Source organism: Marinobacter bryozoorum (assembly GCF_023156245.1).
Lineage (GTDB): Bacteria > Pseudomonadota > Gammaproteobacteria > Pseudomonadales > Oleiphilaceae > Marinobacter > Marinobacter bryozoorum.
Genome location: NZ_JAKZAH010000028.1, coordinates 1 through 49,684, shown reverse-complemented (window position 1 = coordinate 49,684; position 49,684 = coordinate 1). Strand labels below are relative to the sequence as shown.

The 49,684-nt window shown below is 60.1% G+C and carries 43 protein-coding genes; 18 read left to right on the top strand and 25 right to left on the bottom strand.

Translation table 11 applies throughout. From position 1 onward, the window contains the following. A partial coding sequence (locus MLC59_RS14220) for a hypothetical protein (RefSeq protein ID WP_248235311.1) occupies positions 1-230 on the top strand: 230 nt, incomplete at its 5' end. A 53-nt stretch (positions 231-283) separates the two neighbouring features. Here the strand turns inward: MLC59_RS14220 and MLC59_RS14215 are convergent. The 3 genes from MLC59_RS14215 to MLC59_RS14205 all read right to left on the bottom strand — a co-directional run bounded on the left by MLC59_RS14215 (position 284) and on the right by MLC59_RS14205 (position 5,098). Next, positions 284-1,468 carry an acetyl-CoA C-acyltransferase gene (locus MLC59_RS14215; RefSeq protein ID WP_248235309.1) on the bottom strand — a complete coding sequence of 395 codons (1,185 nt, stop codon included), beginning with the start codon at positions 1,466-1,468 and terminating at the stop codon, positions 284-286. A gap of 239 nt (positions 1,469-1,707) precedes the next feature. Continuing rightward, on the bottom strand, positions 1,708-3,804 hold the full coding sequence (locus MLC59_RS14210; protein ID WP_248235308.1) for a 3-hydroxyacyl-CoA dehydrogenase NAD-binding domain-containing protein: 2,097 nt from the start codon (positions 3,802-3,804) through the stop codon (positions 1,708-1,710). A 499-nt stretch (positions 3,805-4,303) separates the two neighbouring features. Further along, positions 4,304-5,098 (bottom strand): IclR family transcriptional regulator, encoded by a 795-nt coding sequence (locus MLC59_RS14205; RefSeq protein ID WP_248235312.1) that lies wholly within the window; start codon positions 5,096-5,098, stop codon positions 4,304-4,306. Between the two features lie 975 nt (positions 5,099-6,073). Here MLC59_RS14205 and MLC59_RS14200 point away from each other — a divergent pair. The 3 genes from MLC59_RS14200 to MLC59_RS14190 all read left to right on the top strand — a co-directional run bounded on the left by MLC59_RS14200 (position 6,074) and on the right by MLC59_RS14190 (position 8,834). Continuing rightward, positions 6,074-7,402 carry a hypothetical protein gene (locus MLC59_RS14200; RefSeq protein ID WP_248235307.1) on the top strand — a complete coding sequence of 443 codons (1,329 nt, stop codon included), beginning with the start codon at positions 6,074-6,076 and terminating at the stop codon, positions 7,400-7,402. 341 nt (positions 7,403-7,743) lie between these two features. Beyond that, positions 7,744-8,376: a hypothetical protein gene (locus MLC59_RS14195; protein WP_248235306.1), complete on the top strand. Its 633-nt coding sequence runs from the start codon at positions 7,744-7,746 to the stop codon at positions 8,374-8,376. Positions 8,377-8,600: 224 nt separating this feature from the next. Then, positions 8,601-8,834: a DUF2281 domain-containing protein gene (locus MLC59_RS14190; protein WP_248235304.1), complete on the top strand. Its 234-nt coding sequence runs from the start codon at positions 8,601-8,603 to the stop codon at positions 8,832-8,834. 178 nt (positions 8,835-9,012) lie between these two features. Here MLC59_RS14190 and MLC59_RS14185 read toward each other — a convergent pair whose 3' ends face one another. The 8 genes from MLC59_RS14185 to MLC59_RS14150 form a co-directional block, all read right to left on the bottom strand. Next, the gene (locus MLC59_RS14185) at positions 9,013-10,149 is read right to left on the bottom strand and encodes an acyl-CoA dehydrogenase family protein (RefSeq protein ID WP_248235302.1); all 1,137 of its coding nucleotides are present in this window, start codon (positions 10,147-10,149) and stop codon (positions 9,013-9,015) included. 11 nt (positions 10,150-10,160) lie between these two features. After that, positions 10,161-11,369 carry an acyl-CoA dehydrogenase family protein gene (locus MLC59_RS14180; protein WP_248235299.1) on the bottom strand — a complete coding sequence of 403 codons (1,209 nt, stop codon included), beginning with the start codon at positions 11,367-11,369 and terminating at the stop codon, positions 10,161-10,163. 192 nt (positions 11,370-11,561) lie between these two features. Continuing rightward, on the bottom strand, positions 11,562-12,710 hold the full coding sequence (locus tag MLC59_RS14175; protein ID WP_248235297.1) for a C4-dicarboxylate TRAP transporter substrate-binding protein: 1,149 nt from the start codon (positions 12,708-12,710) through the stop codon (positions 11,562-11,564). Positions 12,711-12,864: 154 nt separating this feature from the next. Next, positions 12,865-14,418 carry a long-chain-fatty-acid--CoA ligase gene (locus MLC59_RS14170; protein WP_248235295.1) on the bottom strand — a complete coding sequence of 518 codons (1,554 nt, stop codon included), beginning with the start codon at positions 14,416-14,418 and terminating at the stop codon, positions 12,865-12,867. A gap of 295 nt (positions 14,419-14,713) precedes the next feature. Continuing rightward, positions 14,714-15,991 (bottom strand): acyl-CoA dehydrogenase family protein, encoded by a 1,278-nt coding sequence (locus tag MLC59_RS14165; RefSeq protein ID WP_248235292.1) that lies wholly within the window; start codon positions 15,989-15,991, stop codon positions 14,714-14,716. Positions 15,992-16,025: 34 nt separating this feature from the next. Beyond that, positions 16,026-16,445, bottom strand: coding sequence for a DUF6285 domain-containing protein (locus MLC59_RS14160; protein WP_248235291.1), 420 nt, complete (start codon positions 16,443-16,445; stop codon positions 16,026-16,028). 13 nt (positions 16,446-16,458) lie between these two features. Continuing rightward, a complete protein-coding gene (locus MLC59_RS14155) occupies positions 16,459-17,487 on the bottom strand; it encodes a phosphotransferase family protein (RefSeq protein ID WP_248235290.1) in 1,029 nt (342 codons plus the stop codon). Between the two features lie 56 nt (positions 17,488-17,543). Continuing rightward, on the bottom strand, positions 17,544-18,311 hold the full coding sequence (locus MLC59_RS14150) for an enoyl-CoA hydratase/isomerase family protein (RefSeq protein WP_248235289.1): 768 nt from the start codon (positions 18,309-18,311) through the stop codon (positions 17,544-17,546). A gap of 167 nt (positions 18,312-18,478) precedes the next feature. On the opposite strand from MLC59_RS14150, the gene MLC59_RS14145 reads away from it, so the two are divergent. Further along, positions 18,479-19,282 (top strand): SDR family oxidoreductase, encoded by an 804-nt coding sequence (locus tag MLC59_RS14145; protein WP_248235288.1) that lies wholly within the window; start codon positions 18,479-18,481, stop codon positions 19,280-19,282. Between the two features lie 9 nt (positions 19,283-19,291). Then, positions 19,292-20,167 carry a crotonase/enoyl-CoA hydratase family protein gene (locus MLC59_RS14140; RefSeq protein ID WP_248235287.1) on the top strand — a complete coding sequence of 292 codons (876 nt, stop codon included), beginning with the start codon at positions 19,292-19,294 and terminating at the stop codon, positions 20,165-20,167. Between the two features lie 295 nt (positions 20,168-20,462). Here the strand turns inward: MLC59_RS14140 and MLC59_RS14135 are convergent, their stop codons facing one another. The 6 genes from MLC59_RS14135 to MLC59_RS14110 all read right to left on the bottom strand — a co-directional run bounded on the left by MLC59_RS14135 (position 20,463) and on the right by MLC59_RS14110 (position 26,843). Beyond that, positions 20,463-21,488: an NADP-dependent oxidoreductase gene (locus MLC59_RS14135; protein ID WP_248235285.1), complete on the bottom strand. Its 1,026-nt coding sequence runs from the start codon at positions 21,486-21,488 to the stop codon at positions 20,463-20,465. Between the two features lie 271 nt (positions 21,489-21,759). After that, positions 21,760-22,965: a branched-chain amino acid ABC transporter permease gene (locus MLC59_RS14130; protein ID WP_248235283.1), complete on the bottom strand. Its 1,206-nt coding sequence runs from the start codon at positions 22,963-22,965 to the stop codon at positions 21,760-21,762. Between the two features lie 12 nt (positions 22,966-22,977). Beyond that, positions 22,978-24,063: a branched-chain amino acid ABC transporter permease gene (locus MLC59_RS14125; protein ID WP_248235281.1), complete on the bottom strand. Its 1,086-nt coding sequence runs from the start codon at positions 24,061-24,063 to the stop codon at positions 22,978-22,980. Next, positions 24,060-24,785: an ABC transporter ATP-binding protein gene (locus MLC59_RS14120; protein WP_248235280.1), complete on the bottom strand. Its 726-nt coding sequence runs from the start codon at positions 24,783-24,785 to the stop codon at positions 24,060-24,062. Before MLC59_RS14120 ends, MLC59_RS14125 begins: the two co-directional genes overlap by 4 nt. Then, positions 24,778-25,566 carry an ABC transporter ATP-binding protein gene (locus MLC59_RS14115; protein ID WP_248235279.1) on the bottom strand — a complete coding sequence of 263 codons (789 nt, stop codon included), beginning with the start codon at positions 25,564-25,566 and terminating at the stop codon, positions 24,778-24,780. Before MLC59_RS14115 ends, MLC59_RS14120 begins: the two co-directional genes overlap by 8 nt. A 71-nt stretch (positions 25,567-25,637) precedes the next feature. Further along, positions 25,638-26,843 carry a substrate-binding domain-containing protein gene (locus MLC59_RS14110; protein ID WP_248235277.1) on the bottom strand — a complete coding sequence of 402 codons (1,206 nt, stop codon included), beginning with the start codon at positions 26,841-26,843 and terminating at the stop codon, positions 25,638-25,640. Between the two features lie 354 nt (positions 26,844-27,197). On the opposite strand from MLC59_RS14110, the gene MLC59_RS14105 reads away from it, so the two are divergent. From MLC59_RS14105 to MLC59_RS14080, 6 genes are read left to right on the top strand one after another with little or no spacing between them, the layout of a single operon-like run. Continuing rightward, positions 27,198-27,842 carry a TetR/AcrR family transcriptional regulator gene (locus MLC59_RS14105; RefSeq protein ID WP_248235275.1) on the top strand — a complete coding sequence of 215 codons (645 nt, stop codon included), beginning with the start codon at positions 27,198-27,200 and terminating at the stop codon, positions 27,840-27,842. Beyond that, positions 27,839-28,615, top strand: coding sequence for an enoyl-CoA hydratase/isomerase family protein (locus MLC59_RS14100; protein WP_248235274.1), 777 nt, complete (start codon positions 27,839-27,841; stop codon positions 28,613-28,615). The genes MLC59_RS14105 and MLC59_RS14100 overlap by 4 nt, the downstream gene beginning before the upstream one ends. Beyond that, positions 28,612-30,126, top strand: a complete 1,515-nt coding sequence (locus tag MLC59_RS14095) for an acyl-CoA synthetase (protein WP_248235272.1) — start codon at positions 28,612-28,614, stop codon at positions 30,124-30,126. The genes MLC59_RS14100 and MLC59_RS14095 overlap by 4 nt, the downstream gene beginning before the upstream one ends. Before the next feature lie 3 nt (positions 30,127-30,129). Beyond that, positions 30,130-30,525 (top strand): MaoC/PaaZ C-terminal domain-containing protein, encoded by a 396-nt coding sequence (locus MLC59_RS14090; RefSeq protein WP_248235270.1) that lies wholly within the window; start codon positions 30,130-30,132, stop codon positions 30,523-30,525. Then, the gene (locus MLC59_RS14085; RefSeq protein ID WP_248235269.1) at positions 30,522-30,896 is read left to right on the top strand and encodes a hotdog family protein; all 375 of its coding nucleotides are present in this window, start codon (positions 30,522-30,524) and stop codon (positions 30,894-30,896) included. The genes MLC59_RS14090 and MLC59_RS14085 overlap by 4 nt, the downstream gene beginning before the upstream one ends. A gap of 24 nt (positions 30,897-30,920) precedes the next feature. Next, a complete protein-coding gene (locus tag MLC59_RS14080) occupies positions 30,921-31,856 on the top strand; it encodes an alpha/beta hydrolase (RefSeq protein WP_248235268.1) in 936 nt (311 codons plus the stop codon). A 238-nt stretch (positions 31,857-32,094) separates the two neighbouring features. Here the strand turns inward: MLC59_RS14080 and MLC59_RS14075 are convergent, their stop codons facing one another. The 4 genes from MLC59_RS14075 to MLC59_RS14060 all read right to left on the bottom strand — a co-directional run bounded on the left by MLC59_RS14075 (position 32,095) and on the right by MLC59_RS14060 (position 36,177). After that, positions 32,095-33,402 (bottom strand): TRAP transporter large permease, encoded by a 1,308-nt coding sequence (locus tag MLC59_RS14075; RefSeq protein WP_248235265.1) that lies wholly within the window; start codon positions 33,400-33,402, stop codon positions 32,095-32,097. A gap of 15 nt (positions 33,403-33,417) precedes the next feature. Next, a complete protein-coding gene (locus tag MLC59_RS14070) occupies positions 33,418-33,957 on the bottom strand; it encodes a TRAP transporter small permease (RefSeq protein ID WP_248235264.1) in 540 nt (179 codons plus the stop codon). Between the two features lie 95 nt (positions 33,958-34,052). Next, on the bottom strand, positions 34,053-35,237 hold the full coding sequence (locus MLC59_RS14065; protein WP_248235263.1) for an acetyl-CoA C-acetyltransferase: 1,185 nt from the start codon (positions 35,235-35,237) through the stop codon (positions 34,053-34,055). Positions 35,238-35,394: 157 nt separating this feature from the next. Further along, entirely contained in the window at positions 35,395-36,177 is a 783-nt protein-coding gene (locus MLC59_RS14060) for an SDR family NAD(P)-dependent oxidoreductase (RefSeq protein ID WP_248235261.1), read from the bottom strand. A gap of 342 nt (positions 36,178-36,519) precedes the next feature. Here MLC59_RS14060 and MLC59_RS14055 point away from each other — a divergent pair, with 342 nt between their 5' ends. Next, on the top strand, positions 36,520-39,231 hold the full coding sequence (locus tag MLC59_RS14055; RefSeq protein ID WP_248235259.1) for a winged helix-turn-helix domain-containing protein: 2,712 nt from the start codon (positions 36,520-36,522) through the stop codon (positions 39,229-39,231). Between the two features lie 455 nt (positions 39,232-39,686). Here the strand turns inward: MLC59_RS14055 and MLC59_RS14050 are convergent, their stop codons facing one another. The 4 genes from MLC59_RS14050 to MLC59_RS14035 all read right to left on the bottom strand — a co-directional run bounded on the left by MLC59_RS14050 (position 39,687) and on the right by MLC59_RS14035 (position 44,230). Continuing rightward, positions 39,687-40,835 carry an acyl-CoA dehydrogenase family protein gene (locus MLC59_RS14050; protein ID WP_248235258.1) on the bottom strand — a complete coding sequence of 383 codons (1,149 nt, stop codon included), beginning with the start codon at positions 40,833-40,835 and terminating at the stop codon, positions 39,687-39,689. A 27-nt stretch (positions 40,836-40,862) separates the two neighbouring features. Continuing rightward, a complete protein-coding gene (locus MLC59_RS14045) occupies positions 40,863-41,978 on the bottom strand; it encodes a CaiB/BaiF CoA transferase family protein (protein ID WP_248235256.1) in 1,116 nt (371 codons plus the stop codon). An 81-nt stretch (positions 41,979-42,059) separates the two neighbouring features. Then, positions 42,060-43,226: a C4-dicarboxylate TRAP transporter substrate-binding protein gene (locus tag MLC59_RS14040; RefSeq protein WP_248235254.1), complete on the bottom strand. Its 1,167-nt coding sequence runs from the start codon at positions 43,224-43,226 to the stop codon at positions 42,060-42,062. A gap of 149 nt (positions 43,227-43,375) precedes the next feature. After that, positions 43,376-44,230 carry a thioesterase family protein gene (locus tag MLC59_RS14035; protein WP_248235252.1) on the bottom strand — a complete coding sequence of 285 codons (855 nt, stop codon included), beginning with the start codon at positions 44,228-44,230 and terminating at the stop codon, positions 43,376-43,378. A gap of 166 nt (positions 44,231-44,396) precedes the next feature. Here MLC59_RS14035 and MLC59_RS14030 point away from each other — a divergent pair, with 166 nt between their 5' ends. The 5 genes from MLC59_RS14030 to MLC59_RS14010 all read left to right on the top strand — a co-directional run bounded on the left by MLC59_RS14030 (position 44,397) and on the right by MLC59_RS14010 (position 49,429). Continuing rightward, complete coding sequence (locus MLC59_RS14030) at positions 44,397-45,083, top strand: nitroreductase (protein ID WP_248235251.1); 687 nt, start codon at positions 44,397-44,399, stop codon at positions 45,081-45,083. Between the two features lie 101 nt (positions 45,084-45,184). Then, complete coding sequence (locus MLC59_RS14025) at positions 45,185-46,477, top strand: 3-hydroxyacyl-CoA dehydrogenase NAD-binding domain-containing protein (protein ID WP_248235248.1); 1,293 nt, start codon at positions 45,185-45,187, stop codon at positions 46,475-46,477. A gap of 14 nt (positions 46,478-46,491) precedes the next feature. Next, on the top strand, positions 46,492-47,283 hold the full coding sequence (locus MLC59_RS14020; RefSeq protein ID WP_248235246.1) for an enoyl-CoA hydratase-related protein: 792 nt from the start codon (positions 46,492-46,494) through the stop codon (positions 47,281-47,283). A gap of 88 nt (positions 47,284-47,371) precedes the next feature. After that, positions 47,372-48,646: an acyl-CoA dehydrogenase family protein gene (locus MLC59_RS14015; protein WP_248235241.1), complete on the top strand. Its 1,275-nt coding sequence runs from the start codon at positions 47,372-47,374 to the stop codon at positions 48,644-48,646. Positions 48,647-48,649: 3 nt separating this feature from the next. Beyond that, a complete protein-coding gene (locus MLC59_RS14010) occupies positions 48,650-49,429 on the top strand; it encodes an SDR family NAD(P)-dependent oxidoreductase (protein ID WP_248235239.1) in 780 nt (259 codons plus the stop codon). Positions 49,430-49,684 lie beyond the last annotated feature (255 nt).

Sequence of the window (49,684 nt, the reverse complement as noted above, 5' to 3'; positions counted from 1 at the left end):
GTTGGATAGTGTCGGTAACATCTATCCTGGCGCATCGCGACGCCGATTTGGAGTGGGGAGGAGACCATCCCATCTCGAAAGAACACGAAAAAATGATCACTGATAACGTGATCTTTGGTTTTCCAATTTCGTGGGTTTCGTGGATTTCGTGGCAAACCCTCTTTTTGGTCTTTCTCCGTACCCTCCCGCTCACCCTGAGCCTGTCGAAGGGCCGTGGATTCCGTGGCTAAAAACCCAAAAAAAGGGGGCGAACTCTCGCCCGCCCCCTTCTGATTCCGCCTGTTTATACCACTTCAAACAGGCCGGCTGCGCCCTGGCCGCCGCCGATGCACATGGTGACCACCACGTACTTGGCGCCGCGGCGCTTACCCTCGATCAGGGCATGGCCGGTCAGGCGTGAGCCGGTGACACCGTAGGGGTGACCCACGGCGATGGAGCCGCCGTTGACGTTCAGCTTCTCCATGGGGATGCCCAGACGGTCACGGCAGTACACAACCTGGGAAGCGAAGGCTTCGTTCAGTTCCCACAGGTCGATGTCGTCCATGGTCAGGCCGTTACGCTCAAGCAGGCGCGGGATGGCGAAGACCGGGCCGATACCCATCTCGTCGGGCTCGCAACCGGCAACGGCGAAGCCACGGAAGATACCCATCGGTTCGATGTTGTTCTTCTCGGCGTAGGTACTGTTCATCACGGTGCACACAGAGGCGCCATCGGACAGCTGGGAGGCGTTGCCGGCGGTGACGAAGTTGCCTTCACCACGTACCGGGTCCAGGCCCTGCAGCCCTTCAATGGTAGTGTTCGGACGGTTGCACTCGTCCTTGTTCAGGGTGACCTGCTTTTCGCTGACCTCTCCGGTTTCCTTGTTTTTCACCAGCATGGTGGCGTCGTAGGGAACGATCTCGTCAGCAAACTTGCCGGCTTCCTGACCCGCAGCGGTGCGCTGCTGGGAGATCAGGGAGTACTCGTCCTGGGCTTCACGGCTGACGTTGTAGCGCTGGGCTACGATGTCAGCGGTCTCGATCATGGACAGGTACAGCTCCGGCTTGTTCTTCATCAGCCACTCGTTGGTGGCGTGGAACTGGTTCAGCTTGTCGTTCTGCACCAGGGAGATGGACTCCACACCGCCAGCGACGATGGCCGGAATCTTCTCGGACACAACGCGCTGGGAAGCAATGGCGATGGACTGCAGGCCGGAGGAGCAGAAGCGGTTGATGGACAGGCCAGCGGTGGTCACCGGCAGGCCGGCACGGATAGCTGCCAGGCGGGCCATGTTCTTGCCCTGGGCACCTTCGTGGAAGGTGGCGCCGAGGATCACGTCCTCAACGATGTTCGGATCAATACCCGCGCGCTCGACGGCGTGCTTGATCACGTGACCAGCGATATCAACGCTGTGGGTGTTGTTCAGGGCGCCCCGGTAGGACTTGCCCAGACCGGTACGGGCGGTGGAGACGATAACTGCATCAGACATTCGAGTGTCCTCTTGAACTTGAGTTGGCTGCGGACGAGGCTCTTCACGGGAGCTGGAGGGCGAATACCAGATCCAGCGCCCTGCATTCCCTCTCCCCAACGAGGGAGAGGGCCAGGGTGAGGGGGAGCACCCGAAGGGTGCCGGAATTCAAGTCCAGGCGTTTGCCTGCTTCCCCTCACCCCCAACCCCTCTCCCGCCAGGGGAGAGGGGAGGTAACGCCGCAGCGGAGCGATAAAGGTTTACAGGTCGCCGAACTTCTTGCCTTCAGCAACCAGCTTTTCCAGAAGCGGAGACGGCTCCCACTGCTTGCCGCCAACTTCCTTTTGGTACTTCTTGATGGCATCCAGGATCTTGTCCAGGCCGATCTGGTCAGCCCAGAACATGGGGCCACCACGGTAGGCCGGGAAGCCGTAGCCGTAGATCCAGGTAATGTCGATATCCAGGGAGCGATCGGCAATGCCCTCGTCCAGGATCTTGGCGCCTTCGTTGATCATCACGTACATGCAGCGCTCCAGGATCTCCTGGTCAGACACTTCACGGGGAGTGATGCCCTGCTCCTTGCGGAACTCGGCGATGATTTCGTCCACTTCCGGGTCCGGGATCGGCTTGCGGTTGCCTTCCTCGTACTTGTAGGTGCCGGCCATGGTTTTCTGACCCAGGCGGCCCTTCTCGACCAGCTTGTCCATCCAGCTCGGCGGTACATTCTCGCCGGCCTTGCGACGCTCCTCGCGGATGCTGTGACCAATGTCGATACCGGCCAGGTCACCCATGGCAAACTGCCCCATGGGGAAGCCAAGATCGGTCAGTACCTTGTCCACCTGCTCCGGCTTGGCACCGTCGTCCACCAGGGCCATGGCTTCCGCACCACGCTTGTGCAACATACGGTTGCCCACGAAACCGTGGCAGTTGCCAACCAGTACGCCCACCTTCTTGATGCGCTTGGCCAGGTTCATGGCAGTGGCTTTCACATCATCAGCGGTCTTCTCGCCACGGACGATTTCCAGCAGCTTCATGACGTTGGCCGGGCTGAAGAAGTGCAGGCCGATGACGTCTTCCGGACGCTTGGTGGCAGAGGCAATCTCGTCGATGTCCAGGGTAGAGGTGTTGGAGGCCAGGATGGCACCCGGCTTACACTTCTCGTCCAGCTGGCTGAAGATGCTCTTCTTGATATCCATGCGCTCGAACACGGCTTCGATCACCAGGTCGACGTCGGCAAAGTCGTCATAGGTGAGGGTGCCGCTGATCAGGCTCATGCGCTCTTCCACCTGCTCCATGGTCAGGCGGCCTTTCTTGGCGGTGTTCTCGTAGTTCTTGCGGATAATGGCCAAGCCCTTGTCCAGGGCTTCCTGCTTCACTTCCGCGATGGTGACGGGGATGCCGACGTTGGCGAAGTTCATGGCGATACCACCACCCATGGTACCAGCACCGATCACACCGACTTTCTTGATGTCACGGATCGGGGTGTCTTTGGGCAGTCCCGGAACCTTGGAAACTTCACGCTCGGCAAAGAAGGCGTGGATCAGGCCAGCGCGCTGGTCGGATTCCATCAGGTCACCGAACAGTTCACGTTCGCGCTTCATGCCTTCCTCGAAGGAAGCCGACGTAAACGCCGCTTCTACCGCGTCGGTACACTTGAACGGTGCCAGCAGGCCGCGGGCCTTTTTCTTCAGGCCTTCGCGGAACTTGTCAAAGACATCGCTGCCCTTCTCGGCTTCAAGCTTGTCGGTCAACTCGCTCACGCGACGTGCCGGCTTGCCTTCATCAACAACTTTCTGGGCAAACGCCAGGCCAGCAGCCTTCACGTCCTCACTGCTGGCCACTTCATCGACAATGCCAACAGCCTGGGCATCCTTGGCCGCAACGAAATCACCGGTGGTGATCATTTCCAGTGCCTTCTGGGCACCGGTCAGGCGCGGCAGGCGCTGGGTACCACCGGCACCGGGCAGCAGGCCCAGTTTCACTTCCGGCAGGCCAACCTTGGCACTGGGTACCGCTACGCGGTAATGACAGCCCAAAGCCACTTCCAGGCCACCGCCCAGGGCAGTGCCGTGGATTGCAGCAACGACCGGCTTGTCAGAGGCTTCGATAAAGTTGACCACTTCCGGCAGCCCAGGCTCCTGCATGGGCTTGCCGAATTCACGGATATCCGCGCCGGCCATAAAGGTACGACCTTCGGCCAGGATCAGGAGGGCCTTGGCGTCCGCATCATCCTGACCCTGTTTTACAGCGTTCTGGATACCGGAGCGAACCGCGTGGCCCAGGGCGTTCACCGGCGGGTAGTTGACGGTGATAACGCCGATGGCGCCTTCGCGGTTATAGGTTACGACGTCGGACATAGATCCTCCTTGCGCAAAACATGGAATGGAGTTTTATTCAGCGAAACAGACCGGTGATTTAATACAAAATTGCGGAATGTTTCAACCTTGGACTGGCTGAACATCGACCAGTTGGTGTTTGGGGACAACGATTGTACGCCTGATGAAGCTGTAGGGGAAAACCCGGAGCTGTGAGGGGGGTGTCAGAAAGAATGTTTGCCTCGGAATCCACTCGGCCTTTCGACAGGCTCAGGGCGAACGGGAGGAGACGGGAAAGGCAAAGACAAAAGACAAAAGACAAAAGACAACGACGTTTTAGGCCACGAAAGAACACGAAAGAACACGAAAGAACACGAAAATAAACCCCAAGGCCTGGGGGAGAGTGTGTGGCGAAGCCTTTCTGTGTTCTTTCGGATTTCGTGGCTAAAAGCTCTTTCCTCTTTTATTTCCGTTCGCCCTCCCGTTCGCCCTGAGCCTGTCGAAGGGCGCCTGTCGAAGGGCCGCTCCCAAAAAAGCTGCACTAAACCCCAAGCGACTCAATATCGCTCGCCAGCATCGCCAGCTGATGGGCGATGGAGCTGCGCAGTTTGTCACCGGATACCAGGTAGGACGGTGCCGCGCAGGTCAGTGCCATGGTGGTGCCATCCTGAAGGCGAACCGGTACTCCGGCCGCGTTGATATTCCGGTCCCACTCGCCGAGGGTCAGGCAGAAGCCGTACTCCCGGTAATCTTCCAGCGCCTGGTCCAGGCCCTTCTTCTTTTCCGGCCAGCCTTCCGGACCGTATTTCTCGGCCAGGGCTTCCATAAGGATCTTGCGACCATCCTCAGTCAGGGAGGAGCAATAGGCCCGGCCCGCCGCCGTGGTCGCCATGGGCAGCTTGAGGCCGATTTCCATACGCAACAGGGAGGCTTCCGGGGGCATGCGGTTCTCTACATAGATCATATGCAGACGATCCCTGCAGGTCAGGCCGACAGACATATTATTACGGCGGGCGAACTCATCCATGTAAGGCTTGGCCAGCTGGCGCACCTTCAGGTTTGAGACGTAGGCATAGCCCAGGGCCAGCACGCCTGAGCTGAGCTGGTACTTCTCCAGCACCGGGTTGTAGCTCAGGTAGCCCAGCTTGGTGAGGGTATAGGTCATACGGGAGACGGTAGGCTTGGGCAACCCCGTCAGCCGTGAAATGTCCTGATTCCCCAGGATCACGGAACCCTGGCTGAAAGCCCGCAGCACGTCGAGACCCCGTGACAGGGCTTCAACAAACTTGCGGTCCTTCTCAGGCTTGTCCGGGGAATCGGCGGACGCTTCGACCAGATCTGCTTTTGTTTTAGTGTTCAAGGTCATAGTTTCCGGTGCCTCAAAAAGCCCCATGACAGCCACCGGCACGCACCGGGTTACGGCAATGCCCACAGGGCAACTCAGAAATAGGTGAAAAAGTCAGAAACCCGCGCATTTTACTTGTGCCTTCTCGCCCCGACCATGGCCTGTTCCGAATTTGTTTCAAAAAACTGGCCAAACCGAAACAGCGTTGCGAAACTGACGCCGGCACCCACCGTTCATCGCGGGCAGCGGAACATCGCCCTCAATCAAAATGCGTTTTCGGTATAGAGTTCTGCTTTGCGGAACAGCTTAGTCAATTCCGTAACAAGTTGCCAACCGGAATTGATCCGCACGGATTGCCAAGGCGATCATCGCCTGCCACCAGTAGCCAAACGGACCGAGGCCAGACACTCCATTTCCTGACCTTAACCTCCCCCGAACGCCCGGCGAAGCCACGCCAGGCCACCGATTTCACTGTGCAGCACAAAATCATTACAAATCCTGCAAAAAAGTCACTGCGGCTATTGCATGACAAAAAATTTATTCCTACTATCCAGAAGACTGCTAAATGGAAGGCGTCCTGACTGAACGGCTAATGACAGGCTGTGGTTGGAGCAGAGAACAAAAAAAGCACCACGGAAGTGTGACTCTCATCAGACACACGAAAAAAAGTGTTGTCCTCACCCATCAAGGCCCTTGCCTTTGTTGGATTCTCTGCTAAGACTGTACTTGATCATTCGCCTATAACTGCCTTGATAGAATTGCAAATTGCTCTGAATCAAGGTGGCGGTCGACCAGAATAACTGCAGGCTTTACATGGCCTGGCATCAACTGGCCACAGGGATAACAACCGGAGGTTTGATCAGGCAGCAACGAATAAAATACAAGCAAAACAAGCAAAACAAGCAGTAATAGCGTCACTGAGTCCAACAATCGAGTCGATTAGACATAAAAAAAGGGTTTAAAACCATGGCACAACAAAGCAAGATCACTTCCCGCCCGCTGACCAAGGCACTGGGAACCGCTTCCATCCTGGGCCTGGCCATCGCCGGCGCCAACTTCGCGAATGCTATTCAGACTGATTTTGGTGTTACTTACCAAGCTGATGCCTTCTATATCGATGGCGATGCCTACGGCAACGACGGCTCCGGCAACGGCCTGGCCAACCTGCTTCGCCTGAAAGCTGACTTCAAAGACGAAAACACCGGTGTCTCTCTGCACACCAGTATTCAACTCGCTGGCGATACCTGGTCTGGTGACTCCCGTGAAGATGCAGGCCTAGGTTATAACAGTGATGGTAACGAAAACGTCACTCTGGATCTCGGTTATGTTCAGATTCCTATTGGTGGCAATTTGTTGCGTGTAGGTCGCCAGGCCTCCAATTGGAACAACTGCTTCCTCAGTTGTGATGACCGTCGTGACCGGGTTACGTTCCTTGCTCCTACCAGCATCGGTACCTTTATCGCTCTGTATGACCGTCGAAATGACGACATTGGCGGTAACACTGTGTTCGATTCTGCTGACAGCGGGGATGCTTTCTCTGGCATATGGGTCACTAAACTGGGCGAAATGAATCTTGGCATTTTGTATTACCACTATTTCAAAAATACTGAAGGCCCAGGTTTTGGCTTCCAGAACACTCACATCTTCTCCCCATACCTCACCGGTGCGCTGACTGACAATGTGAATTTTGCCACTGGTTTCAACTGGATGGGCGGTAACGACAACTCAGATGGCAATAGCTTCTTCGGTGACGGAACAAACGCTTTCGGCCTTGAATCCGATGACGGCTGGTCCGGCTATGTCCGCCTGGACGGTGATGTAGGAGCAATGAACTGGGGCCTGCAGTATGTGGGCGTAATTGACGGTGGCATCATCGCCAATGGTTATGACACCTATTCCAGCATACTGAACAACAGCCCGGACTCCACACAAAACCCGACCTCGCTCGTCAGCATGGGCCGGGCGCTCGGCACCCAGGACTACGATGAGCACTTGGTGATTGGCAAACTTGGCTTTAACGTTACGCCTAAACTGACCGTTACCGGCGCTGTAGGCTGGTTTAGCGCTGACAATGGCCAGCAGGATCTTGACGATACTTCTATGATCTACGATCTGAGCGCCGCTTATCAGATCAATGATGCGGTCACTACGGTTGCATCTCTTGGTTATATGACCGAAAACGAAGGGATGCTTTCCTTTGGTAACGGTAACAACGTTTCCGGCGTTGGCACACCTGCCGACTTCGCTAACGAAGATCTGATGGCAGCAAACGTAGGCATACGCGTCCAGTTCTAACCGAACTGCGAGTTTAATCAGGTAATTTAGCGACCCTCGGGCGGGTCAGGGCATTGCCCTGGCCCGCCCTTTTTGTTTTGATTGGACTAGATGCGATATCACACTCCAACACTTCCAAGAGTTAAAGAAGAATGATCAAACTGCTCTATCCTATCGCTTGTATTTCTATCATCACCTTTTCTCTGACCGCATGTGTCAGTAGTCAGGAAGCCGAACGACAACGTAAAGCCGTAGACTCTGGGGCTGCCTTCAATGTCGAAGAGAATGAATGGAAAACCCCCTTCTGGGAACGCGGCCGAAGCACAGAGAGTGCCCCCCCCCGGCAGGTTTCATCCTCTTCGGTGGAAGCAGCACCCTCTGTCGGCCAGCTCCGCACCAACCTGGCGATTATCGGCGCCTCAGACTCTCTCTACCGCGAACTGGACAACACCGCAGCCGACTATGGTTTCCGGCTGATCCCCCGCGCGGAGCTGAGCGATGCGCTGGCCAACACGCCGGCGTGTGGTGACACCACGTCTGAGGCCTGTGCTGAGGCCCTGGCGGCTTATCCTGGCGCGCGCCTGGTGGTGACAGTTGAAGGTGGCGATACCGTTACCATTGCCGACGCAGCCAGCAACGCCCGCTGGGGCGCTACCGAGCTGATCTCCGGCAAGCAGGGTGAGGAATTGCTGGAGCTGATCTCTCAGCGCGCCGACATTGCCCCCTGGGCCATGAAAGCCTTCCAGGGCGACGACGGTCGCCTGTACCTCTCTGCCGGTCGCGCCAATGGCCTGGCTGCCGGTGACGAGCTGGCCATCCACGAACCCGGTACCTTGGTCCGCGCCCCAAATGGCCAGCCCATTACCTGGCGTGCAGGCGAGCGTGTGGGAACGGTGCGTATCGGTGAACTGTTCGGCAGCGACCTGGCCGCCCTGGTACCCGTCGCTGGCCAGCGCCCGACGCCGGAGCATGATCTGATTCTTATCGAGGATTAATCCGGGCTTGCTGTCCAGTTTGTTGCAAACGCCCTGGCCGGATATCCCCTTCCGAAACGAGAACCCTGTTCTCTGACTGTTTCGGAAGGGGATATCCGGCCAGGGCTTCTATGAGAGGGGCAGAACTGCTCTCCTCTCGAAAGCACAAACAGACCACAAGAGCCCGCCTGGACGCACCTCTGCTATAATTGGTTTAAAACTGGTTTCGGTTGAGGACCAACCCTATGCAACTGGATGAACTAGTCTCTAAAGTGAGTCGTTTACCCCCCTCCTGCCAACAAGAAGTCCTGGACTTCGTCGCGTTCCTCGAACAACGTTATGGCCACCCTGCTAATGATGAACAACTCGATTGGTCCGATAAACAGTTCAAGGATATGAGCGTTCAGCAGGCCATGCGGGGTATCGAGGACGAACCTGACCTTTACACAGCTGGCGATCTTAAGGAACGATGGCGGTGAAGCAATCTGGTCAAATTGCCCTGATGCCGTTTCCTTACACGAACCTTGAGCAGAGCAAAAAAAGAGATTTTGGTCAGGCGCAAAACGCCGGGGGCTGGGTACGCCCTTCCGAAACAGTCAGAGAACAGGGTTCTCGTTTCGGAAGGGCGTACCCGGCCCCCGGCTTCCATAGATAAAATCAGGCCGCATGCTCCCGCCACAGCCGCTTCCGGTGCCACTCGGCATTACCCAGTTGCAGCTCGATGGATGTAAGCCGCTTGAAGTAGTGGCCGATATCCAGCTCGTCGGTCATGCCGATACCGCCATGCAGCTGAATCGCCTGCTGACCCACATAGCGGGCGGCCTGGCCCAGGCGGGCCTTGAGTTTTGAGGCGAGGATGGCCTGCTGATGAACGTCGGCCCCTGTCCAGCGATGGGCGGTCTGGGTCAACAGGTTGGTAAGGCTGGTAGTTTCGATGTACATCTCTGCCATTCGGTGTTGCAACACCTGGAACTCCGCCAGGGCGACGCCGAACTGTTTGCGGGTGCGGGTATAGGCGACGGTTTTCTTCACCAGGGTTTCCATGATGCCCACTGCTTCTGCTGCCAGCATCAGCAGGCTCTCACTGTGGGCCTGCAGTATAACGCCCGCAGCCTCGCCCTCGTCTGTCAGGCGCTGTGCCGCACTGACCGCGACTCCGTTAAAGGCAATGTTGGCGCCCTGCTTGCCATCGATCACTGGATACCTGGTGACGTCCACACCCGGCGAGTCGAGTTCCACCAGGAACAGGTCGATGCCCTCGTGATCAGTATAATCGCCGTTACTACGGGCGGACACCAGCACATGGCTGGCATTCAGGCTGTGTATAACGGCGATTTTCTCACCACTCAGACGAAAGCCGTTACCATCTGGTTCCGCACGGGTAGCCACTGCCAGGGGGTTACCCCGGCTCTGGGGTTCTTCGCTGGCGACTACCGCCTGGCGTTCACCAGAGAGGATGCCTGCCAACAGTTCTGCACCGTCACCCTGCGCCCTGGTCAGTGCCAGCAGGCGTGCCGCTGCCAGCACGCCCAGGTAGGGTTCTGTCACCAGGCCCCGGCCAAAGCCTTTCATCACGCCCAGTGTGTCGGTGATATCGCCGCCCAGGCCCCCCTGGTCCTCAGTAAACGGTATCGCCAGCCATCCCATTTCGGCAAAGGTTTGCCAATGGTCCGGGGATTGCCCCTGATGTTCTTTCAGGTTGCGTTTGCGGTCATCAAAGCTGTACTCACCCTGGACAAAGCGGTTAACGCTGTCCTCCAGCATGGAGCGGGTTTCCTGGTTAAGGGTACTCATGGTCCGTCTCCTTACCGCAACAGGGTCTTGGCGATGATATTGCGCTGGATTTCGTTACTGCCACCAAAGATAGAGGCGGCACGGTTGTTCAGGTATTTCGGCATCAGGGTCAGGGCATCCTCGTCGCCGATGGGCTCCACGCCACTGTCTACCGTCAGGGCGGCGAGCTGAAGCGCCAGGGATGGCGTTCCTGCCACATCGATGGCCAGTTCAGTGATGCGCTGGATGGTTTCCATTGAGGTAATCTTGATCATGGAGCTCATGGGGCCGGATTCCGGCGAGCCCTTTTCCATGGCCGCAAAGACCTCCTCGGTGGCCTCCAGGGTGTCCACTTCCAGGTGCAGCCGGACATAGCGGTCCTGGAACACCGGGTCATCCGCCAGGAAGCCTCCGAAACCGTCACCGGTGCGGCCAGCCAGGCGACGTATCGTGGCCAGTTCATGGCGGAAGGTGGTGGCGAAGGAGGTTCCCCCACCCCGTTCGTGCTCGAGCAGGTACTTGGCCACGGACCAGCCGTCATTCTCCTCCCCGAGACAGCAATCCACAGGAACCCGGACGTTGGTAAAGAACACGTCGCACTGCTCCGGCACACCATCAAGGCCGATGATGGGCCGGATCTCGATGCCCGGGTCCGTCAGGTCCTCGATCAGGAAAAAACTGATGCCCTGCTGCGGTTTACCAGCACCACCGGTGCGCACCAGCAGGAACAGGCGATTGGCATGGTGGGCGTAGGTGGTCCAGGTCTTGGAGCCGTTGATAACGTAGTGATCACCGTCGCGGACGGCGCGACAGTTCAATGATGCAAGGTCTGAACCGGCGTTGGGTTCGGAGTATCCCTGGGCCCAGAAATTCTCACCCGAAAGGATGCCCGGCAGATGCTTGCGCTTCTGCTCATCGGTGCCGTAATGGATGATGGCAGGGCCCACCATGGAGATGCTCTGGGGCAGCAGCAGCGGTACACCAGCACGTCGGCACTCTTCCTCGAAGATCAGCTGTCGCGGTACGTCCCAGCCAGCACCGCCGTATTCCTCTGGCCAGCGGATGGCGGACCAGCCCTGACTATGGAGGATACGGTGCCACTTCATCACCTGGTCGAAGGGCGGGAAAAAGCTGGTGGTCTTGCGGCCAGCTTCCAGGATCTCATCATCCGCGTGCTGTTCGATGAACTCGCGGATCTGGTGGCGGAAGGTGTTGAGTTCGACTGGTTCGTGGATGGCCATAGATACCTCTGGGGCAGTTGCCGGGGATGCTTCGGGTGCAAAGCTGACTCGCTCACTATTCCCTCTCCCCTGGCGGGAGAGGGTTAGGGTGAGGGGGGAGCGACCAAACTCCGAAGGTGAAGTCTCCCCCTCACCCCCAGCCCCTCTCCCGCCAGGGGAGAGGGGAGCAGACCGGCGAGAGCTTTGCGGTGATTACAGTGCGTAAGAGCTCACATCCACCTTGGAGTAAAGCTCATCCCAGTACAGATCGGCAAGGTCATCCACATTGTCGATGTCGCGGGTCAGCTCTACCCACTTGCCCAGCAATTCACGGAAGGTGGCAGCCAGTTCTTCAGCGTTTTCAATGCCGTGACGCTCCTTGTAGTTAGCGGCAATCTTTCCGATATCGCTGCGGACAAATTCACTGGAAGCCTGCTGCAGCTCTTCGGAAGCTTCGTGCACAGTGATGCCATTACCTTCGGCAGCCTCGAGCTCTTTGGCCGCACCTACCTGGTAATCCCAGCTGATCACAGCGCCCAGAACAGCGGTCGCCTTGAGCACGTCGCGGCGCTGCTGCTCACTCAGACCGGCCCAGACATCCCGGTTGACGTTGTTGACCGCGGTACCGCCATAGACACCCCCGGGGACCTCGGGAGTGATGTCTGTCACCACTTCCTTCAACTTGAAGATGTCGAGGTCAACACTGGAACTGATGCTGCAGTCCAGCACACCCTGGTTCAGGGCCTCATAGGAGTCACTGACCGAAAGGGTAACTGGCGTGGCACCCAGGGACTCCGCCCAGCGAGCCCACTGGGGGCCGGCACTGCGGATGCGCTTGCCCTGCAGCTGATCGAGGGTGGATACCTCTTTATTGCACAGCAGCATATAGTCAGAGCTGGCCGATGCGCCGGTGAAGACCTGGTTCTGGCCGGCAAATTCATCGACGCAGGTTTCACAATGGTTGAAAGCAAACTCGGCCAGGGCGCCAACATAGGCCAGGCCAGAATGACTGGGCGGAACATCTTCGAGGTCCACCAGCATGCTCAGCTCACCGGCCAGGTTGGCGGCGGGGAATTCGCTGCCATAGTAGGAAAGCAGCACGAAGCCAGAGTCGGCCATGCCATCCCGGATGCCCGGTGATGTCTCGGAGAAGCTCAACAGGGAGCCGGCATAGACCTTTGCCGTCATTTCTCCACCAGAGATTTCCTCAAGGGCCTCGGCAAAGGATTCCGCGGCATTTGCGCCGATGGAGTTAGGCGGATAGCCGGTCGCATGGGTGATGTTCTGGGCTGAGGCTGTACCCGCGGCCAGCAGGCCTGCGGCGGCAACGGTCGTCAGACCGGTAGTGATCAGTTTTTTCATCAGGATTTCCTCCATACCGGGACATCCCCATCGGGGATGCCGGCGGTCTTGTTATTAATAGAGCATCTGCTCGCCAATGTAGAGCCTTGCTTCCTGGAGGCCATCGTCGCTTGCGACGATTTGCGGGCATCGGTTTGTATTGTTGGACGAGCGATCAACCGATATTTCGGCCCTTGCCTTTCCAGTGCTGCTCCTTGATCTTGAATTTCAGCAACTTGCCAGCGCCGGACATGGGCATCTCGGTCCGTACCTCAAAGCTGCGGGGACACTTGTAGCCGGCAATGTGTTCCTTGCAGAAGGCAATAACATCAGCCTCATCCAGCTGGTGGCCGTCCCGCAGGACAATGGCCGCATGCACCCGTTCACCCCACTTCTCGTCGGGTACGCCGATGACGGCGCACTGGGATACGGCAGGGTGTTGCAGCAATACATCTTCCACTTCCACAGAATAGACATTCTCACCACCAGTGACGATCATGTCCTTTATGCGGTCCACCAGGAACAGGTAGCCGTCATCGCTCATGTACCCGGCATCGCCCGTATGCATCCAGCCATCGCGGATGGCTTCGCGGGTCTGTTCTTCCTTGTTCCAGTAGCCCTGCATGACCATGGGTCCACGGGCACAGATCTCACCGACCTGGCCCCGTTCCACTTCGTTATCCATCGGATCGACGATACGGATCTCGGCAATATGGGTGGGGTTCCCGGCGGACATCAGCTTGTCATGCTGGTCCGGATCGGCATGCACGTCCGGCAACAACATGGTGACCGTTGGGGAAAGCTCGGTCATACCGTACATCTGCAGGAAATCCGCATTGGGCAGCTTGGTCATCGCCCGCTTGAGCAGGGCGCTGTCCATGGGCGAGGCGCCGTAAATGAGACAGCGCAGGGAGCTGGTGTCATGCTTGTCGAAGTCTGGATGGTCCAGCACCGCCCGCAGCATGGTGGGCACCAGGAAGGTTTCCAGTACAGTTTCCCGTTCGATGGCCTCGATCACCGGCAGCGGCTCGAAGCGGGGCAGGATGACGTGGGTGCCGCCGCGAATGGCCAGCTGCACGATCAGGCCAATGCCCGCCACATGGAAGAAGGGCGCCGAGTGAAGGCCCACAATGCGGTCGCGGCGGCAGGCCGGGATGACCGTGCTCAGGGCACTCAGGTACAGGTTGCCGTGGCTGAGCATGACACCCTTGGGCTTGCCCGTGGTGCCACCGGTATAGAGGATCCCGGCCAGGTCCTTGTCACCACGACCGGCATCCGGCACCGGGCTGGCCCCTGCCATCAGGCTTTCCAGGTCTTCACAACCCTCCGGCGCTGCCCCCTCTCCCATATAGACTACCGTCTTGAGGGCAGAGGATTTCGCCTTGACCGTCTCGATTAACGGGGCGAACTCGTCATCCACGAACAGAATCTGCGTGTCGCAGTCATCCAGGGAGTAGGCAATCTCCGGGGCGCTCCACCGAATGTTGACGGTATTGAACACACCGCCACCCCAGAGTGAGGCGAAGACCGTCTCCATATAGCGGTCTGAATTGAGTCCGAGGATACCTACCCGGTCACCTTCGCCCATGCCGATCTGCTGCAATACACCCGCGAGGCGAGCCACACGGTCGGTGAGCTGGGCCCAGGTCTGGCGGCGGTTTCCGAATACCACCGCCTCGTCATTGGGGTATTCACGAACGGCCTTATGGAGAAATTGCGTCAGGTACATGGGTGAGCTCTCTTGCTGTTTTTGTAAAGTGCTGGAACGGTTGGAGTGATAGTGCCAAGAGGGAACGCAAACCGGCGTCGTCGGTACAGACGAAATTGGGATGGCAATCAGGTAAGGACAGGCAAAAAAAGGGTTGGGGAGCAATGCTTCCCCTTCTGTCAGAGAAGGGGAAGCACGGATGATGGTGTGTTACTGGCCGTACTGGCTTACATCCACTTTCGAGTAGATCTCTTCCCAGTAAAGGTCCGCACCGACAACGCCGTACCGTTCTTCATAGCGCTCGACGAGATCAGGGTTAACGCTTGTTCGGGCCCAGGTAGCCGAACAGGAACGCCCCCACCTTGCGCTTCTGGATTTCCTCGGAGCCTTCGGTAATCCGGTAACGGCGGTGATGACGATAGATGTGCTCGAAGGGCTTGTGACGGGAGTAGCCAATGCCGCCATGGACCTGCATGGCCTGGTCTGCCGCCTCGCAGCACAGGCGGTTGGCCCAGTAGTTACACATGGCCACCTTGTCGGAAATCTGCTTGGCCACTTCCGGCTTGGACATCTGGTCCATTTCCCAGGCCGTTTTGCGGATCAGCAGGCGCAGCATCTCCACCTGGGTGGCCAGTTCCACCATGGGGAACTGGATACCCTGGTTACGGGCCAGTTCCTGGCCGAACGGTTTGCGTTCACGGGCGTATTTCACGCTCTCACTGATGCAGTAGTCCGCCGCGCCCAGGCTTGAGGCCGCCTGGCGGATCCGGTTTTCATGGACAAAGTGCTGGGCAATGGCCAGGCCACCGTCCATGGGACCAAAGACAGCAGAATCGGGAACCCAGACGTTGGTGAAACTGACCCGGGGGTGGTCGGTGGGCATATTGAAGGTCCACAGGTACTCTTCCACCTTCACTCCGTCAGCATCGGAGGGCACGATCAGAGCTGTAATACCCTTGGCATCACCATCCTTGCCACTGGTGCGCACAAAGGTGACACAGTGGGTGGCGGTGTGCATGCCGGTGGTCCACATCTTCTCGCCGTTGATCAGCCAGCCATCAACTCCGTCCCGCTTTTCCGGTACCGCGCGGGTTTCCATATGGGTCGCGTCGGAGCCATGATCCGGCTCAGTGAGGCCAAACGCCAGCTGATACTTCTCATTGAGCATGTTATCCACAAACTCGGCGTACTGCTCCTTTGTACCGAAGTCGCGGAACAGCAAGACAAAGGGATTGTTGGCGACAATGGAGTGCTCGTTCTGAAGGTCGTTGTGCAGGCCAAGGCCCCTGGCCGCCAGGTGTTCACGGATCACTGTCATGGCCAGGTTAGAACCGTCCTTGCCACCGAACTCCGCCGGCAGGGGGAACCGCAGGTGGCCAGCCTCATCGGCTACGTGCCTGGCCTCTTTCAGCAGGGCTTCCCACTCCTTGCGGGGCAGGCCACCGCCTTCAAAGTCGGTGCGCGCCCATTCCCGGCGGTGATCGAAGAAACGGATATTGTCGTCTTTTTCTTCCAGCGGCTTGATCTTGTCTTCGATGAAGCGATCCAGCTCGGCCAGGTAGTCAGTCAGTTCTTGTGGCAGGTTGAAATCCATCAGAGTTCTCCAGGGGTGTCAGACATAAACAGGGTTACAAATGGGGATGCTGCGCTGGCGGCGCGTCACGAAACGCGGTCCATTGCTCGCGGGCGCGCTGGTAACCTGAGTATTTCGGCTGATCCACGGCCACCTTGGCCAGGGTGGTCAACCACAGGTAATCGCGCAGGCGGGGGTCGTCGGGGGTCAGGTTGCCTGCGGCGATCAGTCGACAGAGTTCCGCAGTCTGACCGGCGATGGTGCCCTTCTTGCCGGTCAACTGTGTCAGCAGTTCCCGTTCTTCATGGGCGCCATCCCTGCCAGCTTGCTCCAGGTAGCGGCGAACCATACCGAGCACATTGGCGGACACCCGTGCCCGGAAGCCCCCGGCCGCGTCCATCTGCGGCATCACTTCATCTTTCAAAAAAGCCTCTACAGAGGCCAGCAAGGCCGTGTTTTCCGGTAAATCCTGCATTGGCAAGCTCCGTTCAGGAATTCAGGGGAACCAGCTCACGGAGCAGGTCCACCTCGGTTTCTGATGCCCGCCGCCCGATGGCGCCCCTTTCCGGCGAGGTGTCATGGCCGGCGACGAACGAGGCGGCCATGCCCTGGCACATAATGCCCCAACGCAGGGTTCCCAGGATTTCCCAGAAGCGCACACGCTGCGGGTCAGGTCGTTGGCCGCTGGCAGCCTCGTAGCCATCAAACAGCTGCTCACGGGTACCAAAGCCACCCACTGGCAGGTCAATGTTACCGAACCGCCAGGAGTTCACACACAGCCAGCCAAGGTCAGCCATGGGGTCGCCGAGGAATGCCAGCTCCCAGTCCAGCACTGACGCCAGGCCGCTTTCATCCACCATCAGGTTGCCGTGACGGAAGTCGCCATGAACCAGGGTCAGTGTTTCCGGAGTGTCTGGCAGGTTGTCCCTCAGCCAGCGAAAAGCCAGTTCAAAGATCGGCCGCGGCTCACCATAACCCTGGTATTCCCGGTAAAGGTTTTCGACCATGTCACGGGGGGTCAGCGATGCAAGGAAATCCAGGTCACCTACCGGCAGCCGGTGGATGTCCGCCAGGACTTCACCACATTGACGGGCCAGTTTCTGCCGGGCGCCGGCGTACGACTGCCCTTTCAGAACCTTTGGTGGCAGCGTTTCGCCCTCCACCCGGGCCATCAGGTAGCCGCTTCCCAGGCCGTCACCCGGCTGCAGGGTTTCGTGGACCCGGGGTACCGGCACACCGCCCTCCCCGGCCCGGCGAACCAGGCGCGCCTCATCTTCCAGCCGCATTACGTTTTCAGCGTCCTGATTCCAGCTGCTCGCCTGGCGCAGAATCATGGGAAACCGCTCCGTGTCTGTCACCGCGTCCAGCGACCACATCTGCTGGTTGGCACCACCAGTGAGCCGGCTCAGGTTCTCGACACGGGCGCCAGGGTGCAGCCGCTGCACGACCCCGGTGAGCTGCTTTGCCATATCAGATTCAGGGGCAGGTGCTTGCAGATCAGTAGCGGATTCGGCCATGGTTTGGTTACTCCTGCATTAACGATGGAAAACAGGCTGTCAGGGCCGTAAACCGGTCACTTGCCCTTGTTCTTGAAGCGGGCAATAGCCTCTCGGGACTCCTCGCTTTGCAGGCAGCGCTTCTGCACGATGGCTTCCGCCTGGAAGATCTCATCGTAGGAAGCCGTAGCCGCCTTGCGCAGTAGTGCCTTGGCTTCCGCCGTTGCAGTGGCCGAGCGTTCACACAGGGTTGCCGCGATATCGGCTGCAGCCTGTTCCGCCTCGGCCTGGGGCACCACAGTTCGGGCGAGGCCCAGTGCCATGCATTCCTGGGCGCTGATACTGCCCCCCTCGGTAATCAGGGCGAAAGCCCGGTGATAACCCAGGGTCTGGAACAGCAGCCAGGTGGCCCCGCCGTCCGGCACCAGGCCGATATGGCTGAATGCCATGTAAATCCGCGACTCCTCTGCCATGACCACCTGGTCACAACTCATCAGAATCGACGCACCAACCCCGGCTGCAACGCCTGGCGCCACGCCGATTACCGGCTTTGGCATGGTCTGGATCGCATCCAGGATCGGCTTGTAGGATTCCAGCAGCTGCTGGGTGACATCGGACTTGTCCGGGGAGTTTTCCTCCATCAGGTCCGCACCGGCACAAAAAGCACGGCCATTGGCGGCCAGCACCACGACCTTGATAGCCGCATCACCGGCGGCCTGTCGCAGGGCAGCCGCCAGGTCTCGACGCAGGTCCTCGTTTACGGCATTGAGGGAATCGGGGCGATTCATATGGATCCAGGCGACGGCATCACGGGTCTGGTATTCAACGGCGGTGTAGTTGGTCATTGCAGGTTCTCCTTGTTTTTCTACATCCTCGGCCCGAAGGGCTTCGGGAGCATCGTCTGAACCGACGAATCCGGGTGCAGCGGTGTTTTCGTCGCAACGGACGATGCCCCGGGAGCCCGGTCGCGTCAGGGTGTCATGATCAGAACAACCACAAGAGGACTGGTACGATGAGCAACTCCCCGACACGTAACGTGCAACAACTGTTCGACCTGAATGGCCGCACAGCACTGGTGACCGGCGGCTCCCGCGGGCTTGGCCTGCAGATGGCCCATGCCCTGGGCGAAGCCGGTGCAAAGTTGGTAATAAGCTCCCGCAAGGAGGCCGATCTGAACGAAGCGGCCGACGAATTGCGCGCTGCCGGCCACGATGTCACCCCGGTGGTCGCCAACCTGGCCAGCGAGGATGATGTTGTCGCCCTGGCCGACCAGGCGATCGCGACCCTGGGCCATATAGATGTTCTGGTGAACAACGCCGGCGCCACCTGGGGCGCCCCCGCCGAGGACTATCCCATGGACGGCTGGGACAAGGTGATGACCCTAAACGTGCGCAACCTGTTCCTGCTGACCCGGGAAGTGGCGAAGAAGAGCATGATTCCCCGCAAGTACGGCCGCGTCATCAATATCGCCTCCAACGCCGCCATTGGCGGCAACCGCGACCTGATGACCGCGATCGGTTACAACACCAGCAAGGGTGCGGTGGTGACCTTCACCCGTGCGCTGGCCGCGGAATGGGGCATTCACGGCATTACCGTCAACGCCATCGGCCCGGGCTATTTCCCGAGCAAGATGTCGAAGGGCCTGAAGGACCAGCATGGCGATGAAGGCCTGATCCGCAACGTCCCCCTTCGCCAGACCGGCGACGACGAGGCCCTCAAGGGCGCCACCGTCATGTTCGCCTCCGACGCCGGCAAACACACCACCGGCCAGGTTCTCTACATCGACGGCGGCTGTTCCGCCATGATTGCCGGATAAGGAGCTTCCATGAGTCAGTTTGAAACCATTACCCTCGACGTCGAGGACGGCATTGCTACCATCACCCTCAACCGGCCCGACCGGATGAACGCGTTCACCTTGACCATGATGGACGAGATCATTGCCGCCTTTGACCAGACCGATGCCGACGACAACGTGCGTGCGGTGATCGTCACCGGTGCTGGCAAGGCCTTCTGCGCCGGGGCGGACCTCTCCGGCGGCGCGGACACCTTCGACTACGAAGAACAGAAAGGAAACGCACCGGACCCGCTGGCCAACGGCATTACCCGGGACGGTGGCGGCATGGTGTCACTGCGCATCTTCCGCAGTCTGAAGCCGGTGATCGGCGCCATCAACGGTGCGGCAGTCGGCGTAGGGGCTACCATGTCGCTGGCCATGGACATTCGCCTGGCCTCGGAAAAGGCCCGTTATGGCTTCGTCTTCGCCCGCCGGGGCATAGTACCGGAGGCAGCTTCGTCCTGGTTTATCTCCCGGGCCGTCGGACTGTCCACCGCGCTGAACTGGTGCATGAGCGGACGACTGGTCAGCGCCGATGAACTGGAAAGACGCGGCCTGGTGGAGTCCGTCCATGCGCCGGAAGACCTCTACCCTGCCGCCGTCGCCATCGCCCGTGAAATCGCAGACAACACCGCCCCGGTATCCGTTGCCATGACCCGCCAGATGCTGTGGCGTATGGCGGGCGCCAGCCACCCCATGGAAGCCCACCAGCTGGACAGCCGCGCGGTCCAGGCCCGTGGTGCATCAGCGGATGCCAAGGAAGGTGTGGCGTCGTTCCTGGAGAAACGGCCAGCCGAGTACCCCAACAAGGTATCCAGCGACATGCCGGCGTTTTTTGACTGGCAGGGGGAGCCGGAGTTTCGCTAACAAACCGTGACTATGGGGCGCTTCGGTGGTGGGGAGGTCTTTCAGAGCAGGGGCAGGGATGCCCCGGAAGCGTTGGGGTGGCAGGACGCCCCTCCGACGCGGCGGCGAAAGACCTCCCCGGCGCCGGAGCGTCTTGCACCCAGGTCTGAATCTCGATTGGGAAATCCTGATAACAAAGCGAGAACGCAAAAAAACCGGAGTACCCACTATAGGCCTCCGGTGACAGTATGGTGGCTGTCTATCGCCTCCGCTCGAGGTTCGCTCGCTTTACAGGAGAAGACTCATGGCACGGAACTCAGGGCTCATCTGACACCCTGACCATCAGCTTGCCGTCGTTACCGCCGGTAAACAGCAGTGAAAGACCATCCAGGGCATTATCCAGGCCCTCGACCACATGGTTCTTCCACTTCAGCTGATCCTTGCTGACCCACTCGGTCAGGGCCTCCAGGGCTTCGGGGAACCGCTTCTGATAGTCAATCACGATAAAGCCCTTCACCGTCAGGCGCTTCATCAGCACCCGACCGAAGTCCTTCGGACCGGGCATTACGCCCTCATCGTTATAACGGGAAATCATGCCGCACAGGGATAGCCGGCCATTGAGATTCAGGCGGTTGTAGATGGCATCCATGATGTCGCCACCCACATTCTCGAACTGGATATCCACACCGTCCGGACACAGCCGGTCCAGCGCCGCCGGCACATCCTCGTTGCGGTAATCAATGGCACCGTCAAAACCCAGCTCGTCGGTCAGCCAGCGGCATTTTTCGGGACCACCGGCAATACCGACGACCCGACAACCTTTCAGCTTGCCAATCTGACCAACAATGGAGCCCACGGCACCGGCAGCGGCGGACACCACCAGGGTCTCACCCGGCTGGGGATTACCGATATCCAGCAGGCCAAAATAGGCAGTGATCCCGGTGGAACCCAGCACCGACATATAGGCCGACAGGGGAATACCCGGATGCCGGTCCACCGGCCGCACCATCTTGCCATCGGCGACAGTGAAAGCCTCCCAGCCACCGATGACCGGTTTGACAATATCCCCGGCCTTGAAACGATCGGATCGGGACTCCTCCACCACACCGAGGGTACCGCCACGCATGACGTCACCCACCTGGACCGGCGGCAGGTATTGCTCGCGGTCGCTCATCCAGAGACGGTGGGTAGGATCCAGTGACAGATAGATATTACGAATAAGGACCTGACCGTCCTCAAGATCCGGAACCGGCTGGGTAACCAGTTCCAGGTGCTCAGCGGTAATGTCCGCTTCCGGGCGCTTGCGCAGCACCCAACGCTGGTTCTGACGCTTCTCGGTCATGGGAGCATCCTGTTGTTCTTGTATGTGATAACAGTTTGCGCCCTATGCACTATCCGGACATCGTCCGTTACGACGAATATGGACTTCGTTCTCCCTGAACAGTGGCGTATCCAGGCCACTGGAAACTCTGGGGCGTCACGGTGGTGGGGAGGTCTTTCAGAGCAGGGGCATGGATGCCCCGGAAGCGTTGGGGTGGCAGGACGCCCCTCCAACGCGGCGGCGAAAGACCTCCCCAGCGCCGGGACGCCTTGCACCGCCATCGCCCCCTCTCTCAAGTCTGCACTACAGGTTCCGCCTCCGGCCCGGAAGGCGGCGGCGACTTCCGGTTGCGGCGCTGCAGTGACCAGATCCGCAACTGCCCCACCACCCCGGCGGGGAAGAAGTACACACTGAGCACAAACAGCACACCAAACCAGAGTAGCCAGTGGTCCTTACCCAGCAGGTTTTCCACCACTGGAATGCCGGCGGTGTACTGACCGACCCAGCCCAGCAGGTCCTGCAGGTAGTTCTGGGCCAGGATGAACAACGTGCTCCCCACGATGGCGCCATACAGCGTACCCATTCCCCCGATAACGCACATCAGCAGGATGAACACCATCAGCTCGAAATTCAGGGTGTTCTCCGGGTTCACATATCGGTTGATCAGCGCAAACCCGGCACCCGCCAGGGTTGCCACCAGGGCGGACAGAATCACCACCGCGGTACGGTACACCACCGTACGATAGCCCAGCGCCTCCGCACGGAACTCGTTCTCCCGGATCGCCTGCAATACCCGGCCAAACGGCGAATTCACCAGACGCAGCAGGAACAGGAATACCCCGGTTGCCATGGCCACCAGCACGTAGTACATCACGTTGCGGCCGTTAAAGCGCACCTCGAAGGTGGCCTCCTGCCACACCTGCCCGATATTCCAGGGCTGGGTCAGCAATCCCTTCAGCAAGGTGGGAACATCGATACCGGGCAACGAATTCTCAAAGGGCCGGAACGCTGGCCCCAGCTCACGGGGAACCCGTACCCGCATGCCATCCTCACCGCCGGTGATGTTGTATAGCTGGGTGACCAGGCTGAGGAAGGCAAAGGCCACGGCCAGCGTCACCAGGGCAAAGAAGATGGCCTTGACCCGCAGGGACAACAGCCCCAGCAGCAGAGACAGCACAAAGCTGACCGCCAGGGCGCCAATAATGCCCACCAGTACAGCCCCGAAGGTATTGCCCATGCCGTCTACCGCCATGGCGACACCATAGGCACCGATGCCGAAGAACATGGTGTGCGCAAAGGACACAATGTGGGTGTACCCCAGCATCAGGTCATAGGCTGCCACCACCATGATGAACACACAGATCATGCCAAGCGTGGTAAACGCCCGGATACCGTCAAACAGGAAGGGCCCGAGCGCCAGGCTCACCACGATGACCAACAGCAGCGCCGTAAGGGTTTTGCTGCGGGGGAAGTCTTCCGACAGAATTCGACTTAACATCTTTGCTTCTCCCTAAACCTTGATCACCGGGATCAGCCCCTGGGGCCGCCACATAAGTACCCCTACCATCAGCCCGACCGTAGCCACCGCCGCCAGCCGGGGCTCGACAAAGCCGATGTAGAGGTTGATCAGCCCCACCAGCAGGGCACCATAGAAACAGCCGCGGATGGAACCGAGACCGCCGAGGATGATCACCACGATCACCGAGATCATCATTTCATCCCCCATATGGGGCGTGAGCAGCTCCTTGTACATGCCCCACATGACGCCGCCGAGACCCGCCAGCGCCGACCCCGCAATAAACACACCCAGGAACAGCAGGTGAATCCGGTAGCCCTGGACTTCCACCATCTCCCGGCTTTCCACGCCGGCGCGGATCAGGATGCCGATGCGGGTACGGTCAATCACCCACAGCATGCCGGCGTAGATCGCCAGCCCCAGCACTACGGCCACCAGCCGGTACTTCTCCAGCACGATGCCACCTATCAGGGGCAGCGCCTCCGGTACCAGGAAGGCGCCACTGAGGGCTTCCGGCCGGGTTACCGGAATCTCATTGGGCCCCCAGATCACCTCGATCAGCTGCATCAGGATGATCGAGCCGCCAACGGTGACGAGGATCTGCTTCAGGTGATCGCCATACACCGGCTTGATCACCAGCTTCTCGAACACCAACCCCACCACGCCGGCAATAAACGCAGCAAACAGGAGCGCGGGTATTATGGCTACCAGGTTGATGAGGAAGGATGGGGAACTGGCAAAGCCGTCCAGCCAGAAGGCCAGCACCGTGCCCCCGGCAAAGGCGCCGAGCGAGATAAAGGCCCCATGGGCCAGGTTCAGCACGCTCATCAGGCCAAAGGTCAGGGTCATACCGGACGCCATCAGAAACAGGATGGCACCCATGGCTACCCCGCTGATGGTCAATACCAGCCAGGTCTGAAAGTCGATAACGACTATCGATGCCAGCAGCATAATGGCCAGCAGGAACAGATGGGCCCGATGATCTCGCTGATCCCTCAGCCACTCAATGGGACTGCGGCGTTCCCGCTCGCTACCGGACCCGGTGTCGGACATCGGCATGGCAGTGGTCTCCTCAGTCATTGGTGTGCTCCCAGCCCAAGGCCCAGCAGGTCCTGCTGGAGCTCGTCGTTCTCCGCCAGCTCGGCCATGGTGCCGGCATGCACCACAGCACCGTCGTTCATCACGGCCACGGTCTGGCCCAGTCGGCGGGAGAAGTTGAAATTCTGCTCCACCAGCAGGATGCTCACCTGCTGCTCTTTGAGCTGTTCAAACGCATCCGCCAGGTCATTGATAATCGCCGGTGCGAGGCCCTTGGTGGGCTCGTCCACCAGCAACAGGTCCCGCGGTTCGATCACCGCCCGGGCAATGGCCAGCATCTGCTTCTGGCCGCCGGAAAGGGTACCGGCCGGCTTGTCCCAGAACTTCTTCAGGGGCGGGAACAGGTCGAATATCCATTGCAGCCGCGCCTCATCCATAGGGCCGCTGACGGCAGCAAGAACCAGGTTCTCCCGCACGGTCAGCAGGCCGAAAATGCCCATGCTCTCCGGCACGAAAGCGATACCCGCCCGGGCAATTTTCGGGGTTGGCCAGCGGCTGATGTCCTGGCCCTGGTAGGTCACGGTGCCACCGGTCAGGGTGGTCAGACCCATAATGGTCCGCAAAGTGGTGCTCTTGCCGGCGCCATTGCGGCCCAGCAGAACCGTGAGCTCACCTTTGGGCACCACCAGGTCAACACCGTGGAGAATATGGTACTGGTCGATGTCCGCCTTCACGCCGGACAGTTTCAGGATAGGTTCAGCCATGGGCCACCTCCGGCTGCTGATCCGGTGAGGCACCGAGGTAGGCTTCCTGCACGACGGGAGAAGCAATCACCTCCGCCGGCTCGCCATCGGCGACCAGCTCACCGTTATGCAGCACAACGATGCGATCGGAGAGCGACCGCACCACGTCCATCTTGTGCTCTACCAGCAGGATGACCTTGTCCTGCTGCTTCTTGATATCGGCGATCAGGTCGAGAATGACCGGCACTTCGTCGACGCTCATACCCGCTGTTGGTTCGTCGAACATGAACACTTCCGGCTCCAGGGCGAGCATCAGGGCCACTTCCAGCTTGCGCTGATCACCGTGGGGCAGGCCCGATACCAGGTAGCCAGCACGGTTAGCCAGGTTGACCCGGGTCAGGTAGTCCATGGCCCGGTCCGTCAGGTCCCGGCGGTGGCTGGCCATCTGCCAGAACACGTGACCGATATGGTGACGGGCGGCGACGGCCAGGCGTACATTTTCCAGCGCCGTCAGGTTGGGAAACAGGTTGGTCAGCTGAAATGCACGCCCCAGGCCCTTGTCGGCCCGGCGTGCTGCCGTCAGCCCGGTCAGGTCCTCGCCATTGAGGAGGACCTGGCCTGCGGTGGCCTTCAGCTGCCCGGAAATCAGGTTGAACCAGGTGGTCTTGCCGGCGCCATTGGGACCGACAATGGAGGTCAGGGTCCCCTTGTGGAACTGGCAGGAGACCCGGTTGACCGCCACGTGCCCACCAAAATTGATGGTGAGATCACGGGTTTCAAGCACCGCTTGTTCGGATGACATGAACAACTCCGGCTGTCTGCTCTTCATTGTGTGGCCCCCGGGGATCCGGGGGCATTCCAGGAGGGAATCGTTCAGTTACGGACCGGGATGTCCATTTCACTGCGATCGATAATACGGATCAGCTTGGGCACGCCCGCTTCGACGGTGCGACCTGCAAACCAGTCATCACGCTCTTCCACTTCGATCTCGAAGTGATACATGTCCTGCATGGCCTGGTGGTCCTCGGCACGGATCTCCATTTCACCCTTCGGGGTCTGGAAGGTCAGCCCTTCAAAGGCGGCGATCAGATCCTCCGTGTCGGTGGAGCCGCCAGCCTCGCGGATGGCCTCGGTAATGGCCATGGCCTGGGCAAAGCCCTGGGCGGTGAAGAAATCCGGTGCTGCGTTGTGGCGATCAAAGTGCTGCTCCACAAACCAGTCGTTGATCTCGTTATCCGGTGATTCGAAGTAGTAAAAGCCGGCACCCTGCATGCCCGGGAAGTCCGAGTATCCAACCAGGGCCGCCAGGATATTGCCCCCGGTCGCCAGTTTGATGCCGAAACGGCTCGGGTCCAGGTCCTGGATACGGCCCAGCGGGTTGGAGGAGCCTGCCCAGATGGCAAAGATATACTTGCCCTTGTCACAGTCACTGCGGTCCTTCAGGGAGTCGAACAGGCGCTGTGCCGCAGCGGTGAAGTCGGTAGCATCCGTGGGCAGGTATTCCTCGTGGACAATCTTGCCGCCCTGGCCTTCCATCGCTTCCTTATAGGCGGAGACACCGTCGCGGCCAAAGGCGTAGTCCTGGGCGATGGTGGACACACAAACCCCGGGCTCACCCAGGGCAACCGCGTTGGAGACGGCGTCCTGGGACGAGTTACGGCCTACACGGAATACGTAGCGGTTCCACTCGGCACCGGTGATGGCATCCGCCACGCCTTCCGGCATGATTATGCGCTCGTAGTCCTGGGCCAGCGGCAAGGTCGCCAGGGCAACGCCGGAAGACACCGGCCCCACTACGATGTGGGCGTCATCCTCGGCATAGGCTTCCTCCACCAGCGCGCGGGCCCGGGCCGGGTCCAGCTGGGTATCCTTGCGGGAGATCTCGATCTGACGCCCCTCTATCTTCATGGTGCCGTCGGTGGCGTACTCGAAACCCATGTTCAGGCCGATATCCAGCTGCTCGGCGTAGGGCGCCAGCGGGCCGGTGAAACCGGTGACGTGGGCAATGCGGATGGAGTCGGCGGCCTGGACGGAAACCGCCCCCATGGAAATGGCGGCTGCAAGCATGATGCGCTTCATAACACTATCCCCTGTTCTTGTTGTCGGGCTTTGCTGTTAGTCGGGCGGTGAACCTGTCGGACACCACGCCTTTTGTCATTGCTCGGGATAAAATATGACAACTGATTCAGGTTTTATCAAGCGGAAAGTACAGGTTTTTGTCTATCAATCACCCAGAAATCGATAGAAACAAACTAGCAAATAGCCTGAAAGCCGCCATTGAAGCAGGATATCCGCCTTGACAGCCCTATGGCACCTTTCTAAATTAGTTGACGACCGATTCATGTTTCGTGATGATAATTCATCAGAAAAGTCATCCCTTTTACCAGGGTGGACACGATTCGGTCTTGCCACCGACGCGAAAGGAACCGGCTGATGAGTACAACAACACAAGCACCGCAGCCCCCGGGCGCACCCAAAACGGCCCGGGGTGCGCGCACCCGGGCAAAGATACTGGTAGCCGCGGAAGATACCTTCGGCAGCCTTGGCTATCACCGCGCCGGCGTGACGGACATTACCAGGGCCGCCGGGGTCGCCCAGGGCACCTTTTACACCTACTTCACCAGCAAGGAAGAAATCCTGCGGGAGCTGGTGATGGACCTGGGGCACAAGCTGCGTGCCCACCTGGCCGCCCAGGTGATCGGCTCCGGTGACCGACTGGAAGCGGAAGAACAGGGCCTGCGCGCTTTCCTCCAGTACCTGGCTGACCACCCTTCCCTTTACCGGGTTCTGCAGGAGGCCCAGTTCGTGGACGAAGCCATCTACCAGGAGTACTACGAGACCTTTGCCCGGGGTTACACCGACATGCTTAATGCTGCCGCCCGCAAGGGCGAGATCCGCGCAGGCAACAACCAGCACCGGGCCTGGGCCCTGATGGGCATGTCCCATTTCCTGGGGCTGAAGTACGCCCTGTGGGACCAGCGCGCGAAGCAGGGTGACGGCGCCTTCGACCCCATCGTGGAAACCATCTCGGACCTGTTCCATAACGGCCTGGCACTGAACGGGAGAGACAGGGGATGAGCGAGAATCGCTACCAGCACGTTATCTACCGGGTAGAGAACGGCATTGGCAGACTGACGTTGAATCGCCCTGAACGGCACAACGCCCTGGTACCTGAACTGCTCGAAGACCTGGGCCGCGCCCTCGGCCAGTGCCGACAGGATTTGCCGGATGTACTGGTGATTGATGCGGCCGGCAAATCCTTCTCCACCGGTGGCGACGTGGCCGGTTTCTACGATACGCCAAGAGCGGAACGGCACACCTACGCCAGTACCGTGGTAGGCACGCTCAACCAGGTGATCTGCCAGCTGCTGGAGCTGCCAGTCCCTACTATTACCGCAGTACACGGCATGGTCACCGGTGGCTCCATCGGGCTGGTGCTCGCCAGCGACATCGTGGTGGCAGGGCCCAGGGCCAGCTTCGCGCCCTGGTACACCGTCGTAGGGTACAGCCCGGATGGCGGCTGGACCGCCCTGTTCCCGGAACGGATAGGCCGGGGGCGGGCCCTGGACGTGCAGCTCACCAACCGCACCATTACCCGCGACGATGCCCTGAACTGGGGACTGGCCCAATACGGGACCGCAGCCGGGGAAGAACTGGCCACGGCGCTATCCCTGGCAACCACCCTGAGCGGTCACAGGAAAGGAAGCATTGCCCGCACCCTGCGGCTGAACCGGCCCGATCCGCAACATACCGCCGTCGCACTGGAGCGGGAGCGACAGGAATTCCTCGAACAGATCACCACCGATGAGGCCGATCGCGGTATGGCCGCATTTCTCGGGAGGAGCGCATGAACTGGTTTGACCTGGCGGGCCACCGGGCCCGCGTGACCCCCGACCGCCTGGCCTTGGAAGACCTGGCGTCGGGATCCTCGTATAACTACCGGCAGCTCAACGAACAGGCTGCAAGGTTTGCAGCAGCCGCCCGTGGCACCTGGGGCCTGGGTGAAGGCGACCGCATTGCCTTCCTGGGCCACAGCCGGGCAGAGTTCTTTGTCATGCTCTTTGGCTGTGCCAAGGCCGGCCTTGTGCTGGTCCCCCTGAACTGGCGCCTGGCCCAGCCCGAGCTTGAGCAGTTGATGGAGGACTGTACGCCGAAAGCGCTGATCTTCGGCGAGGAATTCACCGACAGTGCTCAAGAACTCAAGGCATCCGGCCACGCCGAGGTACTGTTAGACCTTGATGGCAAGGCGGAAGCTTGCCGCCACTATGACACAGACCTTGCGGAAGCCACCCCGGAGCTCACACCACACCCCGACCGGGACCCGGACACACCCTGGTATCTGCTCTACACCTCCGGAACCACTGGCCGCCCCAAGGGGGTGATCCAGACCTTCCGCATGATGATGAGCAACTACCTGAACATTGGCCTGGCGGTGGACCTGACGGGACAGGACACGCTGCTCAATGTGCTGCCCCTGTTCCATACCGCCGGCATCAACCTGTACTCGTCCGCCGTGTTCCTTGCCGGAGGCACGGTGCTGGTGGCCAGGACTTTCGAACCCGACCAGGCCATGGACGTACTGGAGAACCGCGCCACTATCTTCTTCGGCGTACCGGCGGTGTACCAGGCCATCCTGGAACACCCCGCGTTCAGCGGTGACCGGTTGCGCAATGTCCGCTCCTGGGGCTGTGGTGGCGCCCCGCTGGCCTTGCCGGTGGCCCGCCGGTTCGTCGAACAGGGTATCCGCGTGCGTACCGGTATGGGCATGACCGAAACCGGCCCCACTGTCTTCCTTCTGGACGAGGACGATGTGCTGGACAAGATCGGCTCGGTGGGGCGCCCGCAACTGCTCACGGAAGTGCGCATCGTCGGCACTGACGGCAAGGACGTTGCTCAGGGAGAGTCCGGCGAACTGCTGATCCGTGGGCCCAACGTCACCCCCGGCTACTGGAACCGTCCGGATGCAACAGCCGATGCCATCGAACCGGACGGCTGGCTCCACAGCGGTGACGTTGCCCGCTGCGATGAGGACGGCTGCTACTACATCGTCGACCGCTGGAAAGACATGTTCATTTCCGGCGGCGAGAACGTCTATCCCGCCGAGGTAGAGCGGGTCCTGGCGGAACACCCTGAGGTCAGCGAAGTGGCTGTGGTGGGCGTTGCGGACGAAAAGTGGGGCGAGGTCGGCAAGGCCTTCCTGTGCCTCCGACCCGACAGCGAGGAACCGGACCCTGCCACCCTCAATGCCTGGTGCCGCGAGCGCCTGGCCGGTTACAAGGTGCCCAGGTATTTCCAGGTGGTGGATGAGCTGCCGCGCAACGCGCTGGGCAAGGTTACCAAGCAGGTACTCAGACAGGACTGAACCATGAGTGATGCCAATATCCCCTGTGAGCAGAATTTCATGCTGACCCAGGACGATTTCGACCAGTTCGCCAGGCTCAGCGGTGACCACAACCCGATCCATGTGGACCCGGAGTTCTCCGCCCGCACCAGCTTTGGCCGCACGGTATCCCACGGCATGTTGCTGTTCAGCGTTGTCCGCAGCCTGTTAGCCCAGACCTGGCCGGGATCGACGCTCAACCGCCAGAACCTGATGTTCCCCTCCCCCGCCTACGCCGGAGAAGCGCTGGAGTTGGTAGTGGAGCAACAAAGCGCTGAGGGAAACCGCCTGGTACTGAAAACCACCATCACCCGAGCAGACGGAGAAACCTGCCTGACCGGCGAGTGCGAACTGACCTTGCCCGAAAAGGAGGCATCATGAACCTGGAGCGCTTTGATGCCCTGAAGGAAGGAGAGTCCGCCAAGCTGAACCGGACCTTCACCGCGGAAGATGTCCGGGAATGGTGCGAGCTTTGCCAGCTCGACCAGGACTGGCCGGGCGTGCCTGAACCACTGATTGCCGGTCTGTTCTCATGCCTGCTGGGGGAAGACCTGCCCGGCCACGGCACCAACTACCTGAAGCAGGCCATGACCTTTCACACCGCCGCCGACACCGGTGAGCCCCTGCAGGCCAGCGTGACCGTCAGCCGCCTGCGGCGGGACAAGGCGCTGGTGAACCTGACAACTGTCTGTACCGGCCGTGATGGCCGCCTGATCTGTGAAGGCGAAGCGCTGGTCCTGTTCCAGCACTGAGTCTGCCCGCACCGGAGCAACCTGATGACTGATGTACATCCCAACCTGCGCGCCTGGCTTGACCAGCTCAATCCCATGGTCGCCGAACAAAAAGCCCGCGGCGTGGAAGCCACCCCCCAGATGGTCCGGGACAGCCTGGCCGGTCTGACGACGACCTTTGTCACGACCCGGCCAGAGTTGCCCCTGGTCCGTGACGTCAAGGCTGAGACACCCGAGGGTTCGGTGCCGGTGTGGCTTTACCACCCACAACCGGATACGGCCAGGCCGGTCATGCTGTTCTTTCATGGTGGTGGTCATATGGCCGGGAGCGTGGAGGTCTACGATCCCATTGCCCGGAAACTGGCCGGGGCCACCAACATGGTCGTACTGTCGGTTGACTACCGGCTGGCGCCGGAAACGCCCTACCCTGGCGGACTCAACGACTGCCTGAATGTTACCCGCCAGGTATGGGCGTTACTGGAACGCGAAGGCGTGCGGTTCGAACGCCAGCTGGTACTTGCCGGCGATTCCGGCGGCGCCACCTACGCGGCCACCGTCAGCCACCAGCTGGCCGGCGACAGGGACCTCAACCTGACCCACCAGGTGCTTATCTACCCGAGCCTGGACTACACCATGGACCACCCATCCATTACCGGGCATGGTGACGGTTACCTGCTGGAGGAACCCCGTATTCGCTGGTACTTCGACCATTACTTCGCCAACGGCGAAGACCGCAGGGCGGCCTCGCCGCTGCACATGCCGGTACCTGAAGGCATGCCTGCCACACTGGTCATCACCGCCGGTTACTGTCCCCTGCACGATGAAGGTGTGGCCTATGCTCGCAAGCTTGAGGGTGCCGGTGTGGAGTGTCAGCTGAAAGACTACGCCGACATGATCCATGCCTATCTCAACCTTGAGAACCTTGTGCCTGAGGCGTGTTCCGATACTTATAACTTGATCGGTGAGTTTGTTGGTCAGTAGCACCAGGCCCTCAGGGTTCGTATGTAGCTCCGCGCCGGGGGTGTTCTTTCGCCGCCGCGTCGGAGGGGCGTCCTGCCACCCCAACGCTTCCGCGACATCCCTGTCGCTGCTCTGAAAGAACACCCCCACCGCGGAGCCCAGGCTCTGGAGATGGACCTCTTGCACCCCACCAGAATAAAAAAAGGCCAGACCGGAAACCGCGGCCTGGCCTTCGTTTTACATCGCAGGACTGGCTAAGCTACTTCCCCAGACCCGGCAGGAACAGAATGATATCCGGGAAGGTCATCAGCAGGAACAGCACGAACAGGTCCATGATGAGGAACCAGAAGATCCCCCGGAACACCTGCGCCGTGGTGACCAGCTTGCCCACCACACTCTTGATCACGAACACGTTCATGCCTATGGGCGGCGTGATCATGCCGATTTCAAGCAGCTTGGTCAGCACCACACCGAACCACAGCAAGCTCAGGCCCAGGTTGTCGATGATCGGCAGTACGATCGGCAGCGTCAGCAGCATGGCACCAAGGGGCTCAAGGAACATGCCCAGCATGACGTAGACCAGCACGATGGCCAGCAGGATAACCACGGTGGAAGCATCCAGGCCGATAATCCAGTCGGACAGGAAGTCACCGGCTCCGGAGAGCGCCAGGAAGCGGGTCAGCAGGCTGGCACCCACCGCGATGATGATCAGCGCACTGGTGGTCAACAAGGTCTCCAGGATGGCATCCCGGAACCGCTGCCAGGTCAGGCTACCCTTGATCGCCGCCACCACCAGTGACAGGAAGGCACCCACGGCACCAGCCTCGGTCGGGGTAAAGATGCCACCAAACAGGCCACCGAAGATACCGACCATGATCAGGATGACCGGCCAGGTATCCTTCAGCGCCCAGAGCTTGTCGGAAAACGGAATATGCTCGTTGGTGTCCGGCGCCAGCTCCGGGTTCAGTTTCACCCGCACCAGTACCACGGTGATGTAACCGATGGCGGTGAGGATACCGGCAGAGATGCCCCCCAGGAACAGCCCGGTGATGGACTCCTGGGCGATGATGCCATACAGGATCATCAGGATGGACGGCGGAATCAGCGCGCCGATGGTGCCCGCCACCGCCACGGTACCGGTAGCCAGTTCCGGGTTATAGCGATACTTCACCATCTCCGGCACCGCAATACGGCCCATGGCCGCCGAACAAGCCACCGAGGAGCCAGACACCGCCGCAAAGCCGGCGGAACCGAAGATAGCAGCAATTGCCAGTCCCCCGGGGACCCCGGACAGCCACATGCGCGCAGCCCGGAACATACCCTGGGTCAACTGGGTGTGATAACAGACAAAACCCAAAAGGAGGAACATGGGTACCGAGCTGAGCACCCAGTTGGCGGCGAACTGATAGGGAATAATGCCAATGGAGCCCCAGGCCACATTGAAGCCCATCAGATACCACAGGCCACCGAACGATACACCAACCAGCGTGACACCGATGGGTATGCGCAGTGCAATCAGGAAAACGATCAGGCCAAGACCGGTGAGGCCAATCTGTACGTCACTCATTGTTGTTGTCTCTCGTCAGTCCAGGTCGAGTTCGTCGGCTTTTGCGCGCTCTGTGTCCAGGCCGCTATCGCCGGGCAGGAAGCTGTTGATCAGCTTGTACAGCACCACCAGGGTCATCAGCCCGGCACCGAGGGGCAGCATGTAGTAAGTCACCCAGATGGAAATATCCGAGTTGCCCTGAACGATAGAAGCGCCCATGGAGTACTTCTTCTGGGCCTCGCCGAAGGTGCGCACCGCCAGGAAGCCGAACACGGTCATCGAACACAGCATGGCGAAGCGTTCCAGGTTGTGTCGCAGCCACGCCGGCATATGCTCGGTGATCACCTCAACGGAGATGTGCGCGTCCTTCTGCTCGGCGAATGCCAGCGGAATGAAGGCCGCGATGGACATGTAGTAGTAGGAAACGATGGTAATGGTGCCCGGAATGGGCGTGTTGAAGAAGTAACGCCCCACCACGTCGAAGGTGATGTGGAACATCATCAGGGCGATGGCAAGGCCGCCGATGATAGAAATCACGTTGGTTATCTTGGACAGAAATCGACCGATTGCATACATAGTGCAACCTCCTCACCCCTCAGGGGCTGATTGTTATTGTATGGCTGCCGAGCGAAGGTGTAAGGGCGGCCTGTTGCAGGCCGCCCTTACAGCCATCAGAGCCGCTCAATGATGGTCACGTTGGCCATGCCGCCGCCTTCGCACATGGTCTGCAGACCATATCGACCGCCACGGTCATGGAGGGCGTTAACCAGGGTGGTCATCAGCTTGGTACCTGATGCGCCCAGCGGATGGCCCAGCGCGATAGCACCGCCATTCACGTTCAGACGATCCGGATCAGCACCGGTAACCTGCAGCCAGGCCATGGGCACAGGAGCAAAGGCCTCGTTGACCTCGAACAGGTCAATGTCGTTGATGTTCAGACCCGTCTTTTTCAGCGCAGCCTGGGTCGCCGGTACCGGGGCTTCCAGCATGATGACCGGATCGTGGCCGATCACGCTCATGTGGTGGATACGGGCCAGCGGCTCGACACCCAGTGCCTTCAGGCCTTTCTCACTGACGACCATGACGCCAGTGGCACCATCACAGATCTGGCTGGCGACGGAAGCACTGATAAAACCACCTTCCTGGATGGGCTTCACGGCAGCAATGCCTTCCAGGGTAGCGTCAAAGCGGATACCTTCGTCCACCAGGTGCATTTCGTCCTGGAGACCTCCCTCGAGGGTATTGACCTGTACCGGCAGGATTTCATTCTTGAACTTGCCGGCTTCGGTGGCCGCAATGGCACGCTTGTGGCTTTCCAGGGAGAATTTGTGCAGGTCTTCCCGGCTGAAGCCGTATTTCTTGGCCATCATCTCGGCGCCCATGAACTGGCTGAACTCGGGCACGTCCGGATAGCGCTCGCGGATGTTCGGCCCCATGTAATGCTCTGCCATGTTGGCTTTCTGGGCCAGGGTCAGGGAAGCACCCATGGGGGTGCGGGTCATGCTCTCAACACCAGCGGCGATCACAACGTCCTGGCTGCCGGACATCACGGCCTGGGCCGCAAAGTGAAGGGCCTGCTGCGAGCTGCCGCACTGACGGTCAACAGAGGTACCGGGCACGGATTCCGGCAGCTTGGACGCCAGCACGGCGTTACGGGCGATATTGGTGGACTGTTCGCCAACCTGCATGACACAACCCATGATGACGTCATCAATCAGCTTGGGGTCTGCGTCTACACGGTCTACCAGGTCGTTCAGAACCAGACCGGCGAGGTCTGTGGAGTGCCAGCCGGAGAGGCGGCCGCCCCGGCGGCCACCGGCGGTACGTGATGCGGCTACAATGTATGCTTCTGCCATGTCTATATCCTCGTTTTGGCCGCCCTGCGGCGCGTTTGATTCAGCTATGGTCCGGCCGGAATGAAGGGCCGGATTGTGCCGGAGAGTGGGGAGCCATTCTTGCGCTCAGACACTGCCCCGGCGTCGTCGAAAGCGACGAAATGCGATTCTGGTTGTCTTAACGGGGTGCCATGCGGATGGCGCCATCCAGGCGGATGCTTTCGCCGTTGAAGTAACCGTTGGTGACCATCAGCTCCACAACGGAGGCGATCTCGTCCGGCTCACCCAGGCGCTTGGGGAAGGGCACGGAAGCCGCCAGCGCTTCTTTCACGTTATCCGGCAGGCCATTCATCAGTGGGGTGTTGATCAGACCCGGCATGATGGTATTGACCCGCACGCCTTCATTCATCAGGTCACGGGCCATGGGCAGGGTCATACCCACCACACCGGCCTTGGATGCCGAATACGCCGCCTGGCCGATCTGGCCATCCTGGGCAGCGACGGAAGAGATATTGACGATAACACCGCGCTCGCCGTCTTCCATGCCATCGAGGTTCAGCATCCCGGCGGCGCTCTTGGCGGCACAGCGGAAACTGCCGATCAGGTTGATCTGAATGATCTTTTCGAACTCAGACAGGGGAAAGTGCTTGATTTCACCAGTCTGCTTGGCCCGACTGGCGGTTTTGTGGGCGTTGCCGGTACCCGCACAGTTCACCAGGATGCGCTCCTGGCCAATGGCGGCCCGGGCCTTTTCAAGGCCGGCATCAACGGCTTCTTCGGAGGTCACATCAACCTTGCAGAATACGCCACCCAGTTCAGCAGCAATGGCTTCACCACGCTCCTCATTGAAGTCAAAAATTGCCACCTTGACGCCGGATGCTGCCAGGCGACGAGCCACTGCCTCGCCAATGCCGGATGCACCGCCGGTTACCACCGCACTGATAGAAGAATCGAGCTTCATAGCGTTTCCTTTTTTATCCTGGTATCTGGTTTGTTCAGCTATGTGTTGGAATAGACTCTGGTTTCGCCCCGGAGGCAGGGCCTCAAACCTGGATTACAGATTATGTACTCCCCCGGAAAGCAGCATCGTCGTATCCGACGAATTGCCCCGCAAGGCTGGTAGCGACAAAAGGTGAATTTTGCACTGGATTGATTTCCAAGCAATTCTTGTGGGCTGAACAATACTTGCGAGTTGCTCGGCAGTCGGCATAGACTGTCTGGCTTGTGGCGCGCATCATCCTTGCCTGACAACAGGTCAGGCAGCCGAGTGCGACCACGGCCAGATAATAAGGACAGATCTCCGATGGCAGCTGCTTCCCCCAATCGGGTCCTGATGACCAGCAAGCTCAACCCTCCCACATCAAGGGCGGCGCAGGTACCCCGAACCGATGTGGTTGACAAGATACTGGGTGCCTCCGCTGCGCGCCTGGTGCTGCTGCGCGCACCTGCCGGCTTCGGCAAGACCACGGCCATGAGCCAGTGCATGGACCGTATGGAAGCGCAGGGAATGGTCACCGCCTGGTTAACACTGGACGACGCTGACAACGACGTTTCCCGCTTCCTCTGGTACCTGAACGCGGCTGTCTCTCGGCTGACAGAGGATGGCAAGGAGGCCGGCTCCCCCGAGGATCGCACCTTCACCTCCACCGGCGACGCCGCCCTGGATATCGTGGCACGCCTGTCGGAACACCAGTCAGCGTTTGCCCTTTTCCTGGACGATTTCGAGCGCGTACAGGACTCGGCAGTACTGGGCCTGATACGCGAGATTGTTGAGCACCTTCCCAGGCGCGGCCAGTTCATTATCGGCACCCGCAACCTTCCGGAACTGGGCCTGGGACGGTTACGGGCCCGGGGACAGCTGCTCGAGATCGATGCCCGCCAGCTGCGGTTTACCGTCGAGGAAACCACCGACTTCCTGATTTCCAGGCGCCACCTGGCGCTGACCCAGGAAGACCTGACCCGCATCCATGACCGCACGGAAGGCTGGGTGACGGCCCTGTGGCTTGCCTCCCTTGCGCTGGAGAGCCACGACTCCCCCGAAGCCTTCATTGAGCGCTTTTCCGGCGCCGACCAGACCATTTCTGACTACCTGGCCTATGATGTACTGGCCCTGCAACCACGGCCAGTGCGGAACTTCCTGCTGCGCACCAGCATTCTGCGCCACCTGAACGCATCCATCTGCCAGGCCCTGCTGCCCGATACTGACGCAGAGGCCATGCTATCGCACCTGGCCAGTAGCCATACCTTCCTGACGCCACTGGACAACGACGAGAATACCTACCGCTACCACAGCCTATTCTCGGAATTCCTCAAGGCACAGCTGAACGCCGAATACCCGGAAGAAATTCCCGCCCTGCATCGCGCGGCGTCCCAGTGGTACGAGAACGAGAACCGCCCGGTACCGGCCATTGACCATGCCCTGGAGGGCGGCGATTACGACCGGGCCCTCGGCCTGCTACGGGTCCATGCCGCCAACCTGCTGTCCCAGGGTAGGATGCGCCTGCTCTCCAAGTGGTTCAGTACCATTCCACCGGAACAACTGAAGCAGGATGAAGAGCTGCAGATGACCTGGGTATGGGCCCTGTGCTTCACGCGGGGCCCGACGGAAGCCCTGGAGATGCTTGAGGAAACCGGGCTGGAACAGTCCACCAACCCGCATATCCGACCCCATGTGCTGGCGATAAGGCCGCTGACCCTGTCCATGATGGACCGCCAGGAAGAGGCCATCGAAACCGGTGAGCGCGGCCTGCCGGAGCTGCCGACCTGCCAGCCCTTTGCCGACATGGCACTGATCAACTCCATGGCAAGCAGCTATTCGGTGATGGGGCTGTACAACAAGGCACGGCAACTGCTGGACGGTGCCCGGGATGCCCAGGGCACCTACGCCAGCTCGTTCAATGTGATGTATTCGGAAACCGTGGAAGGCATTATCGATATGCAGGAAGGGCGCCAGCGCCAGGCGGCTGCCCGCTTCCGCCTGGCGGTAGGTGCCACCCGCCAGGCCTCATCCTTCAGCCAGGCCAACGGCAACGCCTGGGCTGGCGTGCTCCATGCCGGCGCCATCTACGAACAGAACCAGCTGGACCTGGCCGCCCGCCTGCTGCACGTCTATGGCCCCCTGGCCCGGGATGTGGGCCTGCCGGACCATATGCTGCTGAGCGATATCATGCTGGCCCGGATTGCCTTCTCCAAGGGGGAGATCGACCAGGCATTCCGTATTCTTACCGAACTGGAACACCTCGGCCATATCCGCAACCTGGGCCGGGTGGTTGCAACAACGCGGCTGGAGCGCTCCCGCCTGTTACTCCTGCAACGACGCTACGAGGCCGCCCGCCAGGAACTGGACCGGGCTGGTGATGCGGATCTATGGCAACGGGTGCAGACCCTGCGACTGCCAGCCAATGACCTGGAGTACCGCGAACTGGCAGAGATCCGGCTGAGAATCGCCACCGGTGAACCGGACAAGGCCCTGGCTGACCTGGAGCGGGAACTGACCTACGCCAACGACGAACAGCGCTTTCGCCGGGCCCTGAAACTGAAACTGCTCAAGGCGATCGCCCTGCACCGGGGCACCCGCCTGCGGGAAGCACTCGAAATCATGGCGGACGTGCTGCATGTAGCATCGTCGGAGGGCTACCTGCGACTGATCGTAGATGAGGGCTCTGCAGCCGGCACACTGGTGCTGCTGTACTCCCAGAGCCTCAAGGAACAGGGGGAACGCACGGATCCGATCCTGGCGGGGTATATCCAGTCACTGCTGGATGCCTTCGGTCCGGAAATCCAGGAACAGGCGCCGGCCTCGGAGGCCGAAAACACGCTTTTGGATCCCCTCACTCGCAAGGAAATCCGGGTTCTGCAGTTATTGTCGGAGGGGTATTCCAACAGTGCCATGGCGGAGAAGCTGTTTGTTTCTGACAGTACCGTGCGGACTCATTTGCGGAATATTAATTCCAAGCTGAATGCCAGTAGCCGGACCCAGGCTGTGGCTATTGCACGGCGTCTCGGTATTGTCTGAGGTTTCGCACTGAGGGCGTATTTCTATCGGACTTCGGGGGTGGCGGTTTGTTTGGGCCCCGGGGGCTGGAGGCATGGTGGGGGGTGTTTCCTCCGCTGCAATTCACGGTCCGTCCTGGACCGACCTTGCACCGCGCCATCCATGGCGCTGCTGCGGAAACACCCCCCACCACACCTCCGTCAGACTTAGGCGGGTAAACGCTTAAACAAAACCAGACTTCCCTCGGTAGTTTCGTCCCTTTCAGACACGAGCCCGATCAATGATGCGATCAGCAACTCAGTCTGACGGATCCGGGGTGGTGGTCCTTTCAGAGCAGCGCCATGGATGGCGCGGTGCAAGGTCGGCTCATGGATGAGCCGTGAATTGCAGCGGCGAAAGGACCACCACCCCGGAGCCAGCCCCCGAGACCATCAGTCTACGTTCTGAAAGTCTCGAGTTAAGGCCGTGCTCCAACGTCAAAGGGACCGGGAAATCACCTCTTTCATGATTTCGTTGGTACCACCGTAAATCCGCTGAATACGGGCATCGGTATACATGCGACCAATCATGTACTCATTCATGTAGCCGTAGCCACCAAACAGCTGCAGGCACTCATCGATAACGCGGCACTGGTTCTCACTGCCCCAGAGCTTGGCCATGGACGCCTTGGTGGTGTCCAGCTTGCCTTCCAGCATGTCCCGCACACACTCATCCACAAAGGCCCGCCCCACCTTGATGGTAGTGGCAATTTCCGCCAGCTTGAACTTGGTATTCTGGAACTCGGCGATGGGCTGACCGAAAGCAGTACGCTCACGTACGTAATCCAGGGTCGCCTTGTAGGCCCCTTCCATAGCAGCCTGCGCACCAACGCCGATGAACAGACGCTCATAGGGCAGGTCACCCATCAGCTGGAAAAAACCACGACCTTCTGCGCCGCCAAGCAACTGGCTTTCGTGGACACGGACGTCCTCGAAGAACAGCTCGGACGTGTCCTGGGCCTTCAGACCGATCTTGTCCAGTACGCGACCCACCTTGTAGCCCGGCTGGTTCTCGGTCTCCACGATCATGATGGACATGCCCTTGGCGCCCTGGCTGGTGTCCGTCTTGACCACAACCAGTACCACGCCGGCCAGGAAGCCGTTGGAAATAAAGGTCTTTGAACCGTTGATCACATAGTGATCGCCATCTTTCTTGGCATGGGTGCGCACACCCTGCAGGTCCGACCCGGTGCCGGGCTCAGTCATGGCGATGGCGCCTACCAGCTCACCACGGGCCATACGGGGCAGGTACTTTTCTTTCTGCTCGTCGGTACCGTGGTTAAGGAAATAGTGGGCCACGATACTGTGAACCGAATGGTTCAGACCAGTCAGGGCACGCTTGCCCATTTCCTCGGCCACCACCGCTTCGTGACGGAAGTCACCGCCGGCACCGCCGAACTCCTCGGGAATATCCGTACACAGCAAGCCCATCTCGCCCGCTTTACGCCACAGCTCGTAACCCACATTACCCGCCTTGCGGGCTTCTTCATCACGGGGCGCCACTTCAGCTTCCAGGAAGCGACTCACGCTGTCCCGGAACATGGACAGTTCTTCGTCTTGCCAGCTCGGCGTCAGATCAATCGACATAATTCGGTCCTCGGTTCATCATTCGTTTCATAGGGCGCGGATCAGGTCATCCGGAAGGCCCCAACTGGAAAGCACATCAGCAGGATCCTCCACCGGCGCGCTGGGCGCGGCGGGGGCATCCGAAGGTGTTCTGCTGAAGCGGGGTGCAGGAGCCGGCTGGGTATAGCCACCAGACTCCACAAAGGTATTCCTGGCCTTGTTATGGGGATGCAGGGGAGCCTCGTCCCAGTCCAGTACCGGTGCAAAGCAGGCATCGGTACCTTCCAGGATCTCGCACCACTCATCCCGGGTACGGGTGCGGAACACATCCGCCAGCTTGAGCTTCAGCATGGGCCAGCGACGAGGGTCCATCTGGGGCTCAAAGGCCTGCTGTTCCAGGCCGCAGCGTTCGAGCAGCTCGGCATAGAACTTGGGCTCGATCGCCCCGACCGCCACGTACTTGCCGTCGGCGCAGGTGTAGACATCGTAGAAGTGGGCGCCGCCATCCAGCATGTTCTCGCCGCGGTTGTTGCTCCACTGGCCTGCGGCCTTGAAGCCGTACATCATGGAAGACAGCAGGGCAGCACCATCGGTCATGGCGGCATCGATCACCTGCCCCTTGCCGGAACCTGTCGCCTCCAGCATGGCCGCGAGCACCCCTACGGTCAGCAACATACCGCCGCCACCGAAGTCGCCCACGAGGTTCAGGGGAACCACCGGCGGCTCATCGGCACGACCAATGGCATGGAGTGCGCCGCTGATAGCGATGTAGTTCATGTCGTGGCCTGCAGCGTGGGACAGGGGACCATGCTGTCCCCAACCCGTCATACGACCGAAGACCAGCGCCGGATTCCGTGCCAGGCACTCATCGGGACCCAGGCCGATCTTTTCCATCACACCAGGGCGGAAGCCCTCGATCAGTGCATCGGCCTTTTCAACCAGCTTCAGCACGGCCTCAACACCTTCCGGCTTTTTCAGGTCAACGCAGATGGTGGTTCGGTTACGGGAGAGGATGTCGTATTTCCAGGCACCGTCCTGGCCGGCACCAGGCCGGTCAATCCGGATCACCTCAGCCCCCATGTCCGCCAGCATCATGCCGCAGAAGGGAGCCGGGCCAAGCCCGACCATTTCGATAACGCGTTTACCTTTCAGTGGACCTGCCATTGTTCCCCCAGATCACATTGGCTATTCGGGAATACGGGCCGTCCCTGGACGACCCGGCTGAGAACGGATGCCCGGTGGCTGTTACAGCCCGTGCTTTGACACATCCACCTTGGCGAAGATTTCGTCGTAGTAGATCTCGGCCAGCTCATCGGCGCTTTCAACGCCCTGAACCAGGTCAACCCACTTATCGAGAAGTACCGCGAACTCGTCCAGCATCTCACCACCACGCTCTACACCGTGACGCTCCTGGTAGTAGGCAACGATCGTCTCGAGGTCTTTCTTGACGAAGGCTTCTGTGGCCTCGTGGAATTCCTTTGAGGCGTTATGGATATTGCCACCGTTCTGTCGCACAGCCTCGAGGGCCTCATCCTGGGTCTGCTCATAACGCCAGGGCGTTACGGCGGTCAGATAGGCGCCGGCCTTGAGCGTGGCCCGGCGCTGGTCTTCTGACAGGGACGCCCAGACGTCCTTGTTGACACTGGCGCCGCTGGAGCCCGCGTAGATGCCCCCTGGCAGATCCACGGTGACGTCTGTAACGACTTCGGTCAGGTTCAGGTTGGTGATTTCCGGCAGCGAGGAAATGGTGCAATCCAGTACGCCCTGGCTGAGACCCTCACGAATTTCGCTGATGGTCATGGACACCGATGAGCCACCAAACTCCGACACCCACCGAGACCAGTGGGAGCCGGCAACCCGCATGCGCATGCCTTCCATGTCTTCGGGCTTTACCACCGGCTCGTTGCAGACCATGCCGTAGCCACTGCTCGCCACATTGGCGGTGTAGACGTGGTTCTGGGCTTCCAGCTCCTGCAGGCACTCGGGGCACTTGAAGAAGATGAACTCGGTGATCGCACCTTCAAACGCATAGGTGCCCAGGCCATTCAACCGCTCCCGGTCGATGAGGTTCACCTGCATGGCGGATTCATTGATCAGGTTGATGTGCGGGTATTCCGCGGGGAAATACACCGTCAGAAGATAACCGGCATCGGCCATACCATCCCGCACACCGGCTGAAACCTCGGAAGCACTCAGCAGGGACATCGGGAATACCTTGGCCTTCAGGTCACCATCGGAGTATTCCTCCACCTTTTCCGCCCACTCGTGGACAGCCTTGTCAGCCTCGGATCCGGCCGGGTAGACCGACGCATAGGACAGGGTGCGGGCCTGGGCCGGTGCGGCGAGCATCGCAACGGTCAGGGCGGATGCAGAAAGTACGGAAGCGGAAAGCAGGGATTTACGTGACAACATGGGATTCTCCTGATCTTGTTCTTGTTGTACCGATATCGGGGCAACGCAGTGTGAAGATCAGTGTAGGTAGCCACACAAGGGCCCACCATCGTCGGAACCGACGAACTGTTCGTGGTTCCAGGCCGGCGTCCGACGATGGCGGGAAGTGGTTACAAATGCAGTTTTTCCAACTGTGACCGGATGTTATCAGTGATAGGTGTGGGTCGATTGGTCTCGAGGTCGACGACGACCATGACACTGTTGGCGATGGCATGGACGCCATCGCGACTCTGTGCGCCACCCGTCAGGCGGAAGGAGGTGTTCCCGATATGGCTGACACCGGTCACCAGTTCTACAGGGGTCGAACCGGGACGAAAATGCAGGTAGGTGATGTCCATGGCAGCGATCAGCAGGCCCAGGTTGCCAATATCGACGCTCTGTAACGTACCAAAGCGGGCCTGCTCCATATAGCGGGCAAGGGCGGCCTCGCTGCGCTGACTGTCTGCATCCATGTCAGCATAGCGGGGCGTCAGTTCCCGATGGACCGGAAAGTGCGGGAAATCGTCCGCATACCGACTGTAGTCATCGTCCGGCATGGCCGCTGGCTCAGCATCCACATCCGCCCGGAAGCTGTTGAACACATGCTCCGGCAAGGCTACCCGCTCATGGTTCACGAAGGCGCCCAGCCAGACATCCTGGATACCGACAAGCTGGTCGTTCTGGTGCAGTTCCGTGCGCAGCTGTACACAGTCGCGATGGACTCCCACCACGGTCACCACGAACCCGATATCACTGCCGTAGAAGCTCATTTCCCGGAACTGGGTGATGGCTCGCAAGGGGCGCAGACGCTCGGCATCGGAAAACCATGCGTCGGGGCCGAGGCGGTGGACCAGGGCCTGCATCCGGGCTTCGATATGGAGCTGGTAGGCGCGGGAGTTATTCACATGGCGCCAGGTATCCTGGTCCGTGTAACGGGGTGTCAGCGTGCCTCGAAAGACGGCGCCGGAGGGGGATTGTTCATTCATGATGTAACCATGTTCCTGATAGTAAAGTGCGTTCCAGCATCCATTTTGCCGGCTGGCATCGCAAGCTACTTCGTCGTAAGCGACGATTGCCAGCCGTGTACCCGGACGCCAAGATGATCGGCAATAACCGGTTTACCAGACAACAAGACCAGCAGGGAGATTTCCCATGAGAAGCAAGGCCACTACTGTTTCCGAAGCCGTCGACACCCGCATGTCGGTCCGCGGCTTCACTGACCAGCCCGTTGACGGCGCAGTGATCCGGCGAGTACTGGAGAAAGCCGCGCGCTCTCCGTCGGGCGGCAACCTGCAGCCCTGGCAACTGTATGTCGTCGGCGGGGATGACCTCAAGGCTTTCAAGGAGATCATGGCAACCCGGGTGAAAGAAGCGCCCACCGGGGAAGACCCGGAATACAGCGTGTATCCGCCGAGCCTCAAGTCCCCCTACCGGGATTATCGCTTCCAGGTAGGAGAAGACATGTACGGGTTGCTGGGCATTCCCCGGGATGACAAGGCCGGCCGTATGGGCTGGTTTGCCAGGAACTATCAGTTCTTCAACGCCCCCCTGGCCCTGTTCTGCTACGTGGACCGGCAGATGGGGCCGCCCCAGTGGTCCGACCTGGGCATGTTCCTGCAGACGGTGATGCTGCTGCTTCGCGAGGAAGGCCTGGACTCCTGTGCCCAGGAATGCTGGAGCCTTTACCACAAGTCCCTCAAGGACTTCCTCAACCCGCCCGACGACCTCATGCTGTTTACCGGTATGTCCATCGGTTACATGGACGAGGAAGACCCGGTCAACGAGCTCCGCACCCGCCGTGCCGCACTGGAAGACTTCGCCAGCTTCCGGGGTATCTGACCCGATAACTGCTGCCCCCTGCTTCGTCGGTTCGGACGACGACAGCAGGGCATGGCCCCGGTATTTGTTTCAACGGAATTCAGACAACAGGAGGCAATCACATGTCAGGACTTTCCGCCGAACTCAAACAGGTTTTCAAGGAACATGGTGACAAGGCTCGCCCGATGAAGCAGGCCGCGGTACTTGGCGCCGGCATCATGGGTGGCGGCATCACCATCACCAGCGCCGCCCATGGCGTACCGGTGATCATGAAGGATATCGCCCAGGAGCAACTGGACCTGGGCATGAAGACAGCCACCAGCCAGGTCAACCGGCTGGTCAAGAAAGAGCAGATGACGCAGGAACAGGCCGACCAGGTGCTGGCCACTATCGAGCCAACCCTGGAGTACGAGGGTTTCGACAAGGTCGATGGCGTCATTGAAGCGGTGGTGGAAAACCTGGGCCTCAAGCACAAGGTACTGGACCAGCTGGAAGCGGTGGTTCGTGACGACACCCTGATTGCCACCAACACCTCGAGCCTGCGCATCGACGATATCGGCCAACACATGAAGCACCCGGAGCGCTTTGTGGGCATGCACTTCTTCAACCCGGTGCCGGTTATGCCCCTGGTGGAAATCATCCAGGGCACCCGCACCTCCGATGAGTCCGTTTCCACCGCCGTTACCTGGGCCCTGAAAATGGGCAAGACACCGATCGTGGTACAGGACTGCCCGGGCTTCCTGGTGAACCGTATCCTCACCGCCTATACCTGTGCCTTCCTTCAGCTGATCGAAGAAGGTGCAGACTTCGAGCACGTGGACAAATCCATGGAGGCCTTTGGCTGGCCCATGGGCCCGGCCTACCTGGAAGACGTGATCGGTATCGACACCGGCAGTCACGTCTCCGACGTGATCTCTGCGGGCTACCCGCAACGCATGCCCCAACTTGAGAACGACGCCATCCGGCTGATGAAGTCAAAGAACCGGTTCGGCCAGAAAAACGGCAAGGGCTTCTACGAATACACCCCGGACGACAGCGGCCGTCCGCAGAAGCATTCCAGCGCCGAGGCCCATGAACTGCTGAAGGAAATCCAGCCCAACGGGCAGAAGGACGTCAGTGTCGAGGAAATCCAGCAGCGCATGATGCTGGCGATGATCAACGAAGCCGTCTACTGCCTGGAGGACAAGGTGGTCAATTCTGCCGAGGAACTGGACACGGCCCTGCTGATGGGCGTGGGCTTCCCCCGGGACAAGGGTGGCGCCATTCGCTACGCCGACAGCCTCGGGGCAAAGGCGATCCTGGAGCAGTGTGAGCAATACCGTCACCTGGGCGCCCAGTACGAGCCCCCAGCCACGATTCGCAAGCTGGCCGAAACCGGCGGCAGCTTCTACGACGAATTCCCGGCGGGTAACTGACAGGAGAGACTGCCATGAGCTACGAACGCATCCACCTGGCCATTGAGGATGGCATTGCCACACTTACCCTGGACCAGCCCAAGACCATGAACGCCATGTCAGTGCCGCTGCAGCAGGAGGTAATGGCGGCCCTGGACGAGATTGCCGGAAATTCCGACATCAAGGCGCTGATTATCACCGGCACCGGGAAAGCCTTCTGCTCCGGCGCCGACCTGGGCTCCATGAGCCCCGATTCGGACGGTCCCACCCTGGGCACCCAGGTGAAAAACCTGATGGAAGAACTGTCCAATCCGATGGCCCTCAAACTGCGGGAGCTGCCCTTCCCGGTGGTCTCCGCCGTCAACGGCGCCGCGGCCGGCGCCGGTGCCAGCATTGCACTGGCCGGGGACGTGGTTTTGGCTGGCAAGTCTGCCTACTTCCTGTTCCCCTTCATTCCCAAGCTGGGCATCCTGCCGGACCTCGGTGCCACCTGGATCCTGCCGCGGCTGATCGGTCGGGCCAGGGCCATGGCCGTCAGCCTGCTGGGTGAACGCATGTACGGCGAAGATGCGGTCCGCGATGGCCTGATCTGGAAGTGCGTGGCCGATGAAGACCTGCAGAGTGAGGCGGTTACGACTGCGCGCCGGCTGGCTACCGGACCGAACCATGGAGCACCGGAACTGCGCGAGGCCTTCGACCGTGCTGACACCGCCACCCTCGCCGAACAGCTGTCCTACGAAGCGGAACGCCAGCAGGAGCTGATCGACAGCCCGACCTTCCAGGAAGGTGTTCGCGCCTTCCTCGAGAAGCGCGACCCGAAATTCTGACCCCCTGGGTCAGGCATTTCCCACCTTCCAATAACCGGGTCCCGTCCGGAAAACCTTTAACGGACGGGGCCACGGAGCGAGGCACGCCATGTGGAGCTTTGAGACAGACCCGGATTTCCAGCAGGAACTGGACTGGATCGACCAGTTCGTCCGTGACGAAGTGGAACCCCTGGACCATGTACTGGGTAGCCAGTGGAACATCAATGACCCGGAGTTTCAGCGCCTGGTAAGGCCGCTGCAGAAGCAGGTACAGGAACGGGGCCTGTGGGCCTGCCACCTGGGACCGGAACTGGGTGGCAAGGGGTACGGCCAGCTCAAGCTGGCCCTGATGAACGAAAAGTTTGGCCGCTCCCGCTTCGGCCCGATCGTGTTTGGCTCTCAGGCCCCCGACACCGGCAATGCCGAGATCCTGGCCCACTACGGCACTCCGGAGCAGAAGAAGCGGTTCCTCGACCCGCTGCTGGAGAACGAGATTGTCTCCTGCTTTACCATGACCGAGCCCCAGGGCGGTGCTGATCCCCTGGTGCTGGAAGCCTCCGCGGTCCGCGAAGGGGATGAATGGGTCATCAACGGTGAGAAGTGGTTCGCCTCCAACGCCCGTTTCGCCAGCTTTTACATCATCATGGCCGTCACCGACCCGGATGCACCGCCCTACCGGCGCATGTCCATGTTTATCGTGCCAGCGGACACCCCGGGCATCGAAATTGTCCGCAACTACGGGTTTTATGGTGAGCCCCAGGACACCCACGCCCACCTGCGCTGGACCAATGTGCGGGTACCGGCGGAGAACATGCTGGGGGAACAGGGTGACGCCTTTGTCGTAGCACAGGTTCGCCTCGGCGGCGGTCGTATGCACCATGCCATGCGCACCCTGGCCCAGGCCACCCGTGCCTTCGAGATGATGTGCGAGCGCGCGGTATCACGCTTCACCAAGGGTGAGCAGCTGGCAAAGAAACAGATGGTGCAGGAGAAAATCGCGGATTCCTGGGTGGAGCTGCGCCAGTTCCGCCTGCTGATCCTGGAAACCGCCTGGCTGCTGGACCAGGGCCATGACTACAAGGCCACCCGCAAGAATATCGCGGCGGTCAAAACCGTCATGCCCAGGATTCTGAACGACATTTCCGCCAGGGCCCTGCAGATCCATGGCTCTCTGGGCATATCCCATGACATGCCGTTTGCCGAATGGATCATTAATTCGTGCCACATTGGCCTGGCAGACGGCCCCACCGAAGTGCACAAGGTGACTGTCGCCCGGGAAGTGCTCAAAGACGTGCAACCTGCCCAGGGACAGTTCCCCGATTACCTGAAGTCCGAACTGGTGCGCCGCGCTCGGGAAAAGTTCGGGCTGAAAGCAGAGGAGTGAGCCATGACCGGAATCACTGAGCTGAGCCGCTCCCTCAAGGGCAGCCGCGTACTGGTAACCGGCGCCGCCAGCGGCATGGGGCGAGCGACGGCGGCGGTGTTCGCCAGTGAGGGTGCCCGGGTAGCCGTAACAGATTACGACGCCGACGGTGCACAGTCGGTTGCGGAGCAGTTGACCAGCGCCGGCTATCAAGCCCAGGCCTGGCACCTGGATGTCAGCGACCCCGAAGCCATTCGCAGTGTCGTTGCTGACGTGGAAAAGGCCTTCGGCGGCCTCGATATCCTGGTCAACAACGCCGGGATCTCGGGGTTTGCGGCGATCGACGATGACCAGTACGACACGGTCTGGAGCCGCTGCCTTTCCGTGCTACTGACGGCCCAGCAACAGCTGGTACGGGCAGCCCTGCCCGCCCTACGAAAGTCGTCCCACCCACGCATTGTAAACATCGCATCAACCGAAGCCCTGGGCGCCACTGCCCAGGACAGCCCCTACGCGGCTGCCAAGGCAGGCGTTACCGGGTTAACCCGCGCGCTGGCGGTAGAGCTTGGACCTGAAGGCATCACCGTAAACTGCATCTGCCCCGGGCCGATAGACACGGCGATGACCGAATTCGTGCCAGCGGAACACAAGGCCATCTTCGCGAAACGGCGCACCGCGCTGAGACGCTACGGCACCCCGGAGGAAGTCGCCCACATTACCGTGAGCCTGTGCTTGCCCGCGTCGTCATACCTGACAGGGGCCGTCATTCCAGTGGACGGGGGACTGATGGCTCGTAATGCCTGAATTTGCCACGGAATCCACGGAAGAACACGGAAGGAAAAACCAAATGCTTTATTAGCCACTAAACCCACGAACGAGCAAACACAAATCTTAAGGGTCGTCTTTTTGGCTTCCCCATTTCGTGTTTTTCGTGGGTTTAGTGGCCAATAAGATCGTTATCTTTGTATTTTCCGTGCTCTTCCGAGATGGGATGGTCTCCTCCCCACTCCAAATCGGCGTCGCGATGCGCCAGGATAGATGTTACCGACACTATCCAAC

Coding starts and splice junctions, on each gene's coding strand:
- MLC59_RS14215 (WP_248235309.1), bottom strand. CDS start 1,468: ATGTCTGATGCAGTTATCGTCTCCACCGCCCGTACCGGTCTGGGCAAG.
- MLC59_RS14210 (WP_248235308.1), bottom strand. CDS start 3,804: ATGTCCGACGTCGTAACCTATAACCGCGAAGGCGCCATCGGCGTTATC.
- MLC59_RS14200 (WP_248235307.1), top strand. CDS start 6,074: ATGGCACAACAAAGCAAGATCACTTCCCGCCCGCTGACCAAGGCACTG.
- MLC59_RS14190 (WP_248235304.1), top strand. CDS start 8,601: ATGCAACTGGATGAACTAGTCTCTAAAGTGAGTCGTTTACCCCCCTCC.
- MLC59_RS14185 (WP_248235302.1), bottom strand. CDS start 10,149: ATGAGTACCCTTAACCAGGAAACCCGCTCCATGCTGGAGGACAGCGTT.
- MLC59_RS14180 (WP_248235299.1), bottom strand. CDS start 11,369: ATGGCCATCCACGAACCAGTCGAACTCAACACCTTCCGCCACCAGATC.
- MLC59_RS14175 (WP_248235297.1), bottom strand. CDS start 12,710: ATGAAAAAACTGATCACTACCGGTCTGACGACCGTTGCCGCCGCAGGC.
- MLC59_RS14170 (WP_248235295.1), bottom strand. CDS start 14,418: ATGTACCTGACGCAATTTCTCCATAAGGCCGTTCGTGAATACCCCAAT.
- MLC59_RS14165 (WP_248235292.1), bottom strand. CDS start 15,991: ATGGATTTCAACCTGCCACAAGAACTGACTGACTACCTGGCCGAGCTG.
- MLC59_RS14160 (WP_248235291.1), bottom strand. CDS start 16,445: ATGCAGGATTTACCGGAAAACACGGCCTTGCTGGCCTCTGTAGAGGCT.
- MLC59_RS14155 (WP_248235290.1), bottom strand. CDS start 17,487: ATGGCCGAATCCGCTACTGATCTGCAAGCACCTGCCCCTGAATCTGAT.
- MLC59_RS14150 (WP_248235289.1), bottom strand. CDS start 18,311: ATGACCAACTACACCGCCGTTGAATACCAGACCCGTGATGCCGTCGCC.
- MLC59_RS14145 (WP_248235288.1), top strand. CDS start 18,479: ATGAGCAACTCCCCGACACGTAACGTGCAACAACTGTTCGACCTGAAT.
- MLC59_RS14140 (WP_248235287.1), top strand. CDS start 19,292: ATGAGTCAGTTTGAAACCATTACCCTCGACGTCGAGGACGGCATTGCT.
- MLC59_RS14135 (WP_248235285.1), bottom strand. CDS start 21,488: ATGACCGAGAAGCGTCAGAACCAGCGTTGGGTGCTGCGCAAGCGCCCG.
- MLC59_RS14130 (WP_248235283.1), bottom strand. CDS start 22,965: ATGTTAAGTCGAATTCTGTCGGAAGACTTCCCCCGCAGCAAAACCCTT.
- MLC59_RS14125 (WP_248235281.1), bottom strand. CDS start 24,063: ATGACTGAGGAGACCACTGCCATGCCGATGTCCGACACCGGGTCCGGT.
- MLC59_RS14120 (WP_248235280.1), bottom strand. CDS start 24,785: ATGGCTGAACCTATCCTGAAACTGTCCGGCGTGAAGGCGGACATCGAC.
- MLC59_RS14115 (WP_248235279.1), bottom strand. CDS start 25,566: ATGTCATCCGAACAAGCGGTGCTTGAAACCCGTGATCTCACCATCAAT.
- MLC59_RS14110 (WP_248235277.1), bottom strand. CDS start 26,843: ATGAAGCGCATCATGCTTGCAGCCGCCATTTCCATGGGGGCGGTTTCC.
- MLC59_RS14105 (WP_248235275.1), top strand. CDS start 27,198: ATGAGTACAACAACACAAGCACCGCAGCCCCCGGGCGCACCCAAAACG.
- MLC59_RS14100 (WP_248235274.1), top strand. CDS start 27,839: ATGAGCGAGAATCGCTACCAGCACGTTATCTACCGGGTAGAGAACGGC.
- MLC59_RS14095 (WP_248235272.1), top strand. CDS start 28,612: ATGAACTGGTTTGACCTGGCGGGCCACCGGGCCCGCGTGACCCCCGAC.
- MLC59_RS14090 (WP_248235270.1), top strand. CDS start 30,130: ATGAGTGATGCCAATATCCCCTGTGAGCAGAATTTCATGCTGACCCAG.
- MLC59_RS14085 (WP_248235269.1), top strand. CDS start 30,522: ATGAACCTGGAGCGCTTTGATGCCCTGAAGGAAGGAGAGTCCGCCAAG.
- MLC59_RS14080 (WP_248235268.1), top strand. CDS start 30,921: ATGACTGATGTACATCCCAACCTGCGCGCCTGGCTTGACCAGCTCAAT.
- MLC59_RS14075 (WP_248235265.1), bottom strand. CDS start 33,402: ATGAGTGACGTACAGATTGGCCTCACCGGTCTTGGCCTGATCGTTTTC.
- MLC59_RS14070 (WP_248235264.1), bottom strand. CDS start 33,957: ATGTATGCAATCGGTCGATTTCTGTCCAAGATAACCAACGTGATTTCT.
- MLC59_RS14065 (WP_248235263.1), bottom strand. CDS start 35,237: ATGGCAGAAGCATACATTGTAGCCGCATCACGTACCGCCGGTGGCCGC.
- MLC59_RS14060 (WP_248235261.1), bottom strand. CDS start 36,177: ATGAAGCTCGATTCTTCTATCAGTGCGGTGGTAACCGGCGGTGCATCC.
- MLC59_RS14055 (WP_248235259.1), top strand. CDS start 36,520: ATGGCAGCTGCTTCCCCCAATCGGGTCCTGATGACCAGCAAGCTCAAC.
- MLC59_RS14050 (WP_248235258.1), bottom strand. CDS start 40,835: ATGTCGATTGATCTGACGCCGAGCTGGCAAGACGAAGAACTGTCCATG.
- MLC59_RS14045 (WP_248235256.1), bottom strand. CDS start 41,978: ATGGCAGGTCCACTGAAAGGTAAACGCGTTATCGAAATGGTCGGGCTT.
- MLC59_RS14040 (WP_248235254.1), bottom strand. CDS start 43,226: ATGTTGTCACGTAAATCCCTGCTTTCCGCTTCCGTACTTTCTGCATCC.
- MLC59_RS14035 (WP_248235252.1), bottom strand. CDS start 44,230: ATGAATGAACAATCCCCCTCCGGCGCCGTCTTTCGAGGCACGCTGACA.
- MLC59_RS14030 (WP_248235251.1), top strand. CDS start 44,397: ATGAGAAGCAAGGCCACTACTGTTTCCGAAGCCGTCGACACCCGCATG.
- MLC59_RS14025 (WP_248235248.1), top strand. CDS start 45,185: ATGTCAGGACTTTCCGCCGAACTCAAACAGGTTTTCAAGGAACATGGT.
- MLC59_RS14020 (WP_248235246.1), top strand. CDS start 46,492: ATGAGCTACGAACGCATCCACCTGGCCATTGAGGATGGCATTGCCACA.
- MLC59_RS14015 (WP_248235241.1), top strand. CDS start 47,372: ATGTGGAGCTTTGAGACAGACCCGGATTTCCAGCAGGAACTGGACTGG.
- MLC59_RS14010 (WP_248235239.1), top strand. CDS start 48,650: ATGACCGGAATCACTGAGCTGAGCCGCTCCCTCAAGGGCAGCCGCGTA.